55 protein-coding genes and 1 pseudogene are annotated in these 56,357 nt (G+C 40.6%); 26 read left to right on the top strand and 30 right to left on the bottom strand.

The window, feature by feature from the left end; translation table 11 throughout:
• Positions 1-273: 273 nt before the first annotated feature.
• Both prpC and prpB read right to left on the bottom strand, forming a co-directional pair.
• Positions 274-1,410, bottom strand: coding sequence for a 2-methylcitrate synthase (gene prpC / locus FTV52_RS10270; protein WP_004973461.1), 1,137 nt, complete (start codon positions 1,408-1,410; stop codon positions 274-276).
• Positions 1,411-1,414: 4 nt separating this feature from the next.
• Positions 1,415-2,299, bottom strand: coding sequence for a methylisocitrate lyase (prpB, locus tag FTV52_RS10265; protein WP_004973459.1), 885 nt, complete (start codon positions 2,297-2,299; stop codon positions 1,415-1,417).
• A 337-nt stretch (positions 2,300-2,636) separates the two neighbouring features.
• On the opposite strand from prpB, the gene FTV52_RS10260 reads away from it, so the two are divergent.
• From FTV52_RS10260 to FTV52_RS10250, 3 genes are all read left to right on the top strand, one after another.
• Positions 2,637-3,287, top strand: coding sequence for a TetR/AcrR family transcriptional regulator (locus FTV52_RS10260; protein ID WP_179990767.1), 651 nt, complete (start codon positions 2,637-2,639; stop codon positions 3,285-3,287).
• A gap of 111 nt (positions 3,288-3,398) precedes the next feature.
• A complete protein-coding gene (gene argF, locus FTV52_RS10255; protein ID WP_179989471.1) occupies positions 3,399-4,319 on the top strand; it encodes an ornithine carbamoyltransferase in 921 nt (306 codons plus the stop codon).
• Between the two features lie 148 nt (positions 4,320-4,467).
• A complete protein-coding gene (locus FTV52_RS10250) occupies positions 4,468-4,956 on the top strand; it encodes a hypothetical protein (protein ID WP_004973445.1) in 489 nt (162 codons plus the stop codon).
• Positions 4,957-5,031: 75 nt separating this feature from the next.
• Here the strand turns inward: FTV52_RS10250 and FTV52_RS10245 are convergent, their stop codons facing one another.
• The 7 genes from FTV52_RS10245 to rpiA form a co-directional block, all read right to left on the bottom strand.
• Positions 5,032-5,385, bottom strand: coding sequence for a YnfA family protein (locus tag FTV52_RS10245; RefSeq protein ID WP_004973443.1), 354 nt, complete (start codon positions 5,383-5,385; stop codon positions 5,032-5,034).
• Between the two features lie 115 nt (positions 5,386-5,500).
• Positions 5,501-7,777, bottom strand: a complete 2,277-nt coding sequence (gene clpA, locus FTV52_RS10240) for an ATP-dependent Clp protease ATP-binding subunit ClpA (protein ID WP_179990766.1) — start codon at positions 7,775-7,777, stop codon at positions 5,501-5,503.
• Positions 7,778-7,786: 9 nt separating this feature from the next.
• Positions 7,787-8,203 (bottom strand): ATP-dependent Clp protease adapter ClpS, encoded by a 417-nt coding sequence (clpS, locus tag FTV52_RS10235; protein ID WP_004973438.1) that lies wholly within the window; start codon positions 8,201-8,203, stop codon positions 7,787-7,789.
• 19 nt (positions 8,204-8,222) lie between these two features.
• Positions 8,223-8,996, bottom strand: coding sequence for a DUF6776 family protein (locus FTV52_RS10230; protein WP_096901621.1), 774 nt, complete (start codon positions 8,994-8,996; stop codon positions 8,223-8,225).
• Between the two features lie 79 nt (positions 8,997-9,075).
• On the bottom strand, positions 9,076-10,131 hold the full coding sequence (argC, locus tag FTV52_RS10225; protein ID WP_179990765.1) for an N-acetyl-gamma-glutamyl-phosphate reductase: 1,056 nt from the start codon (positions 10,129-10,131) through the stop codon (positions 9,076-9,078).
• A 187-nt stretch (positions 10,132-10,318) separates the two neighbouring features.
• A complete protein-coding gene (locus FTV52_RS10220; protein WP_004973431.1) occupies positions 10,319-10,999 on the bottom strand; it encodes a M48 family metallopeptidase in 681 nt (226 codons plus the stop codon).
• Positions 11,000-11,089: 90 nt separating this feature from the next.
• Positions 11,090-11,761 (bottom strand): ribose-5-phosphate isomerase RpiA, encoded by a 672-nt coding sequence (gene rpiA, locus FTV52_RS10215; RefSeq protein ID WP_004973429.1) that lies wholly within the window; start codon positions 11,759-11,761, stop codon positions 11,090-11,092.
• A gap of 106 nt (positions 11,762-11,867) precedes the next feature.
• Between rpiA and ilvA the strand changes: the two genes are divergently transcribed.
• The 3 genes from ilvA to FTV52_RS10200 all read left to right on the top strand — a co-directional run bounded on the left by ilvA (position 11,868) and on the right by FTV52_RS10200 (position 15,529).
• On the top strand, positions 11,868-13,406 hold the full coding sequence (gene ilvA, locus FTV52_RS10210; RefSeq protein ID WP_019837302.1) for a threonine ammonia-lyase, biosynthetic: 1,539 nt from the start codon (positions 11,868-11,870) through the stop codon (positions 13,404-13,406).
• A 129-nt stretch (positions 13,407-13,535) separates the two neighbouring features.
• Positions 13,536-14,192, top strand: a complete 657-nt coding sequence (locus FTV52_RS10205) for a TrkA family potassium uptake protein (protein ID WP_179990764.1) — start codon at positions 13,536-13,538, stop codon at positions 14,190-14,192.
• A complete protein-coding gene (locus FTV52_RS10200) occupies positions 14,189-15,529 on the top strand; it encodes a TrkH family potassium uptake protein (protein WP_179990763.1) in 1,341 nt (446 codons plus the stop codon). Before FTV52_RS10205 ends, FTV52_RS10200 begins: the two co-directional genes overlap by 4 nt.
• 96 nt (positions 15,530-15,625) lie before the next feature.
• Here FTV52_RS10200 and FTV52_RS10195 read toward each other — a convergent pair whose 3' ends face one another.
• The 3 genes from FTV52_RS10195 to FTV52_RS10185 all read right to left on the bottom strand — a co-directional run bounded on the left by FTV52_RS10195 (position 15,626) and on the right by FTV52_RS10185 (position 20,346).
• Positions 15,626-16,774, bottom strand: a complete 1,149-nt coding sequence (locus tag FTV52_RS10195; RefSeq protein WP_179990762.1) for a phospholipase A — start codon at positions 16,772-16,774, stop codon at positions 15,626-15,628.
• A gap of 34 nt (positions 16,775-16,808) precedes the next feature.
• Complete coding sequence (locus tag FTV52_RS10190; protein ID WP_179990761.1) at positions 16,809-19,748, bottom strand: insulinase family protein; 2,940 nt, start codon at positions 19,746-19,748, stop codon at positions 16,809-16,811.
• Positions 19,749-19,896: 148 nt separating this feature from the next.
• Positions 19,897-20,346 (bottom strand): GNAT family N-acetyltransferase, encoded by a 450-nt coding sequence (locus tag FTV52_RS10185; protein WP_096900846.1) that lies wholly within the window; start codon positions 20,344-20,346, stop codon positions 19,897-19,899.
• Between the two features lie 139 nt (positions 20,347-20,485).
• On the opposite strand from FTV52_RS10185, the gene FTV52_RS10180 reads away from it, so the two are divergent.
• From FTV52_RS10180 to FTV52_RS10145, 8 genes are all read left to right on the top strand, one after another.
• Complete coding sequence (locus FTV52_RS10180; protein ID WP_179990760.1) at positions 20,486-21,490, top strand: adenosine kinase; 1,005 nt, start codon at positions 20,486-20,488, stop codon at positions 21,488-21,490.
• A 14-nt stretch (positions 21,491-21,504) separates the two neighbouring features.
• The gene (locus FTV52_RS10175; protein ID WP_171287411.1) at positions 21,505-21,816 is read left to right on the top strand and encodes a Rieske (2Fe-2S) protein; all 312 of its coding nucleotides are present in this window, start codon (positions 21,505-21,507) and stop codon (positions 21,814-21,816) included.
• Between the two features lie 152 nt (positions 21,817-21,968).
• A complete protein-coding gene (locus tag FTV52_RS10170; protein WP_096900848.1) occupies positions 21,969-22,577 on the top strand; it encodes an OB-fold-containig protein in 609 nt (202 codons plus the stop codon).
• 553 nt (positions 22,578-23,130) lie between these two features.
• On the top strand, positions 23,131-23,322 hold the full coding sequence (gene cydP, locus FTV52_RS10165) for a cytochrome oxidase putative small subunit CydP (RefSeq protein WP_070155611.1): 192 nt from the start codon (positions 23,131-23,133) through the stop codon (positions 23,320-23,322).
• Positions 23,322-24,902: a cytochrome ubiquinol oxidase subunit I gene (locus FTV52_RS10160; RefSeq protein WP_096900849.1), complete on the top strand. Its 1,581-nt coding sequence runs from the start codon at positions 23,322-23,324 to the stop codon at positions 24,900-24,902. The genes cydP and FTV52_RS10160 overlap by 1 nt, the downstream gene beginning before the upstream one ends.
• Before the next feature lie 2 nt (positions 24,903-24,904).
• Positions 24,905-26,050 (top strand): cytochrome d ubiquinol oxidase subunit II, encoded by a 1,146-nt coding sequence (gene cydB, locus FTV52_RS10155; RefSeq protein WP_179990759.1) that lies wholly within the window; start codon positions 24,905-24,907, stop codon positions 26,048-26,050.
• Positions 26,051-26,074: 24 nt separating this feature from the next.
• The gene (gene cydX / locus FTV52_RS10150; protein ID WP_004860610.1) at positions 26,075-26,176 is read left to right on the top strand and encodes a cytochrome bd-I oxidase subunit CydX; all 102 of its coding nucleotides are present in this window, start codon (positions 26,075-26,077) and stop codon (positions 26,174-26,176) included.
• A gap of 4 nt (positions 26,177-26,180) precedes the next feature.
• The gene (locus FTV52_RS10145) at positions 26,181-26,480 is read left to right on the top strand and encodes a cyd operon YbgE family protein (RefSeq protein ID WP_004973403.1); all 300 of its coding nucleotides are present in this window, start codon (positions 26,181-26,183) and stop codon (positions 26,478-26,480) included.
• Positions 26,481-26,732: 252 nt separating this feature from the next.
• Here the strand turns inward: FTV52_RS10145 and aroC are convergent, their stop codons facing one another.
• From aroC to FTV52_RS10130, 3 genes are all read right to left on the bottom strand, one after another.
• Positions 26,733-27,827, bottom strand: coding sequence for a chorismate synthase (aroC, locus tag FTV52_RS10140; RefSeq protein WP_004973401.1), 1,095 nt, complete (start codon positions 27,825-27,827; stop codon positions 26,733-26,735).
• 13 nt (positions 27,828-27,840) lie between these two features.
• Positions 27,841-28,851 (bottom strand): 50S ribosomal protein L3 N(5)-glutamine methyltransferase, encoded by a 1,011-nt coding sequence (prmB, locus tag FTV52_RS10135; RefSeq protein ID WP_004973398.1) that lies wholly within the window; start codon positions 28,849-28,851, stop codon positions 27,841-27,843.
• Positions 28,852-28,957: 106 nt separating this feature from the next.
• Positions 28,958-29,338: a DUF1311 domain-containing protein gene (locus FTV52_RS10130; RefSeq protein ID WP_004973395.1), complete on the bottom strand. Its 381-nt coding sequence runs from the start codon at positions 29,336-29,338 to the stop codon at positions 28,958-28,960.
• 230 nt (positions 29,339-29,568) lie between these two features.
• Between FTV52_RS10130 and FTV52_RS10125 the strand changes: the two genes are divergently transcribed.
• The 4 genes from FTV52_RS10125 to FTV52_RS10110 all read left to right on the top strand — a co-directional run bounded on the left by FTV52_RS10125 (position 29,569) and on the right by FTV52_RS10110 (position 34,222).
• Positions 29,569-29,874: a hypothetical protein gene (locus tag FTV52_RS10125; protein WP_154320717.1), complete on the top strand. Its 306-nt coding sequence runs from the start codon at positions 29,569-29,571 to the stop codon at positions 29,872-29,874.
• A gap of 143 nt (positions 29,875-30,017) precedes the next feature.
• Positions 30,018-31,391: an AarF/ABC1/UbiB kinase family protein gene (locus FTV52_RS10120; RefSeq protein ID WP_004973390.1), complete on the top strand. Its 1,374-nt coding sequence runs from the start codon at positions 30,018-30,020 to the stop codon at positions 31,389-31,391.
• Between the two features lie 269 nt (positions 31,392-31,660).
• Entirely contained in the window at positions 31,661-32,971 is a 1,311-nt protein-coding gene (locus FTV52_RS10115; protein ID WP_004973388.1) for an acyl-CoA dehydrogenase family protein, read from the top strand.
• 51 nt (positions 32,972-33,022) lie between these two features.
• Entirely contained in the window at positions 33,023-34,222 is a 1,200-nt protein-coding gene (locus FTV52_RS10110) for an acyl-CoA dehydrogenase family protein (RefSeq protein ID WP_004973386.1), read from the top strand.
• 89 nt (positions 34,223-34,311) lie between these two features.
• Here FTV52_RS10110 and FTV52_RS10105 read toward each other — a convergent pair whose 3' ends face one another.
• From FTV52_RS10105 to FTV52_RS10095, 3 genes are all read right to left on the bottom strand, one after another.
• Positions 34,312-34,647, bottom strand: a complete 336-nt coding sequence (locus FTV52_RS10105) for a type II toxin-antitoxin system PemK/MazF family toxin (protein WP_179990758.1) — start codon at positions 34,645-34,647, stop codon at positions 34,312-34,314.
• Positions 34,647-34,895, bottom strand: a complete 249-nt coding sequence (locus tag FTV52_RS10100) for an AbrB/MazE/SpoVT family DNA-binding domain-containing protein (RefSeq protein ID WP_004973383.1) — start codon at positions 34,893-34,895, stop codon at positions 34,647-34,649. Before FTV52_RS10100 ends, FTV52_RS10105 begins: the two co-directional genes overlap by 1 nt.
• A 176-nt stretch (positions 34,896-35,071) precedes the next feature.
• Positions 35,072-36,277, bottom strand: coding sequence for an alkane 1-monooxygenase (locus FTV52_RS10095; RefSeq protein WP_004973378.1), 1,206 nt, complete (start codon positions 36,275-36,277; stop codon positions 35,072-35,074).
• A 166-nt stretch (positions 36,278-36,443) separates the two neighbouring features.
• On the opposite strand from FTV52_RS10095, the gene FTV52_RS10090 reads away from it, so the two are divergent.
• Positions 36,444-37,397, top strand: a complete 954-nt coding sequence (locus FTV52_RS10090) for an AraC family transcriptional regulator (protein ID WP_179990757.1) — start codon at positions 36,444-36,446, stop codon at positions 37,395-37,397.
• 5 nt (positions 37,398-37,402) lie between these two features.
• On the opposite strand, the gene lpxB is transcribed toward FTV52_RS10090, so the two are convergent.
• Complete coding sequence (lpxB, locus tag FTV52_RS10085) at positions 37,403-38,578, bottom strand: lipid-A-disaccharide synthase (RefSeq protein WP_004973375.1); 1,176 nt, start codon at positions 38,576-38,578, stop codon at positions 37,403-37,405.
• 226 nt (positions 38,579-38,804) lie between these two features.
• On the opposite strand from lpxB, the gene FTV52_RS10080 reads away from it, so the two are divergent.
• The 3 genes from FTV52_RS10080 to FTV52_RS10070 all read left to right on the top strand — a co-directional run bounded on the left by FTV52_RS10080 (position 38,805) and on the right by FTV52_RS10070 (position 41,537).
• Positions 38,805-39,692 carry a sulfite exporter TauE/SafE family protein gene (locus FTV52_RS10080; RefSeq protein WP_179990756.1) on the top strand — a complete coding sequence of 296 codons (888 nt, stop codon included), beginning with the start codon at positions 38,805-38,807 and terminating at the stop codon, positions 39,690-39,692.
• A gap of 170 nt (positions 39,693-39,862) precedes the next feature.
• The gene (locus FTV52_RS10075; protein WP_042068745.1) at positions 39,863-40,954 is read left to right on the top strand and encodes a 3-deoxy-7-phosphoheptulonate synthase; all 1,092 of its coding nucleotides are present in this window, start codon (positions 39,863-39,865) and stop codon (positions 40,952-40,954) included.
• A gap of 61 nt (positions 40,955-41,015) precedes the next feature.
• On the top strand, positions 41,016-41,537 hold the full coding sequence (locus FTV52_RS10070; RefSeq protein WP_004973370.1) for a protein tyrosine phosphatase family protein: 522 nt from the start codon (positions 41,016-41,018) through the stop codon (positions 41,535-41,537).
• 34 nt (positions 41,538-41,571) lie between these two features.
• Here FTV52_RS10070 and ispF read toward each other — a convergent pair whose 3' ends face one another.
• The gene (gene ispF, locus FTV52_RS10065) at positions 41,572-42,060 is read right to left on the bottom strand and encodes a 2-C-methyl-D-erythritol 2,4-cyclodiphosphate synthase (protein ID WP_179990755.1); all 489 of its coding nucleotides are present in this window, start codon (positions 42,058-42,060) and stop codon (positions 41,572-41,574) included.
• Positions 42,061-42,158: 98 nt separating this feature from the next.
• On the opposite strand from ispF, the gene FTV52_RS10060 reads away from it, so the two are divergent.
• Positions 42,159-42,809, top strand: a complete 651-nt coding sequence (locus FTV52_RS10060; protein WP_004973366.1) for a hypothetical protein — start codon at positions 42,159-42,161, stop codon at positions 42,807-42,809.
• A 28-nt stretch (positions 42,810-42,837) separates the two neighbouring features.
• Here FTV52_RS10060 and FTV52_RS10055 read toward each other — a convergent pair whose 3' ends face one another.
• The 7 genes from FTV52_RS10055 to FTV52_RS10025 all read right to left on the bottom strand — a co-directional run bounded on the left by FTV52_RS10055 (position 42,838) and on the right by FTV52_RS10025 (position 50,195).
• Positions 42,838-43,746, bottom strand: coding sequence for an AEC family transporter (locus tag FTV52_RS10055; protein WP_154320714.1), 909 nt, complete (start codon positions 43,744-43,746; stop codon positions 42,838-42,840).
• 187 nt (positions 43,747-43,933) lie between these two features.
• Positions 43,934-45,070: a rod shape-determining protein RodA gene (rodA, locus tag FTV52_RS10050; RefSeq protein ID WP_154320713.1), complete on the bottom strand. Its 1,137-nt coding sequence runs from the start codon at positions 45,068-45,070 to the stop codon at positions 43,934-43,936.
• Between the two features lie 127 nt (positions 45,071-45,197).
• Positions 45,198-45,929 carry a 2-C-methyl-D-erythritol 4-phosphate cytidylyltransferase gene (ispD, locus tag FTV52_RS10045; RefSeq protein ID WP_179990754.1) on the bottom strand — a complete coding sequence of 244 codons (732 nt, stop codon included), beginning with the start codon at positions 45,927-45,929 and terminating at the stop codon, positions 45,198-45,200.
• Positions 45,886-46,290 carry a septum formation initiator family protein gene (locus FTV52_RS10040; protein WP_154320711.1) on the bottom strand — a complete coding sequence of 135 codons (405 nt, stop codon included), beginning with the start codon at positions 46,288-46,290 and terminating at the stop codon, positions 45,886-45,888. The genes ispD and FTV52_RS10040 overlap by 44 nt, the downstream gene beginning before the upstream one ends.
• Positions 46,291-46,303: 13 nt before the next feature.
• Positions 46,304-47,593 carry a phosphopyruvate hydratase gene (eno, locus tag FTV52_RS10035; RefSeq protein WP_004973347.1) on the bottom strand — a complete coding sequence of 430 codons (1,290 nt, stop codon included), beginning with the start codon at positions 47,591-47,593 and terminating at the stop codon, positions 46,304-46,306.
• A 72-nt stretch (positions 47,594-47,665) separates the two neighbouring features.
• Positions 47,666-48,523: a 3-deoxy-8-phosphooctulonate synthase gene (kdsA, locus tag FTV52_RS10030; RefSeq protein WP_004973345.1), complete on the bottom strand. Its 858-nt coding sequence runs from the start codon at positions 48,521-48,523 to the stop codon at positions 47,666-47,668.
• A 31-nt stretch (positions 48,524-48,554) separates the two neighbouring features.
• Positions 48,555-50,195 (bottom strand): CTP synthase, encoded by a 1,641-nt coding sequence (locus FTV52_RS10025; RefSeq protein WP_004973343.1) that lies wholly within the window; start codon positions 50,193-50,195, stop codon positions 48,555-48,557.
• Positions 50,196-50,421: 226 nt separating this feature from the next.
• Between FTV52_RS10025 and FTV52_RS10020 the strand changes: the two genes are divergently transcribed.
• Positions 50,422-50,841, top strand: a complete 420-nt coding sequence (locus FTV52_RS10020) for a hypothetical protein (RefSeq protein ID WP_004973341.1) — start codon at positions 50,422-50,424, stop codon at positions 50,839-50,841.
• A gap of 197 nt (positions 50,842-51,038) precedes the next feature.
• Here the strand turns inward: FTV52_RS10020 and FTV52_RS10015 are convergent, their stop codons facing one another.
• The 3 genes from FTV52_RS10015 to FTV52_RS10005 form a co-directional block, all read right to left on the bottom strand.
• Positions 51,039-52,145 (bottom strand): YheT family hydrolase, encoded by a 1,107-nt coding sequence (locus FTV52_RS10015; RefSeq protein WP_179990753.1) that lies wholly within the window; start codon positions 52,143-52,145, stop codon positions 51,039-51,041.
• Positions 52,146-52,235: 90 nt separating this feature from the next.
• Positions 52,236-52,649: a nuclear transport factor 2 family protein gene (locus FTV52_RS10010; protein ID WP_004973337.1), complete on the bottom strand. Its 414-nt coding sequence runs from the start codon at positions 52,647-52,649 to the stop codon at positions 52,236-52,238.
• Between the two features lie 140 nt (positions 52,650-52,789).
• Positions 52,790-54,814 carry an NADPH-dependent 2,4-dienoyl-CoA reductase gene (locus FTV52_RS10005; RefSeq protein ID WP_179990752.1) on the bottom strand — a complete coding sequence of 675 codons (2,025 nt, stop codon included), beginning with the start codon at positions 54,812-54,814 and terminating at the stop codon, positions 52,790-52,792.
• A 134-nt stretch (positions 54,815-54,948) separates the two neighbouring features.
• Here FTV52_RS10005 and FTV52_RS10000 point away from each other — a divergent pair, with 134 nt between their 5' ends.
• The gene (locus FTV52_RS10000; protein ID WP_004973333.1) at positions 54,949-55,500 is read left to right on the top strand and encodes a PadR family transcriptional regulator; all 552 of its coding nucleotides are present in this window, start codon (positions 54,949-54,951) and stop codon (positions 55,498-55,500) included.
• A 125-nt stretch (positions 55,501-55,625) separates the two neighbouring features.
• A pseudogene (locus FTV52_RS09995) lies at positions 55,626-56,234 on the top strand (alpha/beta fold hydrolase); the annotation flags it as partial.
• Positions 56,235-56,357: the final 123 nt, after the last annotated feature.

The following is a 56,357-nucleotide window of genomic DNA, read 5'->3' as shown; positions in this document are numbered from 1 at the left end:
TCAGCTTGCTTCAAGATACTCATGATCAAGCTGTCTGAATACTTAGATGTTTTCATAGAAAATCTCCTTAAATCAAGGTTATTCGATTTTCTACTTTTAAACTCAATTATTTTTAGGGAGGATTACCCAATAATTACTCATTGTATTTTTGACTACCCTCATCCAAACCTCAAAAAAAATAAGGTTCCATTGCTTAACAATGAAACCTTATCTTCAGCCTAAACTGCTGCATCACATGATGTTCATGCACGGTACAGCTTTTTAGACAACCAATTAAGCAGCCGAACGCTCTGCAATTGGTACAACTTTACGCAATTCTGGGCCTGTATAATCTGCACTTGGGCGGATAATACGGTTATCTGCACGCTGTTCCATCACGTGTGCTGCCCAACCTGTTACACGGCTCATCACAAAGATTGGTGTAAATAGTTTGGTCGCAATACCCATAAAGTGATACGCAGACGCATGGAAGAAGTCAGCATTACAGAATAATTTCTTCTCACGCCACATCACTTCTTCACAACGCACCGATACAGGATAAAGTACTGTATCACCTACATCTTGCGCTAAACGCTCAGACCAGATTTTGATGATGCCGTTACGTGGATCATTGTCTTTATAAATCGCATGACCAAAGCCCATGATCTTTTCTTTACGTTCCAACTTGCCTAGCATTTCACGTTCAGCTTCTTCTGGCGATGTCCAATTTTCAATCATTTCCATCGCTGCTTCATTCGCGCCACCGTGTAATGGGCCACGTAATGAACCAATCGCGCCTGTAATACATGAATGCATGTCAGACAAAGTTGATGCGCAAACACGTGCCGTAAAGGTCGATGCGTTGAACTCATGCTCTGCGTATAAAATTAATGATACGTTCATCACTTGTTCATGCAATTCATTTGGTTTTTCACCACGTAATAAATGCAGGAATTGTGCACCGATTGAGTCATCGTCAGTATTTTCTTCAATACGCACGCCATCGTGACTATAACGATACCAATAGCAGATAATGGCTGGCAGAGTTGCCAAAATACGGTCTGCAACATCTTGTTGCTGTTCAAATGACTGTTCGGTTTCTAGGTTACCCAACATTGAAACACCTGTACGCATCACATCCATTGGGTGTGAATCTGCAGGAATACGCTCAAGCACTTCTTTCAATGCTTGTGGCAATGCACGTAAAGATTTCAATTTTGCTTTATAGGCAGCCAATTGCTCTGAAGTAGGCAATTCACCAAAGAAAATCAGGTAAGCAACTTCTTCAAACTGGCAGTTTTCTGCCAAGTCTTGTACATCATAACCACGGTAAGTTAAGCCTGCGCCACTTTTACCTACAGTTGAGAGTGAAGTTTTACCCGCCACTTGTCCGCGCAATCCTGCGCCTGTGAGTACTTTTCCTTCAGCCATTTTTTTAATTCTCCTGTTTGAACAGCTTGTCTAATGTGTTTTCAAAAGTGTGATAATCAAGGAATTCGTATAATTCTTTGCGTTGCTGCATTTTGTCTAAGACATTGACTTGGGTGCCATCTTTACGAATAGATTGCATTACTTCTAAGGCAGCTTTTTGCATGGCACGTGTTGGTGAAAGTGGATACAACACCATACGAATACCCTGCTCTGCCAATTCTTCAGTGGTGTAGTATGGGGTATCACCAAATTCAGTAATGTTTGCAAGTACAGGTACACCTACTGCATCACATACTGTTTTGTACATGGTAATGTCAGTCATCGCTTCAGCAAAAATTGCATCTGCACCTGCTTCCACACATGCACAAGCACGGTCAATCACGGCCTGCAAACCTTCTTTTTGCAAGGCATCTGTACGTGCCATGACTACAAAGTTTGAATCAGTTTTTGCATCAACTGCAGCTTTAATTCGATCGACCATTTCTTGTTGGGTTACAATTTCTTTGTTTGGACGATGTCCGCAACGCTTTTGTGCAACCTGATCTTCAATGTGTACTGCAGCAGCACCTGCAGCAATCATTTGTTTAATACTGCGGGCAATATTAAATGCACCACCCCAACCAGTATCAATATCCACCAATAATGGAGTATCTACACGCTCAGTAATACGACGCACATCTTCCAAGACGTTGTCTAAACTGGTCATGCCCAAGTCAGGTAAACCGTAAGAATAGTTGGCAACACCTGCACCAGATAAATAAATGGCTTTATAGCCCACTTGTTTTGCCATCATGGCAGCATAAGCATTTACCGTGCCGATAATTTGTAATGGCTTTTCGACTTCCAAGGCTTGTCTGAATCTTAAGCCCGCAGATGTTTGTTCTGTCATCTTCCTTTCCGCTTTTCTTACTATATTTTTCGAGATTCGAGTATATCGAGAATGCGAGATCACGCCATGGCTTTTTAGAATCTATACTCTAAAACTTTAGTCAAATAATTTTCAAATTTATTGCACAATAAATTTTCGTGATGTTGGTTATTCTTTATTTTTGATAAACACAGCTTTTTAGTACACTAAATAAGCAAAATTTAAACTATTTTCTAAAAATATGGCTTTTTCAGCTCAAATCATGCCATGTGCAAGTACACTTCGACACAGCACGCTGTACATATATTTGTTATAATGACAATCTCCCTTCTATTTAATTGATGATTTTTTACTCAATATGCACGAACTCGCCCATTTCGCTCCTTTAGGTAAAGATATACCACCAACCAAGCGTGGTCATGAGCGATGTGTAGCGTTATTAGTCAGTGCAACTGAGCTATTTTTAGAGCGTGGTTACGATGCCGTATCCTTAGATGATATTGTGCAACACGCAGGCGGTTCTAAAGCGTCGATCTATAAATACTTTGGCAATAAAGAAGGGTTATTCAAAGCTATTTGTGATTATCGCCGTGATAAATTTTTTCAGGATATTCACATTCCCTTTGAACAAATTGATTCAAATTTACGTGGTTATTTGATTCAAACCTTATTGAATTTTTATCATCATATTTTGGAACCAGAAAATGCAGCCTTTATGCGTCTGGTATTAGAGCAAAGTCAGCGCAATCCTGATATTGCCTTACACATACATGAGCGCGGCCCTTTGCATGTGCAACTTTGTATTGCCAAAGTATTGGAACATGCCAGTCAGCAAGGTTTAATTTGCTGTGAACAGCCTATTTATTCTGCACAACTGTATTTCGGTATTTTAAGAAATTTTGAATGGCGTATCATCATGGGTATTCCAAAACAAGAAACAGAACAAGAAACAACCAATTATGTAAGTTATTGTGTAGATCGCTTTCTAGACGCCCATCAAAAAGTCTAGTTTTTTTGCAATTTCTTCATCCTATAGTATATTAGCCGATTCCCTTTTTCACTTAACCAACCAACAACTAATTGTTGTTTTTCTCATTCAGCAATTATTGTGGAGTAACGAATGGCTCTACGTCACTTTCTAACATTACGCGATTTATCGACTTTAGAACTGAATCAAATTTTGCAACGCGCCATTGAGCTTAAGCGTAAACAGCATAACAATGAAGTTTTCCAACCCTTTGTGGGCAAAGTCTTGGGAATGATTTTTGAAAAATCTAGTACCCGAACTCGTGTATCGTTTGAAGCAGGTATGAGTCAGTTTGGTGGCAGCGCAATTTTCCTATCATCACGTGACACACAGTTAGGCCGTGGTGAACCGATTGAAGATTCTGCACGTGTCATTTCAAGCATGCTTGATATTGTGATGATTCGTACCTTTGGTCACGACATTGTAGAACGCTTTGCTTCTTATTCTAAAGTTCCTGTGATCAATGCCTTAACTGACGATCATCACCCATGCCAACTCCTTGCAGACATGCAAACCTATGTTGAACACCGTGGTTCAATTGAAGGTAAAACTGTGGCGTGGATTGGTGATGGCAACAATATGTGTAACTCATATATTGAAGCAGCACACATGTGGGGCTTTAATTTAAAAATTGCGACACCGAAAGGTTATGAGCCAGAACAGCGCTTCCTGTCTGAATTTGCACACTGCGTAGAATTGGTCGATTCTGCTGAGGATGCAGCAGTGAATGCTGATCTGATTGTGACCGATGTTTGGGCAAGCATGGGACAGGAAGAAGAACAAAAAATTCGTGAAAAAGCGTTTGCAGACTATCAAGTGAATGAACGCCTGATGGATTTAGCACATCCTGATTGTTTATTTATGCACTGCTTACCTGCGCACCGTGGTGAAGAAATTTCTGAAAATATGCTCGATCACAAAAATGCTGTAGTGTGGGATGAAGCAGAAAATCGCTTACATGCTCAAAAAGCATTGGTTGAGTTTTTATTGAATGAAAATCTTAAAAAAGACTAAGCTTTAAAACCCGTCTTAAATATTCGCAAAACTTTGATGAGTTTTGTTACAAACAGCACCAAAAGGTGCTGTTTTTTTATTTGGCTCGCTATAATCTTGAGTTATGGTCTATTTTTCTAAAATTTCTAAAAGAGCCTAGATAAACAATATGATTGATAAAACACTTGCCACAATTACGCTGTGCACTACTACACTGATCGCGAGTGCTTCACTCTATGCCAAAGCCAGTGAATTAGATCAATATTTAGTCCAACAAAAGATTCTAAGTGCAGATTATAAAATTCAAAATATCGTCGCTTTAAATGAAATTTTAGATGTCATTAGTGATGAAGATTCTCGTACTATGCCTTATCAGGTCGATCAAAATACAGTGATTGAACAAAGTACGGCGACAGACAAACAAATCAATATTCGTGGCATGATTATTTCACCTGACTTCACGCAGTTTGTAGAAAGTACAGGTTATAACAATGTCAAAAATATGATTAAACAAAACTTAATTCATAATTGTGAATCTATTTTTGAGCATCAGTTCCAACGGGTAAATCCCTATGTATTGAACTTAAAACTCAGTGCAGAAAAAACCCAGTTTAATGTGCAATTGGCAAATAGCGAGTGCCAATTTAAAGCAGACTGAACTGTATTTAAAACTAAAACAACCTCAGCTTTAAGATTTAATGCCTAAGGTTTAATGCGTAAACCCAAATATAACCTAACGTATTAAACCTTGCGGTTGTAAAATAATGATCAATGCGCCTAAAACTACTATCATTCCACCGAACATATCCCAACGTGTTAAATTGACTTGATCTACATACTTTAACCAAATCAAGGCTGTACAAATATAAATACCACCATAAGCCGCATAAATTCGCCCCGATGCCGCAGGATGTAGAGTCAATAACCACACAAAAGCCGCTAAGGCTAAAATTGTTGGCAGCCATAACCACTGTGATTTCCCCTGATTTAAAATCAAATAAGGAAAATAACAGCCTAATATTTCCATAACTGCCGTAACAAAAAACAAGAACGTTGTGCTGGCAATTTTAGTGATCTGAAAATCCATAAATCCTGTGTGGTCTCTCTTTTAGCAGTAACGATTCAAGTTCACGCATCTGCGAATTCATAAAAAATAACCCATGTTCAACATGGGTTATTTTCAAAATTCAAATAAGGATTGATTAGGCTGGTTCAGCCGTTTGATCTTCAAAGACTTCAAGTTTCAAACCGACTGCCTTACCGTTCTCTTTCTTCACAGAAACAGCCACATTACCGCCCTGTTCTACAAGTTCACCAAACAGAATCATTTCTGCCAATGGCTTTTTCAAGTGTTCCTGAATCAGACGTTGCATTGGACGTGCGCCCATTAAGCGATCATATCCATGCTCAGCCATCCATTCACGCGCATCTTGATCAACCTCAAGAATGACTTTTTTATCATCCAACTGCGCTTGTAATTCAGTCAAGAATTTATCCACTACATTTTCAATTACTGTAGTAGGTAAAGCTTTAAATTGAATGACCCCATCCAAACGGTTACGGAACTCAGGTGAGAAGGCTTTTTTCATCGCTTCTTGGTTGTCATTACTGTTGTCTTGATCCATGAAACCAATGCTCACGCGGGAAATACTTTCCGCACCAATATTAGTGGTCAGAACCAAAATCACATTACGGAAGTCTGATTTACGACCATTATTATCGGTCAATGAACCATGATCCATAATTTGCAGCAATAGGTTAAATACATCAGGATGCGCTTTTTCAATTTCATCCAACAACAACACACAATGCGGATTTTTATGAATCGCATCGGTGAGTAAGCCACCCTGATCAAAACCGACATAGCCTGGAGGTGCACCAATTAAACGTGAAACGGCATGGCGCTCCATGTACTCAGACATATCAAAGCGAACCAATTCCACACCCAACAGTTTTGCCAACTGCTTGGTAACTTCGGTTTTACCAACGCCTGTCGGGCCAGCAAATACAAAACTACCCACTGGTTTGTCTGGTGTTTTTAAACCAGCACGTGACAGTTTAATTGCTGATGCTAACGCTTCAATAGCTTCATCTTGACCAAAGACCACACGTTTTAAATCACGCTCAAGATGTTCAAGTACAGTCTTGTCATCTTTCGATACGGTTTTAGGTGGAATACGTGCAATTTTAGAGACGATATCTTCAATATTTTCTACTGTGATTAAAGTATCATCTTGCTCAGCTCTTAAACGGCGCTGCGCACCTGCTTCATCAATCACATCAATGGCTTTGTCTGGCAAGAAACGGTCATTGATAAATTTGGCCGATAACTCTACCGCAGACACCAATGCTTTATCATCATATTTAACATGGTGAAATTCTTCAAATTTCGATTTTAAACCACGTAAAATATCAATCGTTTCTGAAATTGAAGGCTCATTCACATCAATTTTTTGGAAACGGCGTGAAAGTGCATGGTCTTTTTCAAATACCTGGCGATATTCTTGGAATGTCGTCGAGCCAATGCAACGCAAAGTACCATTTGCCAACGCAGGTTTAATTAAATTTGATGCATCCATAGTGCTACCCATGCTTGAGCCTGCACCAATAATCATGTGGATTTCGTCAATAAATAAAATGGCATCAGGTTTCTTTTTCAAGGCATTTAACAGTTGTTTTAAACGCTTTTCAAAGTCACCACGGTATTTTGTACCCGCTACCAACGCACCGATATCCAAACTATATACTTCGGCATTTTCGAGTGGTTTTGGCGCTTTACCATTCACAATCAGCCACGCCAGACCTTCGGCAATAGAGGTTTTACCCACGCCTGGATCACCCACCAACAATGGGTTGTTCTTACGACGACGGCATAGAATTTGTGCAGCACGCTCAATTTCTTTTTCACGCCCAATTAACGGATCGGTTTTACCCTTTTGCGCTTCAGTATTCAAATTTAGCGTGTAAAGCTCTAACGGGCCAGCATTGGCAGAGCTTGAACTTTCGCTATCTAATTCTTCAACCTCTTCTTCCGCTTGCGTTTCGTCTTTACGTGTACCGTGCGATAAGTATTGCGTTAAGGTCAAACGGTTAATTTGATGACGCTTGAGTAGATACACGGCAAATGAATCACGTTCAGAGTACATTGCCACTAAAATATCTGCGCCTTCAACCGTACGGTCACCACCGCTAGATTGCACATGGAAAATACCACGCTGCAAAATGCGGTCAAAACTTTCGGTCGGGTGCGGCGCCTGATCGTTATTTTCAGCAAGTTTAGGGGTATGTTGTTCTACATATTCTTCGAGTTCTTTACGCAGCACAATAACATCTGCACCACACGCCTTGAGTGCATTGACTGCCGAATCATTGTCTAATAAAGCCAATAATAAATGTTCAACCGTTAGAAACTCGTGTCTCTTTTGACGAGCCATGCTAACAGCCAAACGTAGTGATACTTCTAATTGACGACTGAGCATGTAACCCCCTTAATCTTTAGGCTCAATCTGACAAAGTAATGGATGACCTTGTGATCGAGCGTAATTATTGACTTGGTTCGCTTTCGTTTCCGCAATATCCCGCGGATAGACCCCTGCGACACCTTTTCCTTCATAGTGTACAGTTAGCATTACTTGAGTCGCTTGGTCAAGATTCATTGCAAAGTATTGTTGTAAAATTTCAATTACAAAGTCCATTGGGGTGTAATCATCGTTCATTAAAACGACAACATATAAAGGTGGGCGTTTTAATTGTGGCGGCGCAGTTTGTACCGCAATATCACCATCATCTTCATGTCCTGCATCATCCACACTTAAACGCGGGGTTAAATGCCAATCGACATAGCCAGATTGATGAAAAGTGGTTTTAATTTCATTTAAACAGATGGATCTTTTTTGGGTTCGCATAAGTTTTACATATCACACATTATTGAGCGCTAGCTTCTGCTTGTGGAATTTCAGAAATAAAGGCAGAATCTGCCTCCACGGCTTTGCCTTTGCTCCAACTGAAGCGTTTAATCACAGGAGTTGCGCCATTTAAACGGACTTCAATAAAGTCTGGATTAAAGCCTTTAGGCATGCTCCAGCGCCCTGTTAAACGCTCATAATTATCAAAATTAAAATTGCTGTCTTCCATCGGAACAACCAGCACTTCTGTGCCTTGAATTAAACGCAGTTCTACCGTACCACTTGCACGTCGCTTGTTTGGACTCACTTGTACCAAATCGACCTGATATTCATAAGCATTGTCTGGTAATGGTTTCACCCCAAGATTTTGCACGGTCAGGCTTAAACCACCACGTTGACGCAAAACTTCACGATAAATCGCACTCATGCCTTCAGTACGTTGCTTATCTTCAGTTGCTTGAGTGAAAGCTTGATACAAATCATTGGAGTTACTGACCGCAACATCGCGTTCTTGAACCGCAGCATTTAAGCTCTTATTCAGACTTTCCAAACGCGTTTTTTGTTCTTGCACCACTTCAACCAGTTGTTCTGCATCGGCATCGTAACCAACCACAGTTAAGCCCTGACGATGCCCGACTGAATAGCCCAAAAAGCCACTACCTAAAATTAAAATGGCAGCACCAATTGCCAAAGGCGCATTGCTTTCAAGAAATGGCTTTTTTTCTGGCGGTGTAGATGAGGGTGTCATGCTTGAATTCGACTGTGACGTGGTTTCTGTATCGGTGTTATGCATCGTCATCTCTTGTTTTGATTCATTCAAAACACACATTTAAATCGAAATCTAAATGTGTGTGAAGTTGAAAAACGTGTTCTTATGGTAATAAACCAATCACCTCAAGTCCTGCATGTTCTGCAAAACCAAACATGAGGTTCATATTTTGTACTGCTTGCCCTGCTGCACCTTTCACCAAGTTATCTTGCGCAACCAAAAGTACTAATTTTTTCGGTTGTGGTTTATACAATGCAATACGCAACTGGTTAGCGCCACGTACCGAGCGCGTTTCTGGTGAACTATTGGCAGGCATGACATCTACAAACTGTTCATTGGCATAAAACTGCTCATACAGACTTTGTAAATCTGCTGCATTACCTGCCTCAGTTAAATCGACATATATAGTGCTAAGCATACCGCGAATCATAGGCACCAAATGCGGTACAAATACAATGTGATTAAACACATCTTTTTGACCCGATATATTTTCCAATGCTTCTACAATTTCTGGATGATGGCGATGTCCTGCAACACCATAAGCCTTGAAGTTGTCTGCATTTTCAGAATAAATCATGCCCAAACTGGCTTTACGGCCTGCACCAGACACACCTGATTTTGCATCAATAATAATGCTTTCAGGTTTCACTAAAGCTTCAGCTTGTTTAAATAATGGCGCTAAACCAAGTTGCACTGTGGTTGGATAACACCCTGGGTTACCAATCACCTGTGCTTGTTTAATTTGTTCCCGGTTGAGTTCAGACAAGCCATAAACTGAATCTTTTAAAATGTCTGGGCAAGCATGTTGCATGCCATACCATTTTTCAAACTGTGCTAAATCTTGCAAACGGAAGTCTGCTGCTAAATCGACCACTTTGGTGTTGGCTGCAACAAGCTCCGCAGCATGTTGCATTGCAACGCCGTGCGGTGTAGCAAAGAACACCACATCACACTGTTTTAATTCTTCGATGTTTAAATCTGAGTAGCACAGGTCTGTGTGTCCACGCAGGCTTGGGAACATATCATCTACACGGCGACCCGCTTCTGTACGTGAAGTCAGTACATTTACTTTCACATTTGGGTGTCGTAGCAAAAGACGCAATAATTCAACGCCTGTATAACCTGTACCACCGACAATACCAACTGAAATCACGTGCATTACCTCAATTCAAAAGCATGTTTAAGCTAACGCTATAGTATGACAGGAAGTTTTGGTTTTCTGAACTGTTTTACTAGGGTTTTGGGGCTTTTCTTTATTCTGTTGATTTTATAAAAGATGATTTGGATTGTAGTCAATACGTGCAACACCTTTGCATTGTAGTCTTATCATGTGGGTGTTGGCTTTTTTATTGATACCACCACCAAGGCAAAGACGTTGTTTTTAACTGCTTGCGATGCTGCAAATAGTGCGCATCATGCCGTTGTACTTCAACCCAAAATGCAGGACTATGATCAAAATGTCGTGTATGCGCCAACTCATGCACAGCAACATATCGCACAATTTGTTCAGGAAACAACACCAAGGCGCTATTGAGCATAATATGCTGTTGCGTACTGCAACTGCCCCAACGGGTTTTCGGTTGACGAATTGCGCACTGTTTAAATGGCAAAGCAATTTCATGACTGACTGTTTGCAAATATATCGGCAACATTTGTTTGGCATAAGCAATAACAAAGGCTTTTAAATATGCCGCAGGTTGGCGGTCACTAACCCATAGGCAATGCTGTTTTAAATCTAAAATAAAACTGTGTTTTTGTGTTTGATAATGAATATTTAAAGGCTTAGCCAAATTAAAAAGTGATAACTGATTTGGCAATTCACGCCGAACAAGTCCTTGCTGCGCCTGCTGTTTATGCCAAGTTTCAATCATCCACTGTTCAGATTGCTGCAAAAAATCCTGAATTTGTCGCTGAGTACAATATTTCGGTACAGTTAAGCGAATTTGATGCGGCTCGACACGCAAACGTAAACGTGTTGCTTTTGCATGTGGTGTGATTTGAATTTCAGGTAAGTCAGATAATGTCATTGTTGTTCTTTTATTAAATCCTCCCCGACCCTCCTTTAATAAAGGAGGGAGAAAAGCCCCCTATTAAAAACAAGGGACTTGGGAGACGAATTAAACCGCAGTACGTTCTTCAATGCCGTTATTGGTCGCTACAATTGCAATATCTGCTTTATTGATGGCAAAAATACCATTGGTCACAACACCCGGAATATCATTCAAGGTTTTTTCTAATTCCAACGCATTTAAAATATTTAAATTATAAATATCTAAAATCACGTTACCGTTATCAGTCACCACACCTTCACGGTAAGCAGGATCGCCACCTAAAGCCACAATTTTGCGTGCTACCGCAGAACGAGCCATTGGAATCACCTCAATTGGCAATGGAAACTCACGTCCTAATTGCTCTACCCATTTTGAATCATCGACAATACAGATAAACTTACGTGCAATAGAAGCCACAATTTTTTCACGGGTCAACGCTGCGCCGCCGCCTTTAATCATGTGCATGTGACGGTCAATTTCATCTGCACCATCAACATAAGCATCTAAACTGCCCACAGAGTTCATATCGACCACTTCAATACCAAGTTTCTTTAAGCGCTCCGCAGTCGCTTCAGAACTTGCCACAGCTGCTTCTAATTGTAATTCAGGCAATAAATCAATCAGGAAATTCACTGTACTGCCTGTACCTACCCCCAAAATCCCGCCTTTAGGCAAATGTTTTAATGCTGCTTTGGCAGCCGCTTGCTTCTTTTCATCTTGGGTAGCATACAGACTCATGACTTCACTCAACTATTTTTGACATTTGTTGCCGATTTTACAGCGCAAATGTGCAGGGGTTTGTTACAATAACCCCCTATTTTAAACTGTTAGATGGAAGATTAACATGCTGTCTCGTTTGGTTCGACAAATTTTACAAGCAACGGTCTACGATGTTGCAATCGAAACCCCACTCGACGCAGCGCCACGAATTAGTGAAAAACTGAACAATAACATTCGCTTTAAACGTGAAGACTTACAACCTGTATTCTCTTTTAAATTGCGTGGTGCGTATAACCGTATTAGCCAATTACCCAAAGACCAACTTGAACGTGGTGTAATTACTGCCTCTGCAGGCAACCATGCGCAAGGTGTAGCATTGTCTGGGCAAAAACTGGGCATTCGCGCCATTATCGTTATGCCTAAAACCACGCCAGATATTAAAGTACAAGCGGTAAAACGCTTGGGTGGCGAAGTGGTATTACATGGTGACTCATTTGATGTTGCCAACAAATATGCAATTCAACGTGCCCAAGATGAAGGCATGACTTTTATTCCACCGTATGACGATGAATTGGTCATGGCAGGTCAAGGTACGATTGCCAACGAAATTTTGCGTCAATGGCGCGATGTCGAATATGTTTTCGTTGCTGTTGGTGGTGGCGGTTTAATTGCAGGTGTTGCAGCCTACTTGGGCGATGTCGCACCGCATGTCAAAGTCATTCCTGTAGAATATGATGAATCGGCTTGCTTAAAAGCGGCTTTTGAAGCCAATGAACGGGTTATTTTGCCGCAAGTGGGTTTATTTGCCGATGGTACTGCTGTCGCACAAATTGGTGAGAAACCGTTTGAAGTTTTACAACTACAAAAATCAGATCAATCAGGCCCAATTGTTGAGCGCGATGTAGTTTTGGTGAATACCGATGAAATCTGTGCGGCAATTAAAGACACCTTTGATGAAAACCGCAGCATTGTAGAACCTTCAGGTGCAATGGCTTTGGCAGGCATCAAAAAATATGTCGAGCAACACCAATTGCAAAATAAAAATATTGTGTCAATTGTCTGTGGCGCAAACATGAACTTTGACCGTTTACGCTATATTGCGGAACGTACTGAACTCGGTGAACATAAAGAAGCAATTTTTGCCGTGACCATTCCAGAAGAAAAAGGTGCGTTCCTTAACTTCTGCCGTGCGCTGCAAGGTCGTAATATCACCGAGTTTAACTACCGCGCCAGCGATGCTACTGCTGCACAAGTCTTTGTCGGCATCAGCTTAAAATCTGGTGAAAAAGAACGCCACGACATTTATGAGTTACTCAAAACCCAGTACGATGTTGATGATTTGTCGGATGATGAAGTAGCAAAACTACACATTCGTTATTTGGTCGGTGGTCATGCCGATATTGAAAATGAACGTCTATTCCGTGTGGAATTTCCAGAGCGTCCGGGTGCATTACTGACTTTCTTGGAGCGCTTAGGCCCAACCCATAACATCACCCTGTTCCATTACCGTAACCACGGTGCAGCGGAAGGTCGTGTATTGGTCGGTTTAGAAGCTTCGGATGCCAAACAGAACCCAGATGGTTTAATTGAAACTTTGGAAAAGATCACTTATCCATACCAAGAGATTACTAATAACTTGGGTTATCAGCGTTTCTTAAAATAACCGATCACACATCTCAATAAGTGCAAAAAACCGCTGATTTCAGCGGTTTTTTAGTCATATTGCTACAGTATAGAGCCCTAAAATATTTTAGAATATTGGAAGAATAATATAATTTTTCAGGATGATGCTATGGCACAATTTGCTGTCATTGGTTTAGGTAGCTTTGGTGCAACTGTGGCGACACAATTGGTCAAACTCAACCATGATGTCATTGGGATTGATAGCAATAAAAAGTTTGTAGAAAACATTGCCGATCAAATTACCCATGCGGTGATTGCCGATGCAACCGATGAACACGTTTTGGAAGAACTGAATATTCAAAATTGTGATGCAGTGGTGGTCGCCATTGGTGAAGATATTGAAGCCAGTATTTTGTGTGTCTTAAATTTAAAGAATTTGGGTATTTCTAAAATTTACGTTAAAGCCAAAAGTAAAGCGCACACCATGATTTTGACCCATTTGGGCGTAAGTAAAATTATTCACCCTGAAGAAGATATGGGCGTTCGCATCGCGCAATCGCTGAGTTATCCGATGGTGAGTCGTTATATGAGCCTAAACGACAACCACTATATTGTAAAAGTAAAAATTAAAGACAACTTGCATGGCACGCGCATTCATAGTCTGATGTCACATGCACCCGAAGTTAAACTTTTACTGTTTAAACGTGCCGAAACGATTTTCTATACGCTTGAATCCAATTTAATGCTACAAACAGATGATATTTTGGTGGTTGGAGGACAACTTGAACCATTAAAACGCTTATCTAAACAATTTAAGTCAGAATGAAAAAAACAGCGAAACAACCAATCGAAACTGTCAATTTAAGCCCACCCAGTCTTTTGGCACTGGGCTTTTTAAGCTTTATTAGCATTGGCACAATCTTGCTGAAACTGCCCATTTCCCATCATGGCGAGATGAGTTGGATTAATGCCTTATTTACTGCTACATCTGCAGTGACGATCACTGGATTGTCTGTAGTGAATATTGGCGATGCTTATACCGTATTTGGGCAAATGGTCATTATGTTGTTGTTACAATGTGGTGGCTTAGGTTTTATGACTTTTGCGATTTTAGCGGTTTTAAGTTTGTCATCCAAAATTGGTTTAAAACAACAAATCATGGCGCAAGACACCATTGGGCAAACCAACCTGTCTAAAGTGTCGATGACCATTAAAAGCGTGTTGCTCTACTCATTGTTTTTTGAAGGGATTGGCACGGTTATTTTAACCTTGGCATGGATGCAGGATTATCCATTTAGCGATGCATTTTTCTATGCGGCTTTCTATAGTGTTTCAGCCTTTAACAATGGTGGATTTTCATTATTTCCCAATAGCTTAATGAGTTTTGCAGATCAATACCTGATTACCTTAACTATTAGTATGCTGTATATCATTGGCGGTATTGGTTTTGTGGTACTCATGGATATTAAACGTGCCAAACGCTGGAAAAAACTCTCACCCAATAGCAAGCTGATTTTATCGACCATTGCTGGTTTAAACTTTGTGGCCTTTCTGCTGATTTGGGCGATTGAAGCCAATAATCCACATACCCTTGCAGCCATGAGTATTGGCGATCAAGCCCTCAATGCATGGTTTCACGCTACCGTTCCTCGCTCATCAGGCTTTAATAGTCTAGATGTCGCAAGTATGCAAAATAGCTCGACCTTGCTCACCATGCTTCTGATGTTTATTGGTGGTGGTTCGCTCAGTACCGCAGGCGGTATTAAAGTTGGCACATTTATTATTGTCATTTTAAGTGTGATCAGTTTTTTAAGACGTTCAGATGAGGTGCGTGTGTTTAATCATGCTGTACCTGAACGTACCACCTTTAAAGCTTTGGCGGTGATCAGCATCACAGGTATGTTAATTTGCCTCGGTTTGTTTAGCTTACTTGCCCTTGAACCGAAACTGAATTTTTTAGACCTGTTGTTTGAGGCTGTATCTGCAGCGTGCACGGTGGGTTTATCCCGTGGTGTTACAGGTGAATTACAACCTGCCAGCTTAATTATTTTAATGTTGTTGATGTTTGCAGGTCGTTTAGGGCCGCTGACTTTGGCTTATTTAATCGCCACACCACAAAAAAGCCGACTTAAACATCCAACCGCAGATATTCAAGTTGGATAAAAGCTGGATACGATCCGACTTCAAAAACAAACGCCAATCTTCAAGATTGGCGTTTTATATTCAGCGAGCAATAATGAGAAATCAATCTTAATCTACTTAAAACCAATTCATTAAAGACACACCCAAACCAACATAGGTGGCGCGGTGGTTATAATCAATCAGGCTTTCACCATAACCATCAAACAATTGGAAATGACCGCGTAATTTTCCACTGATTGGGAAAACCCAGTCAAACTGTGCTGCACCGTGCGCGTCATCACCGCCTTTTAAGCTATGACGAAGCATCAAAGAAAAGTCATGCTCTTTCCAGCGATAAAATGCCAACATATCGCCACGCCCGATATAATTTTTAATTTCAGGGTTATTGTCATCGCTGCGGTCTTCTTCAATGCGATACCACGGACGTAACATCAAGGCAAAATTGTCTTTTTCAAAACCTAAATTAAAAATCACCCGATTCCAACTGCGTGATAATGGATCAGAACGACCATTGGATTGATGGTTCAACGTCACACCCAATAAACGACCATGCAGCCCCATAAGTGTATAGTTGGTGCGGATCATCAAACTGGCTTCAGGCTCATAATTGGTTTCACGAAATGGACGTGACTCATCACCATTATAAACCTGCCAACGTGATGACTGGGTATAACCTAGCCACACATCACCGTTATCACCCAACAGATTTTCTACCGCTTTGGTTTTTAAAGACAGCTGAAATTTGGTTTCCATTGAGGTCAGGTTTTGCTCCTTACCCACGGGAACGGTATTTTGCTCATTCAAGCTTTGTGGACGTTCGTTTTTATCACTGGTCCAAAAGCCGGGCATCAAATACACAGGTTGATAAGCACGTAAATTCCATGTGCCTAATTTGCTATCGGGTGAAAGCTCCCAGCGCTTATCCAGTAAAGATACATTCGGATCAAGCTTTGCTACATCAAATGAAAATATATTACTCACACCCACTGCAATTTTTTCTGTCACAGTTTCAGGTGCAGGAGCAAGTGCCTGAGCGGCTTGACGTTCGCTAATCAGCGCTGTTTTTTCTGCTTCAGGAATTTTAAACAGAGCATCGTAACACACCAAACGATCAACATTTGACTCTAAAGCCACACAGGCTTCAGGTGTTGCAGGTGCAACTAAGCTAGCTGGGTCTTGTGCATAGGTTTTCGCCACAAACACAGTGCTGAGTGCGGCAACACTCAGCGACAGTCCTGTGCGTTCAAACAGTTTGAACGCGCTCATAAACCCCCCTAAGTTTTCGTTGTTATTTCACGTATCAGTTCACTTGTTTAATTTCAAAACCAAGTTCGACCAATGCTTCACGTTTTGACACAGGTGCGACTACGGCTTTAGATGCTTGCTGCTGACGCAAATATTGCTCCGCAACACGTTTTAAATCGTCTAAAGTCACCGCCAATAAACGCTCACGTAATACTGTGCGGAATGAGGGTGTACGCGCGTGCAATAATGCATAACATGCAGTAATCGCTTCACCTGCAGGCGAACCTGGTTTATCCATACTAGCAATTAAACCTAAAATCGCTTCTTCTAGTTGATGCGGCAATTGCTCTGCATTAAATAACCAATCAATACTCGCTTCAAAGTCTGCGAAAGTTTCTGCCAAGCGTGGATCACGATAACTGTAAAAACGGAATGAACATGCATTGCCATCGTAGCTTGCACCGCCACCGTAAGCACCGCCTTTTTCACGGATTGCGCTGTGTAAGAAACCATTGCGCAAATATGCAGCCAATACCATCAAAGGTGCAGCATCAGGATGCGACACTTCCACCGCAGGATACGCAGCAGCACAGAATTGCACATTGGCTTGAATCAACCATGCCTGATCTTGCGTTGAATGATCTACAGGAACTTGAGTTAAAGCAGCAGGATTTTCTGCAACAGTAAGTTTATCCCAAACTTCTTGAACTTCTTCGACCAAACGGTCAGATTGATGTTCTTCACATACCAACAAAAATTGTTTAGGTGCTTGCAGTAATTTATGGTGGATCAATTGCAATTCAGCAATCAGTTTCTCGTACTCCGCTGTATCTTTTTCAATTTTAGCAACCAAGTCAGCCAACCAATTTAATGCGCCCAAACCTGTGTTGTTGTAATCGCGCTGTGCCAAAGCACTGTGATGACGTCCTGCAATTTGCATGGCATAACTATGCCCCGAACCCGACAAACGCGACTGCCAACGGGTTTTACGTTGTTGTAATAGCTCGATAATACGGTCTTTTTCATCAAAACGTAATTGCTCAAATGCCAGTTTCAGCAAGCGGATGGCTTCAAGATTATTCACCAAAGACTTAGTGGTTAAAGTGAGCCATGCACTGATCTGATTTTTGTCATCGACTTTAGAGCGTAAAGATGCGCCCATGCCCAAACCACCGCTGACTGCGGTTTGTAGCTGTTGTAATTCTAAATAGTCGTATTCACCTGCACCCACTTCGCCCATCAAAATAGACAGCAAATTAAAATATGGCGATTGAACAATTTCATCAGGAATTTGAATCAATACTTGCTGATAGTAAATTCCATTGGTTCCTGCATGATATAAATTTAAAGGATAATCAATGCGGTTACTGATAATTTCACGCAACTCACCCTGCACAATATGCAAAGCTGCAGGCACATCTTCCAAACCAACTTTTGGCAATAAATTCAAATCATCTGGCGTATCTTGACGGACTTTTAAAGCTTCCGTTTGCGCGACGATTTCTGCTTTTTGCTCATCTGTGAGTTGTGCGCCTATCTCAGCCAGACGTGCTTTTTCAAGTGCAGCATCTTTGGCCGATTTTTCTGCATCTGGAACCAAAGTCATTTGAACACGGTGCGGGTTATCAATTAAATGCGTCTGAATTAGCCGTGATAACCACATTGGATCTTTAAGTTCTTCTTTGACTTGCTCAATCGCAGTATCTACATCCCACACCTGAATTGGGTCATTGTGGTGAATTGCACTGCTTAAACCATTTAAAATCAAGCTCAACCCGTATGGCATACCATCGCCATTAATTTCACGCTGATGCAATTCAATTTGATGCAAAATTGCATCGACCAATGCCGTATCCACAGGCTGTGCAGCCACGTCTTGTAAAACTTTTAAAACGCCCGCCTGAAATTCTGCTGCATGTTCAGGGTTAGAACCTTGCACACCACAGAAGAAGGTCATTTCAAAGTTGGAATCATCCACGCCCGTCAATGGCCCTGTAGATTGTGCATGCGCCCAAGTTTCCAAATAATGACGCAGTGGTGATGCAGAATTTTCAAGTAAAACACCTTCAACCAAACGCATACCTAAGCGTAATTTAATATCGCTTGCTTCAGGCAATAACCACGCCAAAACATGATAAGTTTTATCTTTCAGTTCTTCTGCATCGACTGCATAACTTTCAGTCACTGCCACTGGCGCAGCTAAACGACGCTCAGGCTTCGAATACAACGTTTCGCCCTGTTCAAATTTCGCCAAAGCCAACTGTTCAAACTGTTCTTGTAAATCGTATGCAGGCGTATTGCCAAAAGTCATAAATACCGCATTACTTGGGTGATAATGTGACTTATAAAAATCTACCAATTCTTGATAGGTTAAATCTGGAATATCTTTCGGGTCGCCACCTGAATTGTAGTGGTAAGTTGTTTCAGGGAATAAATGATAAGCCAATTGGTGATAAAGCTGATCGGATGGCGAACTCATCGCACCTTTCATTTCATTAAATACCACGCCTTTATAAACAGGCTCGCCATTTTCCAGCTCAATACGAATACCTTCCTGAGCAAAATCGAGAGGATTTAAATTGGCTGCAAAAGCCGCATCCATATACACCGCAAGCAGGTTTTGGAAATCTTTTTTGTTTTGTGTTGCAAATGGATAAGCCGTCCAATCTGCCGCGGTAAATGCGTTCATAAAAGTATTCAATGAACGACGAATCATTAAAAAGAACGGGTCACGGACAGGGAATTTTTCAGAACCACACAACGCAGTATGTTCTAAAATATGTGCCTCACCTTTGGAGTCCATCGGCTGAGTGCGAAATGCGACTAAAAATACATTTTCATCATGATCTGTCGCCAAATGATAATGCACCGCACCTGTAACTTTATGTTTATATTCAGACACTAAAATGTCTAAGGCTTCAACATGGTGTTGACGTACCAACTGAAACGCAGGATGTACAGTCTGGGAAATGGTTTCAGTGACATCTACAGTCATGTGATCTCCTAAAAATAAGCAAATAAAAAACTAAAGCCATTATAGCTTTAGTTCTTTAGATAATTCACGTTGAAAACTCGACTAAATTGATTGAAATTTGCAAAGTATCAACAAAATGCTGCCTACACTGCTTGTAGCAGAAGCAAAACTAGATCAGGTATTTAAAATAACTATAGTTTGGATGATTTTCGACATACACATAATTATGTTTTTGATAAAAATGCGCTGCCGATTTGGTATCAGTGTTTAAACACAACGCCGAAAAATTAGCACGTGCTTTTTTCTCTAAATGTTGCAAGAGCTGTTTGCCTACGCCATGTTTACGATAATTTGGCAAAACATAAAAACGACGTACACGTCCAATACGACTTTCAATATCTTGCTCATTCCATTGCTGGTTTAAGCCACCACATGCAACCAATTGATCACCATCGTAAACAAACAATAAAAACTCACCAGGCTGATTAAAGCGGTTTTTACCACTTTCCCATTCTTCAATTAAACGATGGACAAAATCAAAGCCTTCTTGAGCAGCATGTTTGGCCAAAGTCTGAATTTGCGTTGGTAACTCTTGTGCTTCTTTAATTTCGATGTTCATCTAACCTTCCTGATAACTCTGCTAAACCCCTATTTTTCATCAATAACATTCATTCAGCTGAATTTTATTCATGAAACTACAGCAATCCTGAGCATTGGTGTAAACTTAGCGTTTTTAATTTTGACTGTGATTTAAAGACATGGCAACTGTTGACCTTTTTGCAATTGGTAATGCATTAATTGACCAAGAATTTCAAGTCTCGGATGACTTTCTCATTCAACATAGCTTGCAAAAAGGTACTATGCAATTAACCGATGGTGAAACACAAGCAAATTTATACAACAACTTAATTAAAACACAAAGACATAAAGGCCAAGCTTCGGGTGGTTCTGCCGCAAATACCACCGTTGCATTTAGTGCTTTAGGTGGTCAAGCCTTCTATGCCTGCCGTGTTGGTAACGATGAATTTGGTGATATTTACCTCAAAGGCTTAAATGAAGCAGGTATTCACACCACAACCAAATCGGTCAGTGAAGGCGTTACAGGGACTTGTATGGTACTTGTGAGTGATGACTCTGAACGTACCATGCACACTTACTTGGGCATTACCGCAGAACTTTCTGCTACACAAATTGATTTTGAGCCACTTAAAACAGCAAAATGGCTTTATATCGAAGGTTATTTATCTACTAGTGATACTGCACGTGCTGCGGTAAAACAAGCGCGTGAAATTGCCAAAGCCAATCAGGTTAAAATTGCACTGACTTTATCTGATCCTGCCATGGTGCAATATGCGCGTGAAGGTTTGGATGAGTTACTAGATGATGGTGTGGATTTGATCTTCTGTAACCAGCAAGAAGCCATGATGTACACAGGAACGGAAACGGCTGAAGCGGCATTAGAACAACTAAAACAAAAAAGCAAATACATTGTCATTACATTGAGCGCACAAGGTGCCCTAATTTATGATGGCAACAACGCTTTTTCTGTACCAGGTCGTCAAGTCACTGCTGTTGATGCCAACGGTGCGGGTGATGCCTTTGCAGGTTCATTCCTGTATGCACTCAATGCAGGCTTAGGTTTCCAAACTGCAGCTCAACTTGCCATTCTGATTTCAAGTGAAGTGGTTTCTCAATTCGGCCCTCGTCTTGCGGTAGAAGATTACGCTAAACTTTTACATAGCATTCAAAAGGAATCTGCGTAATGAATAAAATTTGTATGATGGAAGACATTCCTGAGCGTGAAGCACGTGCCTACGAAACGCCAAATGGTGACACAATTTTTATCACCCAACGTGATGGCATGTATTACGCTTACCAAAACGTCTGCCCACACCTACAAGTGGAATTAGAATTTTTAGAAAACCAATTCTTAGACCGTGACCAAGAATATATTGAATGCTCAACGCATGGTGCTTTATTTTTAGTTGAAACAGGTGAATGTATTTCTGGCCCATGTTTAGGTCAATCACTTGAGAAAGTTGAGATCAGCGTTCATTCAGATGGTGGGATTTACTTGATCAACGACTAACTTTTTTGCAACTTTCAGAAAGAAGCGAAAAGTTCCAAATCTTAGCTCTATACAAAACCAGATCATTTATCTATGCTCTCTAAGCAGAGTTAGATCAATGATCTGCATCTAATAACATCACCTATAAATATTTCAACACGTGAGTTTAGCGCATGCATGAGTTTTTATCTGATTTGAACTTAATGCCCTTTCATCTCAGCCTAGTTGTTTTATTGCTACTCAGCACTGTCGAAACGATTGGTTATTACTTTAATTTTCGCCCAAGTCAGTTGCTCAAACGTGCATTTTCACAACGAATTACAGAATCGCCACTTTTAGATGTTAAATTTTCTAAAGTACTGATTTTTGTTTTTTTACTGATGAATTTCAGTGTTGCAGGATATTTTTTACAGTTTTTGATTTACTCACAACAACAACATTTCGTTCCTGCTTATTACATTATTATTCCAGCGTTTATTATTGCCATCTTTTTTACAGTCTTCATGATTCACTGTTTAGACCAAGTGATTAAGCCCAAATATAGCGTGCGCCAAGTCGATTTACTCGGACGTTTAGCCACAATTTCCAGTGGTAATGCCCGTCCTGGTTTTTCTGCACAAGCACGTGTACGTGATGAGTTTGGGCAACTGCATTATGTGCAGGTTGAACCTGAATTTGGTGAACTTGAATTTCAAGCTCAAATTATTATTGTGCGCAAAAAAAGATCTCACTATCTTGCCAAAAAAATTTCGGCATCAAATAACCTATTTAGCAATCAATAAGTTATTTTTTAAGATTTAAAACCAATCTTGCTGACCTAAGAAAGTTAAAATTTTTCACTCAAACTCAACACAATCTGTTTGTTTATAAACGATACATTTCATGTGATCTGAACAATATTTACACAAAATCATTATGAAAAAATGCTGTTTACCCTAGACTAAGCCAAAGACAAAGCACCACTACATTGTAGGGAAATAAAAAAATATGCGGAATCGTCATTAAACTTTAACAAAAGAATGAGAATAATTATTAGCTGATAATATCTCTAATTTATTGCTATTTTTAGATTGATTTTTATTCATAGCAATTTAGTCTGATTTGCTTTTTTAAAATATAAGTATTTTAGTCAGATTTTGAATTATTAATTACAAGTGTTTCTGTCAAGTTTAAAAAATATTACTTTCCTCCATTTATTCTCTGCAACACCCAAAAACAAACTATTGATTTATAATAAGTTAACAATATATTTGCATTTTAACTGTGCCAGCTATTTTTTTTTGTATGTTTTTGTTTAATAATATAAAACACAGTTTAAAAAATAGGCTTATAAAAGTGAGCTTAGTTCCTAAAGATTTAAATAGAAAAGTAGTTCGTGAACTCACGATCATTTTAATAATTAAGGTCGTGCTGTTAATGGTCATCAAAAATATTTGGTTTGATGCCCCAACTATTCCTCAAAATTTTGATTCACAAGTTGCTGAGCGTATTGCTGGCAGTCCTTCCTCAATCAAGGAGACACGTTGATGATTTCTGAAAGCGTGGTCGATCTCTCGCGGTTCCAATTCGCAATGACCGCGATGTATCACTTTATTTTTGTTCCACTGACTTTAGGTCTGGCTTTTATTCTTGCCATTATGGAAACCACGTATGTGATTTCTGGTAAAGAAATTTATAAAGACATGACCAAATTCTGGGGAAAACTCTTCGGTATTAACTTTGCCTTAGGGGTAACCACTGGTTTAACCATGGAGTTCCAGTTTGGTACAAACTGGGCGTATTACTCACACTACGTGGGTGATATCTTTGGTGCACCACTCGCAATTGAAGGTTTAATGGCCTTCTTCTTAGAATCGACCTTCATTGGTTTATTCTTCTTTGGATGGGATCGCCTCTCCAAAGTGCAGCACTTATGTGTAACGTGGCTGGTTGCGCTTGGTTCTAATATGTCCGCTCTCTGGATTTTAGTTGCCAACGGCTGGATGCAGAACCCAGTGGGTTCTACCTTTAACTACGAAACCATGCGTATGGAATTGGTTGACTTCGGGGCGTTAATTTTTAACCCTGTTGCGCAAGTTAAATTCGTACACACTGTTTCTGCAGGTTATGTAACGGGTGCTATTTTCGTTTTAGCGATTTCAAGTTATTACTTATTGAAAAAGCAAGACTTGCCATTTGCGCGTCGTTCATTCGCTATTGCAGCAATTTTCGGTTTAGCTTCTACTTTATCTGTAATTCTACTTGGTGATGAATCAGGTTATGAATTAGGTGATGTTCAAAAAACCAAACTCGCAGCAATTGAAGCAGAATGGGATACTCACCCTGCTCCTGCAGCGTTCACTTTATTTGGTATTCCAAACGAAGAAACGCAAACGACAGATTACGCAGTTAAAATTCCTTATGTAATGGGGATTATTGCAACGCGTTCTATCACCGAAGAAGTGACTGGTATTAAAGACCTGATCGCAAACCACGAAGTTCGTATTCGTAACGGTATGGTTGCTTATCAACAACTTGAGCAATTACGTGCGGGCGACCAATCTCCTGAACTTAAAGCTGCATTTGAGCAAACTCAAACCGATTTGGGTTATGGTTTATTGTTGAAAAAATACACGCCAAACGTAGTAGATGCGACTGACGAACAAATTAAAATGGCTGCTGCGGATACTATTCCACACGTACCAAGTTTGTTCTGGGCATTCCGTGCCATGGTAGCTTCTGGTTTCTTAATGCTGTTGTTATTCGCACTTGCAACTTTTGCAGTGGCTAAACGCAACGCAGAAAGCAAACCTTGGTTATTAAAATTTGCGTTATTCTCATTACCATTACCTTGGATTGCAGCGCAAACAGGTTGGTATGTAGCAGAAGTTGGTCGTCAACCATGGACAATTGGTGAAGTACTTCCAACACACTTGTCTGCATCTTCACTCAGCACTGGCGACGTATGGGGCTCAATCATTGCATTGGCAGCGTTCTATACCGTTTTGCTGATTATTGAAATGTACTTGATGATCAAATTCTCACGTCTAGGCCCAAGCTCGCTTCATACTGGTAAATACCACTTCGAGAAAATTGAAGCTGCGAAAAAAGCCAATGAGGAGGCTTAAGCATGATCGAATATGAATTACTCAAAATCATTTGGTGGGTGTTGGTGGGTGTATTACTCATTGGCTTTGCCCTCACCGATGGCTTCGACATGGGCTCAATGGCGATCATGCCATTTGTAGGTAAAAATGACGAAGAACGCCGTGCTGCAATCAACACGATTGCACCGCACTGGGATGGTAACCAGGTTTGGTTCATTACAGCGGGTGGCGCGTTATTTGCTGCTTGGCCAATGGTATATGCAACAGCATTCTCAGGCATGTATTGGGCACTACTCTTAGTTCTGTTTGCCCTATTCCTGCGCCCAGTTGGTTTTGACTACCGCTCAAAACTTGAAAACACCAAATGGCGTACATCTTGGGACTGGGGTTTGGCTGTAGGTGGTGCAGTTCCTGCATTAGTGTTCGGTGTTGCGTTTGGTAATATGTTCCTTGGCGTACCATTTACCCTAGACGAAACTGTACGTTCAACATATACAGGCAGCTTCTTTGCATTATTAAACCCATTCGCTTTAGTGTGTGGTTTAGTCAGCTTGTCTATGCTTTGCGCGCATGGTGGTGCATGGTTAATGCTGCGTACCGATGGTGACTTACGTGCACGCTCTGCAAAAGCAACGCAAATCATGGGTATTGTGTTCCTTGTGTGTTTCTTAGGTGCAGGCGCATGGTTATACTTCGGTGGTATCGAAGGTTATACCCTAGTCACTCCATACGACACGAATGGCGTAGCAAACCCATTGGCTAAAGAAGTTTTAACCAATGCAAACCCAGGCTGGATGAATAACTACTCAGCGTACCCTATTACCATGATTGCACCAATTATGGGCATCTTGGGCGGTATTTTGATTGTTCTTGCAGCAGGTAAAAATAAAGCGGGTTTAAGTTTCACAGGTTCATCTTTAGCGGTGATCGGTGCAATTTTAACTGCTGGTTTTGCATTGTTCCCATTCTTAATGCCATCAAGCCTCAACCCAGTTGCAAGCTTGACCATGTGGGATGCGGTATCAAGTAAAACTACATTGACTGTAATGACTATTGCGGCATGTATCTTCGTACCAATTATTTTGCTATACACCACTTGGTGTTACTACAAAATGTGGGGCGTTATCACCAACAAGCACATTAAAGAGAATTCACACAGCCTTTACTAAGGCTGTGTCTAAGGAGAATAAATTATGTGGTACTTTGCATGGATTCTCGGTATTCTGATGGCATGCTTTGCAGGTGTCTTGAGTGCCCTGTATATTGAATCTCATCAAGACCTTGACGAGGAATAATTAGATGACAGACACTGCAGTGAACGCTGAAACAACAGTTCAAAAACCGAACAAGATTGCGATGGTTATTTCATGTTTATTGGCATTCCCACTCGCAGCTGTACTGCTTCTTCATCCAGCAGCAATGCTGGATGCCAACGGTGAATATAGCCACCGTGCCATGATGTTTATTATGATTGGTATTTCAGGTGGCTTTGTACACGGTGTTGGTTTTATTCCACGCTTTTGGTTTTGGAAATGGTTATTTAGCCCATTTGTGGCTTGGCCATTGATGATTTGGGGTTATTACACTTGGTTTCTTTAATGAGGTGTAAATAAATTCCTTGAAAAGAGCGCAATATGCGCTCTTTTTTATTGGCTTAATATTTAGGAGCCGCAGATCATTCCTCTGCATCTTCACCATATAAAACAGCGTATAAAATTTTGAAACTTACAATCTAAAAGAAGAACTAAGCTCAAAACTCAGGCAGAAAAAAGCCAAACACTACGGCTTGGCTTTTTTCACAACATATTTTCGCACTTGGCAATGATTATGCACCTTGCTTAAAGCATATTGTTATTTCGGCTCAATGGGTGCAAACGGTGCAACCACATCGGCATTCTGCGCACGATGACGCATGAAATGATCCATCAATACAATCGCAAGCATAGCTTCTGCAATTGGCGTTGCACGCACACCTACGCAAGGATCATGGCGTCCTTTGGTCAGTACATCCGTATCTTCACGGTTTAAATTAATGGTTTTACCAGGTGTAGTAATACTGGCTGTTGGTTTTAAAGCAATCGCAACACGAATATCTTGACCACTAGAAATACCGCCTAAAATACCGCCTGCATGGTTCGCCAAAAAGCCGTCAGTGGTCAGTTCGTCACGGGTTTCATGCCCAAACTGCGCTGCCACTGCAAAACCATCTCCAATTTCAACGCCTTTCACAGCATTGATAGACATCATGGCATGGGCAATATCGGCATCTAAACGATCAAAAACAGGTTCCCCCCAACCCACAGGAACTTTTTCAGCCACAATTTCCAGTTTTGCACCACAGCTTGTACCCTGTTCACGCAAAGACGTTACCAAAGCTTCAAAACGTGGTACAGCATCGGCATCGCCACAGAAAAATGGATTGTTTGGTACTTCGTTCCAATCTAGCTTTTCAGCTTTTTCTGTACCAATTTGAGTGACGTGACCACGAATCACAATTCCAAATTTTTCGAACAGGTATTTTTTTGCAATTGCACCTGCTGCAACGCGCATTGCTGTTTCACGTGCGCTTGAACGTCCACCACCACGATAATCGCGGAAACCATACTTTTGCGTATAGGTATAATCTGCATGCCCAGGGCGGAAAGTCTGTGCAATATTACCGTAGTCTTTCGATTTTTGGTCAGTATTACGAATCAGTAAACCAATTGAAGTTCCAGTGGTTTTACCTTCAAAGACACCTGAAATAATTTCAACTTCATCGGGTTCTTTACGCTGTGTCGCAAACTTAGACGTACCCGGTTTACGGCGATCCAAATCTTTTTGTAAATCTTCTGCAGACAGTTCAATCCCCGGTGGCACGCCATCGACAATCGCCATCAGACCTACGCCATGAGATTCACCACAAGTCGTTACACGGAAAAGTTGCCCTATACTATTACCTGCCACGTCCAACGACTCCTTATGCTTGAACAGATTGAATAAATAAATCGCGATATTGACGGCATTGTGCTGCAGTCAATGCAAAAATACCTGAACCACCTTTTTGGAATTTTAACCAGTGCAAATCAACCGTGTTGAAATTCTGTTTCATCGCCCATTCAGAATTACCTACTTCAATCACAATCAGACCATCTTCAGTTAAGTAATCTGCCGCCTGCGCCAACATTTTACGGACTAAATCTAAGCCGTCTTGCCCTGCTGCCAATGCCAATTCTGGCTCATGATGGAATTCTTCAGGTAAATCTGCCATATCTTCCGCATCAACATACGGCGGGTTAGATACGATTAAATCATACTGATTTTCGGCTGGGATTTTGGCGAATAAATCAGACTCAAGCAACGCCACTTGGTATTGTTTGTTGTGATGTTCACAGTTAATTTGTGCGACTTCCAAAGCATCTTTTGAAATGTCAGTTGCATCGACTTCAGCATCTGGAAAAGCATAAGCCAAAGCAATCGCAATACAACCTGAACCCGTGCACATATCCAAAATACGTTGTGGGGTTTTAGGCGCAGCATTGGCTGGTAAATTGTTATCTGCTTCGCGCATTTGACCTTCTTCATCTAGGCAATATGGCGCAAAACGATTTTCAATTAGCTCGGCAATAGGTGAACGTGGAATTAGAACACGCTCATCGACATAAAATGGTTTTCCGAAGAAATACGCCAAGTTTAATAAGTAAGAAGTTGGTACTTTTTCATTGATACGACGTTCGAGCAAGCTTAAAAATTCAGCTGCTTCGCTCGGCAATAATTTTGCATCTAAAATTTCAGCGTCTGCATTCCAGTCTAAAGACAAAGTTTGTAACACCAATGCAGAACTTTCTGCAAAATAATCTTCTGTACCTTGACCTAAATGTGCATCGTATTGACGTAGTGCTGTAACCCCAAAGCGAATAAAATCACGAATGGTTGATAGGTTTTCAGCAGCTTCCTGCAAATGTTCAGGGCTAATTGTCGGTCGATCCACTTAAGGCGCTCCAAGGTCAAATTTTAAAACGCCTTATGATACCTTGTTTTGCTCGGTTTTATAATGTTTAAGCAGTTTCCAAGTAATTTATTTACTATGGTTTTACTTATTTGATTCCCACAAACTGACCTTGATAATAATCAGCGCGCTCTGCTGTTTGCAGCAAAACACATTGTGCACGTTGTAATGCGGCAAAATCGCTTTGAGTCGATAAATAACAGCGTTGTTTTACACGGTTTTCCCAAAGTTGATGCTGTTGTTGAATATTACTGGCATTGCCTGCGCTGCGTTTTACATAGGCTTTATAGTGTTTTTTGAGTCGTTTGGTTTGTGCTTTTTGCTCAGTTTTAATACATTTTTGCGATTGGGAAATTTTGCCATAACTATTGTTCATACATTGCGTATAGCCTTGTGAAACGCCATTCGCCCAAACTTGAGCTGTACCCAAAGTCAGCATCCCCAATAGTGTAAATATCCAAACTTTCATATTTTCCCCTGAGCGCAGTCTGTTTTTAAAGCGCGGTAAATTTTCAATATTTTATAATTTTACAAAACCCAAATTGCTGCATTGATGCTACAAGATTCAGGTTAAAAAGCATATAGTCAATCTCCTGCTTTTTATAGCTGAGTCGATGATAAATGCACAATAATCATTGAAAAATGTGACAATATCCCAATAATTGAATTACTCATTTTATAGATGAAGCTTTCAGCCTTATGAGCTACAAACACAATAATTTGATGGCCATGCGCCAAAGCTATTGGAACGACAACCACTCCGAAGCAGTCTTGATTGAAAAACAATTTTTTCAGCAAATTTTGATTGAAAACGGCATTTTTGAAAATTCGTCATTAGATGATGCCAAATATCTATTTTTTAGTTTGCCCAGCGTGATTATTGTTAAGGGATATGCGCATGGTTTTTTACACGATTCTGTAAAATTGATGATTCTCAAATTTATCCAAGACAACAAAGCGCAATTGATGAAAAAAGCCGAAACCAAAGTGCAATATCGGATGTAAAAGTACTTTTAAGCCGTTTTTCATACTTTTTTCACGAGGAAACTCGTCGTTCAGCAAGTTGAACTTTTTTAATACGTTAAGACGCGCTAATATCCGTTACAATCTAATTTTCCTGCGTATTGCTGATTTAAGGATTGATTTTAATGTCAGATCAGAACGATAAGCTTAAACAACTCAAGACTTCCTCTATGGATCGACGCTTATCCATCGCAAAGGCATCTTTACTGGCAGGAACACGATGGGCAGCCTCGAATGCCACCTCTATGTTTTCAAGCGAAGAAGAAAAAGAACGTAAACGAAAAAAAGCCATGAAAGAACAAGCCGATTACTTGGTGGCTGAAATTGGCAAACTCAAAGGCTCTATCGTGAAGATTGGGCAAATGATGGCGCTGTACGGCGAACATTTTTTACCTGAAGAAATTACGCAAGCACTCAACACGCTGAATAACCAGACTGTCGCATTGGCATGGCCTGCAATTAAACAGCAATTACAGGCACAGTTAGGTGCCAAACTTGATGATCTCACCATTGATCATGAGCCATTAGGTACAGCCTCTTTGGCTCAAGTTCACCGCGCGACCCGCAAGTCGGATGGTTTGGAGTTGGTATTAAAAATCCAATATCCAGGCGTAGCAGATGCGATTGACTCAGACATGAGCCTATTTAGAAATATGCTCAAATTGACACGCATGGTGCCGCAAACCCGTGAATTTGATCAGTGGTTTGATGAAGTGCGTGAAATGATGCATCGTGAAGTCAACTATCAAATTGAAGCGGAAACGACACGTCGTTTTGCTGCCCGTTTAAAAGATGATCCGCGCTACATTGTGCCGCAAATTGTGGATGAATACTGTAGCGACCAAGTGCTGTGTATGACCTTTGAACGTGGCGTACCGATTAACAGCCCTGTCATGCTCTCATTACCTCAAGAACGCCGTAACCAATTAGGCGAAGCCTCTTTAGAAATTGCTGTGCGTGAAGTATTTGAATGGGGCGAAATGCAGACTGACCCGAACTTTGGCAACTACTTAGTTCGCTTAGGTAATGGTGAAGATATTCACGATAAAATTGTACTGCTCGACTTTGGTGCTATTCGTCAATTTGATCAACACTTGCTGACTGTGGCGCGTAATTTGATCAAGGCGGGTTATTACCACGACCCACAAATGATGGTGAATGCCATGACGGGTTATGAGTTTTTTGACAGCATCCCTGAAAGCATTAAACCAGATATGGCCAAAGTGTTTCTATTGGCAACCGAAGCCTTTAGTCACTTAGACAATAACCGCGATTTACCTGCAGGCGTGATGGATGAACAATCGCGCTATGACTGGAAAAAAAGTCAGCTGCATAGCCGTGTCATGCAACAAGCATCTAAATCGATGGCTTCGCGTTACTTTAGTGTGCCTCCTAAAGAATTTATGTTTATTAGCCGTAAATTTATTGGTGCTTACACCTTTATGACCGTGATTGATGCGAAAACCAATGTCCGCAAAATGATTCAAAAGTTTATTTAAGTCCCAACTTTTATTTCTTTGATCAAAGCTGTTATATAGACCTAAATGATTGTTGCCCACTCGATGCAATTGTCATTTAGGTCAATTTATTTTAAAAGCGTAGATTTCTATAAAATTAATAATCTATAAAAATCCACATATTAGTCCAGTTATAAGAAAATTTTTACCGTTTATCTTTGACAATTCTGCATGTCAGCAATGACATAGTTTTTTTATAGTCTGCATGTCAGCATAAAAAACAAGCATTCTTTGTGTAGGACAACACAATCATGAGTCAAATGATAAACAAAGCCCAAGGATTCGGCTTAGCGCTACTCACTAAAATGGCATCGAGTGATCTGCTCGATCAATTCAAATTACGCAAATGGGTTGAACAATCTCTATATCACTCAGCCAAAGCAGGTTTTAAAACCTTTGAAACCACTCAAAAAAATTTTAAAAGCACACAAAAATTACCGCAACAACGACTGACACGTCAATCCAAAGATTTATTTGATTTGTCATTGAGTGAAGAACAGCAAATGCTGGTCGATGCCATGCAGCAATTTGCTACAGAAGTGATCTATCCATTGGCACATCAGGCAGATCATGATGCGAAATTCCCACAAGTATTATGGCAATACAGCACAGATTTAGGTTTGAACACCTATGCTCTGCCCGAAGCTTTAGGCGGTGTTGCCACTGAACAAAATATTGTCAGCCATATTTTAATTGCCGAACAATTGGCACGTGGCGACTTTGGCTTAACCGCAGGATTACTTTCCACATTTGGCGTAATGAATGCCATAACTCGCTGGGGTTCAGAACAGGTTCAAAATCAGTATTTATCTGCGTTTTCCGAAACAGACGCGAACCATCCAACGCCACTTCAAGCCACTTTTGCGATTCAGGAAAATACTGCTGCGTTTAATCCGTATCAGCTAAAAACCAAAGCGACTTTGCAAAATGGACAGTACCTAATTACAGGTGAAAAAACGCTGGTGATTTTGGCCGAAACAGCAGATTTATTTTTGGTTAGTGCAGAGCTAAATGGTCAAGCCGATGTGTTCATTGTGCAACGTGATGCTTCTATTCAATTTAAAGCAGCGCCTGCAATGGGCTTAAAAGCCTGCGAAACAGCGACTTTAAAGTTTAATCAAACCCCTGCGGAGCGTTTAGGCACAGATGATTTCGATTACAGCGCATTTTTAGATTTAGGCAATCTCATGTGGTGCGCCATGGCAGTTGGTTGCTGTGAAGCAGTGAAAAGTTATTGTATTCGCTATGCCAATGAGCGCACTGCATTTGGCGAACCAATTTCACATCGTCAAAGTGTGGCTTTTATGATTGCAGATATGGCCATTGAAATTGAAGCCATGCGCATGCTGTTGCTGAATGCAGCGAGTCTTGCCGAATCGGGTAAAAACTTTCATCGAGAAGCATATTTAGCACGTCTGCTCTGTGCAGAAAAATCTATGCAAATTGCCACCAATGGCGTGCAAATTTTAGGTGGTCATGGCTTTACCAAAGAACATCCTGTAGAGCGTTGGTATCGTGATTTACGTGCGACTGCAATTATGCATTCAGGCTTGCATGCTTAATCTCACACCATCAATAAACGATAGCCAGCTAGAAAAATAAGGAATACATCCATGAATTTACAAAATCCAAAAAAATTCAAAATGTTGGTCGATCAGGCACATGAAGTTGCTTTAAATGTATTACGTCCCATTTCAAGGAAATATGATAAAGCCGAACACGCCTACCCGAAAGAATTAGACATGCTTGCCGCCTTAGTTGATGGTATGAACCAAGCGGGCGATGGCATGAATGCAGGTGCAGCAGTCAACAAACGTGGTGACACATCTACAGGTAACAAAAATGGCGTAAATATGTCTACCGCACTGAGTATTGTCGAAATGTGTTATGGCGATACAGGTTTATTACTCAGTATGCCACGCCAAGGTTTAGGTAATTCTGCGATTGCTGCGGTGGCCAATGAAGAACAATTACAACGCTTTAATGGTGTTTGGGCAGCCATGGCAATTACCGAACCCAACTGTGGTTCTGACTCTGCGGCTATTCGTACCACTGCCACCAAAGTAGACAATGAATATATTTTAAATGGTGAAAAGATTTTTGTGACCTCTGGTGACCGCGCCGATGCCGTTGTTGTGTGGGCAACCTTAGACAAAAAACTGGGACGTGCTGCGATCAAATCCTTTGTTGTGACTAAGGGCACACCTGGCATGACCGTGGAACGCTTAGAACATAAATTAGGGATTAAAGCCTCGGACACAGCAACAATTCGATTTGAAAATTGCCGTGTTCCTGCGAGCAACCTTTTAGGCAATACAGAAATTGATGTTGCCAAAGGGTTTGCAGGTGTGATGGAAACCTTTGATAACACTCGCCCTTTGGTGGCAGCTATGGCCGTTGGTTGTGCCAAAGCCGCTTTAGAGCGGATTAAGGAAATTTTTAAAGACCAATTAGATGCAAATTATGCCACGCCCTATTTACAGTGTTCACATATCGCAGCACAGACTTATCGGATGGAAGCAGAATGGGAAGCCGCACGTTTATTGATGCTCAAAGCAGCATGGATGGCAGACAATAAACAGCCTAACTCACGCGAAGCTTCTATTTCCAAAGCCAAAGCTGGTCGCGTGTGTAATGAAATCACGCTCAGGTGTGTCGAGTTAGCTGCATCGGTGGGTTATAACGAAGATGAGTTATTGGAAAAATGGGCACGTGATTCGAAAATTTTAGATATTTTTGAAGGTACGCAACAGATTCAGCTATTGATTATTGCCCGTCGTGAATTAGGTAAAAGTTCGAGTGAGCTCAAGTGATTTTATGATTTAAGGCATATAGTAAAGTAAGATAAAAGACAGATTTTCATAGAAATATTGCTATAAATTTCTGTCTTTTTCGATATAAATTAATCTTCAGGTGAAAAAATTGCGATATATCTTGCTAAAACCTCATCCAAAACATCTGCGTGCAAGGATTCTAAAAACCGCGCGTGTCTAGCTTCAAAATCTAAAGCTCTAGATTGATCACAACGCACAATACCTGTAGTTTTCCCACCAATAAGCTCTACAGCGAAACCCATATTTCGTGCAAAGTTTCCACCAGAAGTAATAGGCAAAACAATCGGCATTTTAGTAATAAGATTAAATGACTTAGGTGAAATAACAAATACAGGTCGCTTACCTTGTTGTTCATGTCCAAGTGTTGGATCTAATGAAATCAAATAAATATCGCCTTGATTCATTAGATTTCTTCTCGCCCAACTGCTTTTACATCATGCCACGCATCTTGCTCTAATGCTAAAGCTTGATGCTCTTGCAGCAAGTCAGCCAATTTATAAGATGGCTTCGCTTTAGGTTCGACCACTAACTTACCATTCACAATGCTCAGAGAAACTTCCTTTCCCGCATCTAAACCTAAACTTTTTAATAATGTAGGCGGTACGGCAAGCATGACCGAACCACCTACTTTTCTCAAGTTTGTATGAATCATACCCACCTCAATATTATATAAATATATAACTTTATTATGCGCCAAAATGAGATGAAGTCAATTCATAGTAAGATGAGTGAAAATAGACATCTGGTATACATCTCAATCTTTCCTTTGAAAGATATATACAAAAGAAATATCAAAATGAATATTAAAAAATAATCTTAATAATTCAATCAATTATCCACCACACCAAATTTCTTAAAAATTCGTGCACGGCGTTTAGGCTGAATATTGGCTTTGTTTAAATTGCCTTGATAATGTTCAAATACACGTTTATCCATAATTTTAAACCACAAAGGTGGAATCATGGCAGGCAGCAACATGCTGGCATAACCGCTTGGTAATTCAGGCGCTTCATCAAAATGTCGCAAAGCCTGAAATGGTCGGGTTGGATAAGCATGATGATCGGAATGACGTTGTAATTGATACAAAAACAAATTGGTCACAATATTGTTATTATTCCAGCTGTGTTCAGGCATAGTGCGCTCATATTTGCCATGCGCATCTTTTTGTCTAAGCAAGCCATAATGTTCTATATAATTAATTATTTCAAACAGGCTAATGCCATAAAAAGCCTGTGTCGCCAAATACGGAATGATCCCAGTACCAAAACGCGCCAACAATGCAGCATGAAATGCCGCACTCATGCCCCAGCCTTGTAATAATTCATTGTCTTTCGACCAAAAACTTTTGCCTTTACGTTTTAAACGCTGAGTTTCAATTTGCAGTGCAGACTTAAACGAACCTTTTACCGTGCGGGGCCAAAACTCATAAAATGTTTCTCCCATACGTGAAGATGCAGGGTCTTCAGGTGTCGCAGCACGTTTATGATGCCCATACGGATGCTCAACCCGAAAATGGTTATATCCTGTTGGTGCTAAAGCCAAATGTGACAGTAAGTGATCTATTTTTGAAGATTTATGGCTGAGTTCATGCGCAGTATTGACAGCAATACCATTCACCATCCCCATGGAAATACCCAGAAAAATTTTATCGACTAACGAGGTTTGTGGCCGTCCAACCAAATAAGCTGCATAAATATTGGCGGCATATTGCAAAGGAATAAAACTTTTCACCAAACGCGAATAATACCGATCTTCCTCAAGTCGTTTCACATCTTCATTGCTTGGGTTATTGGCATCTTGACCAATTAAAGTATCAATTGTTGGAATAATCACATGCAATAATAAAGGGCCACCTAGAGCAAAAACTTTTTTCGCAGGCTTCGGAGCGAATTGATAACCCGCCAAAATCCCCATCCCCAATACAGGTAAAAATGGGCTGATCAACCATAAATAACGCTTTTTATCGAGTTGAGCCGCGCTTTTATAAGGAACATCCTGTTCCATCTCTTTAAGCAAATGAAGTGGTGCGTTCATCTTATTTTCTTCCTTCTACGCTGTTCTACCTATATATTTGAGGAAAGACACGAGAATGAACAGTTGCAGACGTCCAAAAAAGCTATGCAAAAGTCTTTGGCGCAAAAATGCGCTATATTGTCCTGAAATCACAGGTTTATTTTTTATAATGATTTATGCTTAAAATATGGATGCTTTAAGTAAAATTTTTGATGATATACATCTGCACCAATCAGAATATATCTATTTAAATCCTCAAGGAGATTGGTCATTTCAATATCGTGACCAAGGGGCAATGCTGGCTTATGTAGTACTACAAGGCTCGCTGCATATCCATTTATCTGCACAGACACACCTTCACATTGATGCAGGTGATATTGTCCTGATTCCATCGGGTTGCAGTCATTACGCAAGTGCAACTGCAGACACTCACTGGACAGAACACTTTGATATTTCGGATTTATTTCAAATTCAGTCACAGCAGTCAATAAATTTTGGCACGATAAATCACACACAAGCTGAAGACGCATTTATTTTGGTGATTCAATGCCACATGGACACCACCATGGCAAAACCGCTTTTAAGTGCCCTACCCGAATATCTGCATATTCCGCATATCATGTGCAGCACAGCGCCCGAGTGGTTACAAATTGGCTTGCAATTTTTAGCGGTGGAAAGTCATCAAATCCGACCGGGACGGGATAAAATATTAGATCACTTGGTCAGTATTTTACTGATTGAATGTGTGCGTGATTATATTTTTCAGCTTGATGACTCAAATAACTGGCTCGGCGCTTTGGCACATCCTGAACTTTCCAATGCGCCCGCAGCTATTCATGGTCAACCCGAAAAAGCATGGACGGTAGAAAGTTTGGCAGAACAATGTTGCATGTCACGTTCTAAATTTGCCAATTTGTTTAATCAGGTGATTGGTGAGCCGCCTTTGGCATACTTACAACAACATCGGCTACGCTTGGCATCGCATTATTTACAGCAAGGACAATTGTCGATTCAACAAATTGCCCATCGTGTCGGTTATTCTTCCGAAACCGCCTTTAGCCAAACTTTTAAAAAGCAATTCGAGCTAACACCTAGCCAGTATCGGCAGCAGTTTCAAAACAACAATGCAATCACGAAATGAACAGTTTAACGATCTAAAATCGCCAAAATTGCTTGTGCAGGGTCTTCGCTGTTATCGGACAATAATTGCTTATGCATAGTGATATGTTGCATCACTTGAATTTGTGCAGTTTCGATATAAATTAACTTTTCAATTTCTGCTGCCAAACGCTCTGGTGTTGCATCATCCTGAATTAATTCCTGAATCACCTTTTTACCTGCAATAATATTTGGCAATGAATAATAAGGAATTTTCACCAACAGTTTCGCAATCCAGTACGTAATGCGATTGAGCTTATAAAACGTAACCATTGGACGATGTAATAGCATCGCTTCTAACGTCGCCGTGCCTGAAGCCAGTGCAATCATATCGGACGCATTCATTACCTGACGACCAATTTTGGATTCTGTGCCACGATTTTCCATCAATTGCACTTTGTCTTGTAATGCACTCGGATAAGACTGCAGTAACGCTTCAATTTGTTGTTTACGTGCATCATTAATTGCAGGAATTAAAAACTTAAACTGCGGATATTTTTGCGTCAAAATATAAGCCGCATCTAAAACTAACGGCCCTAAACGCTCAATTTCACCACGTCGGCTACCAGGCAATAACGCAATATGTTGTTGCTGTTGGTCTAAACCCAATTCTTGTTTTGCTGCAGCAATTGGATTTTCCAACGGCAACTGACTCGCCAAAGGATGTCCGACAAAGGCTGCAGGCACATCCCATTTTTTAAAAAAGGCTTTTTCAAACGGAAATAAACACAGTACCAAATCTATACTGGCTTTAATGCCATGTACCCGACCTTGTCGCCATGCCCATACCGAAGGACTGACATATTGCACGGTTTTAATCGGCAAGTTTTTCTGTTTTAAACTTTTGGCAAGACGTAAATTAAAATCAGGCGCATCAACTCCGACAAAGACATCGACGGGATGTTGAGTCCACTTTTCGACCAAACCATCCCGTACTGCAAAGAGTTTTTTCAAATCTTTCAGCACTTCAACAATGCCCATTACCGATAAAATATCCATCGGATAATAACTTTTAAAACCTTCCGCAATCATTTGTGGGCCACCAATGCCTTCAAACTCTGCATCAATGCCTTGCTCACGAAAACGTCGCATGAGTTGTGCCCCTAAAGTATCACCCGATACTTCTCCCACAACGATACCTATTTTAAGTTTCCGATTTTGCAAGCGTTTTGTCCTCTAAATTTTAATGGATATGAATTTTCGCATTTTAGCATAGCCACTGTATTTTGTAAGAAACAGAAAGTAAGCCGTGGCTTGAATCTGCGATCTTTTGCACTGATTTTCCACATTGACTATATCTGTTTTAAGAATAAGTAAATCATTAATCAAGACAACAGCTTATTGCCAAAAGTCATAATATATTCACGATTTTTGACTTCGGCATATCTTCATGGTTGGTCCTTTAGAGTTTATTTTGGCAGGTGTATTGGTCGGCTTCTGCGTGGGTGTGACTGGCGTAGGTGGCGGTTCACTGATGACTCCCATTCTGATCAGCTTGTTTAAAATTGAACCGCATATCGCAATTGGAACAGACCTACTTTATGCCGCCATTTCAAAATTCTGCGGCTCATTGGTTCATGCCAAAAAAATGAATATTGTATGGCCCATTGTCATTTGGCTTGCGGTGGGCAGTATCCCTGCTTCATTTGCGACCCACTGGGTTTTAGAGAATTATTTAAGCCAATCTACCCATTACAAAATGGTACTGACCGTGGTACTGGGCTTTATGTTGACCTTAACTGGCATCTCAATTGTGTTTCGCAGTCAAATTGAAACGTTTTTTAATAAATACCATAAACAAGAATTGCCCGATATGACCCAAGACCTTGAAAAGGTCAAACTACAGGCTGCAGATAAGCGTGCCCTCATTGTAATTATGGGAGTTGTACTGGGTGTATTTGTCACACTTTCTTCAGTGGGTGCAGGTGCTTTTGGCATCATGGCATTGGTACTGATGTTCCCGAATCTACCGATGATTCGTATTATCGGTTCAGATGTCGTACATGCAGTCTTACTCACCCTAGTTGCAGGTTTAGGTCACATGAGTTCAGGTAATGTCGATTTTCACCTATTGGTTTGGCTGTTGGTTGGCTCGATTCCTGCAATTGTGGTGGGAACTTTAGTCAGTTCACGTTTACCTGAAAAAGTGATTCGTAAAGTTTTAGGTATTACCTTATTTATTATCGGGATTAACTTTATGGTCAATCCTGTGAAATCAAAACCTATCAGCACACTAGAAACTGCAACAGCAGTTTCTGAGGCACAAGCCAGCCAATAATGAATGCTTTATCTGACAGGATTTTGCTAAAACAGACCGTTTAATTTATCTACCCGATTCATCACTTATTTTTTAAAGAAGTATTCATCTTTTTATAACAAAATACAGTGAAATTCATGTTATATTCAGACTATTAAACAATCTTTTGTATGATCAAACCAGTGACGGCAATGAATACTTTACAGTCTAATCCTCTTACACAATCAGACATCGATGACGTGAATATTGAAAGTATTCAGCCACTCGTGACTCCTGCAGAATTAAAAACTGAGTTACCTTTGACTGAAAATGCTTATCAAACCGTTCTTCGTGGTCGTGAAACAATCCGCAATATTTTAGATGGTAAAGACAAGCGTCTATTTGTGGTGATTGGTCCATGTTCTATTCATGACCCTGCTGCTGCACATGAATATGCAGATCGTTTAAAAGTATTAAGCGAAAAAGTAAAAGATTCTCTTTATATTGTGATGCGTGTTTATTTTGAAAAACCACGTACTACAGTGGGCTGGAAAGGCTTAATTAACGATCCAGACATGAATGACTCTTTTAACATTGAAAAAGGCTTGCGTCTTGGTCGTAAACTTTTACTTGAGTTAAATGAAAAAGGTTTGCCATGTGCGACTGAAGCACTTGATCCAAACTCTCCGCAGTATTATCAAGATTTAATTTCTTGGTCTGCAATTGGTGCACGCACTACAGAAAGCCAAACGCACCGTGAAATGTCATCTGGTCTTTCTTCTCCAGTCGGCTTTAAAAATGGTACAGATGGCGGCTTAACAGTTGCTACCAATGCCATGCAGTCGGTAAAACACGGTCACAGCTTCTTGGGTCTTAATGATCAAGGTCAGGTTTCAGTAATTCGTACTAGCGGCAACCCGTATGCACACGTGGTTTTACGTGGTGGTAATGGCAAGCCTAACTACGATGCAGGCTCTGTTGCAGATGCTGAAAATGCATTAAACAAAGCCAAAGTCAGCACCAAAATCATGATTGACACCAGCCATGCTAACTCAAACAAAGACCCATTCTTACAGCCATTGGTATTAAAAAATATCACTGAGCAAATTTTAGATGGCAATAAGTCTATTGTTGGGATTATGGTCGAAAGTCACCTGAAAGGTGGTCGTCAAGATATTCCTGAAAACTTATGCGATTTAGAGTATGGTAAGTCTGTGACTGACGGTTGTATCGACTGGGATACCACTGAAAAAGCATTGCTTGAAATGCATGAAGCATTAAAAGACGTTTTAGTGAATCGTTAAGATTTAAAAACGCCATCTTCATGATGGCGTTTCTATTTGTAGCATAGGAAATTCTGCGCGCATGAATGACATTGAAACCCAACTTAGCCAAATTAAAAATTTCCAGTTCATTCATGAGCGTTTGTTTTCTTCAGGTCAGCCTACGGCTGAAGAATTAAAACAAATTAAAGAATATGGTATTGGCACTGTCATTAATTTGGCTGAAAGTGATGCGGAACACGCCCTTCCCCATGAAGACAAAATTTGTCTGGATGTTGGACTAAACTATATTCAACTGCCAATTTCATGGGAAACACCATCCTCTGATCAATGTTTATTATTGCTCGATTTGGTCAATCATTTATTAGAAAGCCAAATGGTGTGGGTACATTGCAGCAATAACAACCACGTCAGTAGTTTAATGTATTTGTATCGTCAATATTTTATGGATGTGGATATTGCAACGGCTCAAGACTTTTTACATGATATCTGGAAACCCAATGAAACTTGGACAGGCTTAATTCACGCCGTTTCTTTGCAATTACAAGGTCGTAAAGCCACGCAAGATTTACAACAAGCTTTAGAATCTGCTGAACTTTCTTAATTCAGCAGATTGTATAGATAAAATTCTAACGCGATTATTTTGTATGAGAAATCAATACAATCGCTGTTGCTAAAATACCTTCCTGACGCCCAGTAAAACCTAATTTTTCAGTGGTTGTCGCTTTGATACTGATTTGTGTGACCTCTACATCCAATACATCAGCGACACTTTGGCGCATTTCTAGCGTATGCGGTGCAAGTTTAGGACGTTCGCACGCCACAGTAATATCGGCGTTATTCAGTTTATAGCCACGGTCTAAAATGAGTTGATAAACCTGTTTAAGCAATACCCGACTATCTGCACCTTTATAATTTAGATCGGTATCTGGAAAATGCTGCCCAATATCCCCCAGCGCCAAAGCACCTAATAATGCATCGCATAGTGCATGCAGCACTACATCACCATCTGAGTGTGCTTTTAAACCTTGTGTATGAGGAATTTGAACACCTGCAAGCGTCACAAAATCTCCTGCTTCAAAGGCATGAACATCTAATCCTTGTCCAATACGAATCTGTGCAACCATGTTCAACTCCTGTAGAAATAAATCATTGAAATCTTGTATTCATACTTTCGATTTCGCTATATTAGACCTAGCGCAACATAGTGAAAGTATAAGCGATCATGCTGTTGAAATCTGAGATTCATCTTATCAAAAACTTAAGTACACTGCTGTTATTTGGCTGTCTATATTCATCTTTCTCTTATGCACAAGGGATTGATTGTAGATCTACACCCAATAAAAAGTTGGCGCAGGTGTGCACAGAAAATTTCTCAGAATTGCGTGAAAAATTAAGTGATCAACATTTAACAGCTTATTTGATGAGTGATGCGCCTATTCGCTTGTTAGAAGATACTCAGCAATTGTGGATCCAACGCTTACAGCAATGCAAAAGCTTAAATTGTTATACTCAGCAATTTGATTTTAGAATTGATCAACTGAATTTTTTCACTTCAATGAATCAAAGCATGACTCAACATTATTTAAAATATGAAAATGGTCAATTTGCTGCACAACCCGTACATTTACAAATTCATCAACTCAATAAAAACAGCATTAAAATTGAAGGTATTGCTTATCGCAATCCAAATAACCGCCTTGAAAGCCAAAGTATTGCCTTTTTAGCTTATACAACACCTGATCAAAAAAACAAAATCATCGACAATGAGCACGATTGCAGTTATGAGTTTAATTATTCTAAAGCAATCTTAAAAATTCAAACCAAACAAAAAGGTTGTGAACGCTTTGCGGGCATCTATCGTTTATACGATTAATGCTGAACAATAGATTGTATTAGACAGATTAAATGAGCAACCACAACACAATTGGCAAAGTTAATGCGGCGAATACGGTTTGCAAGCTAATAATTGAAGCCATTAAACGACTATCTCCCCCTAAAACTTGTGTAAGTACATAAGCTGCCGATGCAGTAGGTAAAGCAAAAAACAAGACTAAAATTTGCGACTCCAACACTGGAACATTTAAGCTCTGACAAATTAGCCAAGCCAAAGCAGGCATAAATAACAAACGCCCGAACACATTCAATGCCAATGCGAATACATCTCGTTGCAAGCCATTAAATTGTAATGCTGCGCCCACACACATTAATCCCAAAGGCAAACTGCATAACGCTATTTGACGAATAAAATGCGCTGCACCTTCCCACAAGCTCAAACCTGATAAATTAAATAGACCGCCAACAATACACCCTAAAATTAATGGATTTTTCATTAATGACCATAAGATTTGCTTTGCCTGTAAAGTCTTAGTATCGCTTAAAGCCAGCACAGATAAAACATTCACCAATGGAATGCAGAACACCAAAATAATCGCAAACAGCGCCATGCCCTGCACCTGAAACAATGCTGCGACCAAAGCCAAACCGATATACGTATTGAAACGTACCATGCTTTGCATATACACCCCAAAACGGACTGCGGGTGTTTTGAAATAGCCGCGCAAGGCATATAACAGACAACTTACTAAAGCCACAATAATCCCTACGACCGACAAAATCTGTGCGATTGATTTCGCTTCAATGTTTGCTGTAGCGAGGTTTAAAAACAACATGCTAGGAAACAAAATATAGTAATTTAACTTTTCTGCACCCTTCCAAAATGGCTCATCCAACATACGTGATTGCTTAAGCAGATAACCCATTGCAATTAAGGCAATCAAAGGGAAAAGTGCAATAAAAATTAAATGGGTCATGGGGTGCTCTGTGTTACTGTTATGCTGTTCTTTTTAAATTATTGCTTAATAAATAAAGTAAATTTACTGGATATTATAAGGATTGTTTTGTGTTTATCCTAATTGCTTAGGCTTTTTAAAACCACAAAAAGAGAAAAAGATGATAATAGCAAAACTCACCTACATCATCTTTCAGATGGATTCTGTATTAACGATGAGTATGGATAGACATCACAATCCCCATACTCGCCAACATGGAAATAACAGCCGTTCCACCATAACTCATCAGCGGCAATGGGTCACCCGTTACAGGTAAAATACCACTCACCATCCCTGAGTTTAGAAATACAAAGAAAAAGAAAGTCAGACCAACCGTGCCTGCATACAAACGTCCAAAATTATGGAAACAATTCATCCCAATCATCAAACAACGTAAAATAATGGCAGCAAACAAACTGAACAGTAAAAATACGCCAATAAAACCAAATTCTTCGGCATAGGTCGACATAATAAAGTCAGTATGATGTTCAGGCAGATAACCCAAATGTGATTGCGTTCCTTCTAAATAACCTTTACCTGTAAAGCCGCCTGAACCAATGGCAATTTTAGATTGAATAATATTCCAGCCTGCCCCCAAGGCATCCGACTCTGGGTCAAATAAGGTTAGTACCCTTTTCTTTTGGTACTCCTGCAAAAAGAACATCCAAAGCAATGGTGCTGCGAGCGCCAATGCAGTGATTGCTCCTAAGATTAATCGCCATGACATGCCACTTAAAAATAGCGCAAAGACACCAGGAATAATCAAACCAATGTTTAAATCGGGTTGCAATGCCACCAAGACAAAAGGAATCATCATAATCACTAAAGCGACAATGATATGGATCAATTTAGGCGGGAAAGCACGACGCGAAAAATACCACGCCATCATCAATGGCATGGCAAATTTCATAAATTCACTGGGTTGCATACTGCCAATACCCGGCAAGCTGATCCAGCGTTTTGCCCCCATACGGGTTTCACCAATGACCAAAACCAAAGCCAGCATGATGACTGCAAAGATATAAAAATATGGACTGGCAGCTTGATATACCTTAGGCGGAATTTGCGCCAAAATAATCATGGCGATAAAACCAATGCCAAAACTGGTTGCTTGACGCAGCACCATCCCCATATCTTGCGCGGTGGCACTATATACCACCATTAAACCCAGAATCGCATTTAAAATCAGAAAACACAGCAACCATGGATCTAAATGTAATTTAGTCCAGCGTGAGGAATCATTTTTAATGCTTCTACCATCACGTAATGAGTGACGTAAAAAACGATACTGCTGCGATGGATTCATGCGACTCAAAGGTATTTAAAATAGACAGGATGGACAATTATAGAAGCAAAGCGGCACAGAGTGAATCATTAAAGCTTAATCGTTGAAGATTCAAGTTTAACGCGGTGTTAATTACACTAGATTTTTATCATCCATGTTGTTGTGAGGCTAAAATTAAACGTGCCAGCTCTAAATCATCGGGATAGGTGATTTTAATATTATCCGAACGACCGTGCACAACATTTACAATTTGCCCTGCTGCTTCTAAAGCACTGGCCTCATCGGTAATCGTCAATTGCTGTTTTAATGCAGATTCAATGGCTGTTTTAAGCACATCAAGTTTAGCAATTTGCGGAGTTTGCGCTTGCCAAAGTTGGTCACGGCTTACCGTGGTTTCAACTTTTGTGCCTTGGCTTACCTTTTTTAAAGTATCACGCACTGGAATAGCCAAAATTGCACTTTGATCTGTTGCCAGTGCAGTCTGATACAACTGTTCAAGGCAAGCAGCTGTCACACAAGGACGCGCTGCATCATGCACCAAAACCCAGTCATCTGCATGGGCGATTTCAGATAAATAATGCAATGCACTTAAGACTGAATCCACTCGCTCTGCACCACCTACGCAAAAATGTGCTTTTTCTTTTTGTGCCAAGTTTAGGTTTTGCGCTACATCATCTGCTTGACCAATCGCCAAAACATAACCCGCTAAAGGCAAGTGATTTAAACGTGCGATGCTGTGCGCTAAGACTGTTTGATCTTGAATATACTGATATTGTTTAAGTTCAGTTCTAGAAAAACGACTACCAGAACCCGCTGCGGGAATAACCGCCCAAAGTTTAGGGTGTCGGGGCGGTTGCTGCTGCAAGTTGTTGTGATTCATTGGTGCGTAAATCTACTGTGGAATTCGGTTGAATATAAATTGGTTTATATTGTGTGCTGATGGTGCTCATTTGCACAAAGGTTTCATGTGGCTTAATTAAGCCTAAATCTAAACGGGCATGCTCTTCAATGGCTTCTACCCCATTTTTTAAATCATAAACTTCTGCTGCAAGTACACGATTGCGCTCCTTCAGCTCTGTATTTAATTCTATTTGTTGTTGGATTTTTTCTGTCAGTGCAGCATGGTCACGATAACCACCTTCACCAAACCAGTGTAAATATTGCAACCCTGCGATCAAAAAGATCGCAAGGCCCAACAATGCTTTACTCGCTTTGGAGTCAAATACATTTAATAATGACATCTACTGATTTCGCTTAGTTCAAACCTTTGAACTCAGCTTTACCGCGATATGCAGCATTCGTCAATTCTTCAATACGAAGTAATTGGTTATATTTTGCTACACGGTCAGAACGGCACAGTGAACCAGTCTTGATTTGACCTGCTGCTGTACCTACTGCAAGATCCGCAATTGTAGAATCTTCAGTTTCACCTGAACGGTGTGAAATAACAGTTGTGTAACCATTGGCTTTCGCAAGGTAAATTGCATCAAGCGTTTCAGTCAAAGTACCAATTTGGTTGTACTTGATCAGGATTGAGTTACCTACTTTTTCATCGATACCGCGTTGTAAGATTTTCGGGTTAGTAACGAACAAGTCATCACCGACCAATTGAATCTTGTCACCTAAGATCGAAGTGAGGTAAGACCAACCTTCCCAATCAGACTCATCTAAACCATCTTCAATTGAGATAATTGGATATTGATTTACAAGACCAGCTAAATAGTCAGAGAATTGGTTGCTTGTGAATGCTTTGTTGCCTTCACCTGCAAGAATGTACTGACCATTTTTGTAGAATTCTGAAGATGCACAGTCAAGCGCCAACATGATGTCAGAACCCGCTTTGTAGCCAGTCTTCTCAATAGCTTCAAGAATAACTGTGATTGCTTCTTCGTTAGAACGTAAGTTTGGCGCAAAACCACCTTCATCACCCACTGCTGTGTTTAAACCTTTTTGATTCAATACAGATTTTAATGAGTGGAAAATTTCTGCACCAGCACGTAATGCTTCAGAGAATGAAGTAAAGCCCACTGGCTCAATCATGAACTCTTGAATATCAACGTTGTTGTCTGCGTGTGAACCACCATTTAAGATGTTCATCATTGGTACAGGCATGGTTAAAATGCTGTTGTTACGAAGGTCTGCGATGTATTGGAAAAGAGGAATTTTCTTTTCATCAGCAGCAGCGCGCGCAGCAGCCAAAGACACGGCTAAAGTTGCGTTAGCACCTAATTTTTCTTTGTTTTCAGTACCATCAAGCGCAATCATGGTGTTGTCGATGTCTTTTTGTTCAAACACAGACTTACCAAGTAAAGCATCACGAATTAAAGTATTGACGTTATTTACCGCAGTTTTAACGCCTTTACCCAAGTAACGTGCTTTATCGCCATCACGAAGTTCTAGAGCTTCACGAGAACCAGTTGAAGCACCTGATGGTGCACATGCACGGCCAACTACGCCAGATGCTAAGATTACGTCTGCTTCGATGGTTGGGTTACCACGAGAGTCCAAAATTTCACGTGCACGAATGTCAACGATTTGGCTCATGAACAATTCCTCAGTTGATTAATAACGTGTGCTTTAGGCATCAATGAGTCTATAATTTAATATGGATCTAATTTAGTGTGTATCTAGCTTTTGGAAACCTTTTACCAAGGTATCCAATTCTTTAAGCTGTGCCAAGAACGGCTCAAGTTGTGATAGACGCAATGCACATGGGCCATCACACTTTGCCTGCTCTGGTTCAGGATGTGCTTCTAGGAATAAACCTGCCAAGCCAGTTGCCATACCTGCACGTGCCAAGGTGGTAATTTGTGCACGACGACCACCTGCCGAATCTGCACGACCACCCGGAGTTTGCAAAGCATGGGTTACATCAAAGAACACAGGTACATTCATTTCTTTCATGATGTCAAAGCCCAGCATATCGACAACCAAGTTGTTGTAACCAAATGCTGAACCACGCTCACAAAGAATCAATTTGTCATTCCCTGCTTCTAAACACTTATGCAAAATATGACGCATTTCGTGCGGCGCAAGGAATTGTGCTTTTTTGATGTTGATAATGGCTTGAGTTTTTGCCATCGCTTCAACCAAATCGGTTTGGCGACTTAAAAACGCAGGAAGCTGAATAATATCTGCCACTTCTGCCACAGGCGCAGCCTGATACGGCTCATGCACATCGGTAATAATTGGCACATTAAAATGCTTTTTAATGTCAGCCAGCCATTCAATACCTTTTTCTAAACCGGGACCACGAAATGAGTTCAGGCTAGAACGGTTGGCTTTGTCAAAACTGGCTTTGAATACATACGGGATATTTAAGCGTGTGCAAATATCCACATAAGTTTCAGCAATTTCAAATGCAAGGTCTTTAGACTCAAGTACATTCATGCCGCCAAACAATACAAATGGCAAATGATTCGCCATTTGTATATCACCCAAACGTACAATTTCTTGTGGTTTTAATTGTGACATTTCAACTTCCTAGTTTATCCCTAAAGCCATCTTATTTGGTTTTTTGATGCTGTTGTTTTGCCGCACCGATAAAGCCAGCAAACAATGGATGTCCATCACGTGGCGAGCTGGTAAATTCTGGGTGGAATTGTACCGCAATAAACCAAGGATGTTGCGGAATTTCAACAGTTTCAACCAAGTGCTGAATTGGTGAATAACCCGAAATTTTAAGACCTGCTTCTTCAAGCACAGGAATATAACGGTTATTCATTTCATAGCGATGGCGATGGCGCTCTACAATTTCTGCAGAACCATACACTTCACGAGTTTTGGTACCTTCAACCAATTCAGATTTTTGTGCACCTAAACGCATAGTGCCGCCCAAGTCAGAATCGACAGAACGCTGTTGAACTTCGCCGCGCTCATCTAACCATTCAGTAATCAAACCAATAAGTGGCGACTTAGTCGAACGGTTAAACTCTGTTGAACTTGCATCGGCAATACCTGCCACATTACGTGCATATTCAATCACAGCCAATTGCATACCCAAACAGATTCCCAAGAATGGGACACCGTTTTCACGTGCATATTTGATGGCTTGCATTTTACCTTCGGTACCGCGCTCACCAAAGCCGCCCGGAACTAAAATTGCATCGGCATCTTTAAGTACAGTATTAACGTCTTGGCTTTCAAGGTCTTCTGCATTGACATAGTCAATTTCAACTTTGACGCGGTTTTGAATACCCGCATGCAATAATGCTTCGTTTACAGATTTATAGGCATCTGGCAGTTCAACATATTTACCCACCATCGCCACACGAACGCTGTATTCAGGGTTCAATAATGCATCAACTACGTTATCCCAATCAGATAAATCTGCTTCTGGAAGATCATTGAAGCCAAAACGCTCACAAATTAAATCATCAACGTCTTGTTCATAGAATGTACGCGGAATTTGGTAGATGGTTTTGGCATCTTTACATACCACAACCGCACGTGCTTCTACGTTGGTAAATAACGCAATTTTACGGGTAGTGTCAGCATCAACATCATGTTCAGTACGGCAGATGAGAATATCTGGCTGAATACCGATAGATAACAATTCTTTAACTGAGTGTTGAGTTGGCTTGGTTTTTAACTCTGCCGCAGATTTGATATATGGCAATAAAGTTAAGTGCATGAGCATAGTACGCTTATGCCCTAATTCCACCATCAATTGACGTACAGATTCCATGAATGGGAGAGATTCAATGTCGCCTACTGTACCGCCAATTTCTACGATTGCGACATCGTAGCCTTCGCCAGCGCGAAGTACACGTTCTTTAATATTATCGGTAATGTGTGGAATCACCTGAACAGTACCGCCCAAGTAATCACCACGGCGCTCTTTGTTTAGAACGTCTTGATACACGCGACCAGATGTAAAGTTATTTAACTTGGTCATTTTCGCACGACGCAAGAAACGTTCGTAATAACCCAAATCTAAGTCAGTTTCGGCACCATCCTCTGTGACAAAAACTTCACCATGTTGGAAAGGACTCATTGTCCCTGGATCGACATTAATGTATGGATCCATTTTGACCATGGTTACTTTTAAACCACGGGCTTCTAAAAGTGCAGCAACTGAAGCAGCTGAAATACCTTTACCTAGTGATGAAACTACACCACCAGTCACGAAAATAAAATGGGTCATTGGGTTTCTCGTACAATCGAGCCTAAATCGGCCTGCAATGTTGCGCAATTTTACTTTACTCTGCACCAATAAAGCAAAGTCATTCCGCATCAATTCATAGAACAATAAACAATTGGTTATTCTATCAGCATTTCCTATAAAAAATTAGAACTTCTTGAGAGGATTTTCATCTGTCATTTTATTGCTATAATACGTCCGTCTATCCGATCTTTTATTTTGTGCAATTATGAATAAGAAACTTTTAATTTGTGGTGCAATTGCAACGGCGTTGTTATTAACTGCATGTGTAAAAAAAGAACAGCCAAAGCAAGATGAGCAAGAACAAGTAGAGGTTCAAACTGAACAAACTACTGAAACTGCTCAATTTGAACCACTAGAACCTGTTGAAAACATTCAAGATGCTGAACCAGAAGCGCCTGCACAGGTAGAAGTGGAGCGCACTGAAACAGCGAACACCACAACTGAAATCCGTCGTGAAACACCTGCACAACCTGCTGCTGCACCTGCGCCTGCGCCGAAAGCGGCAGCTCCTGTAGCAGAAGATAAACCAACTCAAGCACGTCCAAGCAATAACACAGGTGCTCAATCTGAAGATGATGCTGTTGCCGCTGCGATTGCTGCTGCAACCCCAGCACTTGAGAACTAAGTGCTCACTTAAAACTAAGCTTTAAGTTAAAGTCAGTTTTAAGGTGTAAGTTCTTATCTTAGATTTGAATTGACGTTAAAAAACCCAGTCATTGTGTACTGGGTTTTTTATTCATTTGGATGAGTCTTCGCTGAGATAACTCGTGAATACATTTGCAATACAGCTACCTATTTCTATATAGGTTTGTGCGCTTCACTTTAACTTGCCTGCAGCAACTGCGATTGCACTTTAAAATAATTAGAAATTAAACGCGATGCCCAAGATTTAGTAAAACCGACACCTTCATAAAAACCACAATGACTGCCTTTACGGGTCGTCACTACCATAATATTTGGCATTTTCCGTATGGTTTCTTTATAAGGATCAAAGTTTTTGATGTGGCACACTGGGTCATCTTCTGCATTTAAAACCATAAGCGGAATTTTGACATTCTCAAACACATAAATTGGGTTAATGGCTTGTGTGTAGCTGTCATAATCTTCAAAACCCGCCAATTCAAAATACGCCTTTTCAAACTCTGCCAATGTAGTCGCACTTAACACTTGCGATAAAGATTTTACGTTTTGCCAAATGTCCTGATGGGGCTGAATAAAAAACTGGAATAATTTTTTGGTCATCACTTTACTGTAAAAAGGATGCACATGCTGAAAGCCTAGTTCAGTGTTATATCCTGGGCACAGTGCAAACGCGGCTTTAATTGGGGTTTGCTCGCCTTCTTCGCCCAAATAGCGCACCAATAATCCTGTCCCTGCGGAAGAACCAACAGCATATAATTCAGATTGTGGAAATTGTTGCTGAATAAACACTATTTGTTCACGCAAATCATGCGTCGAACCAAACAGATTCATTTGTGGTACAGGCATAGGTAAATTGCCATGCCCACGACGTAAACATAAGGCAATACGCCACTGTGTCTGCTGATGTAAATCGCGCACCAACTCACGCATACTTTCCAAAGAACCTGTAATGGTATGCATTAAAACAATTGTGGGAGTATCTGCAGGTAAGTTATAACCCACCCAAGCAACTGCGGTGATACCGCCATCTTGCATAGTGAGTTGATCAACCCGATCATACTGCTGACGAATGGTTTTCTTTTTAATTAAATCAAAATATAAAAGATGCGCATGTGTATTGGACAGCCACGGTGTTGGACGGTATTTTTCTTTGAGCTGTGGTAAATAATCCAATACCCGACGGATTTCTCCATGTGGATGATAATACAACGTCGGTAAATCTGCGCCTGTGACCTGATCTAAAACCGCTTGTGTAATTTTCGCTATTTTTTGTAATGTAGACATCATTTTACTCCCAAGCAATACATGCACTTTCAAGCATGCCAACCCGAAACCGATTTCTATAAAACAACTTCATTGCCATACACACGCGGTATTTTATTTTTCGGTTGGCATAAAGGCAGCCATACGTTGTCCCATTTGCACAGCCAATGCCTCTAAACCACTTTTCGGGCGAATCATCACTTCAAAGTCCACAATTTGTCCTTGTGTATTGAATTGAATCATATCAATTCCTTTAAGTTTTTTATCTCCCACATTGGCGGAAAATTCAAGTACAACATTGCAACCATCTTCAGTATAAAACTCACGGTGATAAGTAAAGTTTTCAAAGACCTGAATTACATTGGTCAAAATAAAAAATACCACTTGTTTACCCGCATAAGGTTGGTACGCTACAGGTGAACGAAACACCACATCATCTGCCAGCAATTCACTCAAAATAGACATATCATGGTTTTGCAGCATTGTATGCCAACGCTGTACCGCTAATTTTGTTGTTTCCAAAGTCATGTTAAGTTCCTTTTTTTTGTTTTGATATTTCATTTCTATGCAGAGTCCCTGAGTGAGACTGAAGCACTGCTGCACTGGGCAGAAGCGATTATTAACTCTCTCCCCAGCCCCCTCCCAAAGGAGAGGGAGAAGGAATTACATTAAATTTTCGCTGCCAATTCAGCACCCTGACGAATTGCACGTTTGGCATCTAACTCGCCTGCTTCTTTCGCCCCACCAATTAAATGCACATTTTTGCCTGCTGCCTGTAATTGCTCATACATGGCGGTGTAAGACTCTTGCCCTGCACAAATCACCACATGATCAACTTCGAGCACTGTACTTTGACCATTGACGGTGATGTGCAAGCCTTGATCATCAATCAGGTCATAACTTGCCCCTGCAATCATTTTAACGTCACGGTTTTTTAAACCTGTACGATGAATCCAGCCTGTTGTTTTACCCAAGCCAGCACCCACGGATGATGCTTTACGTTGCAATAAATAAATTTCACGTGGCGATTCTTCAACTTTTGCTGCTTTTAAACCACCGACATGCGCATAATTGGTATCAATTCCCCATTCATCGTAGAATTTTTCAGGGTTTAAACTGCCACTTTCACCTTCATGGCTTAAATATTCCGCAGTATCAAAACCAATACCGCCTGCACCAATAATTGCGACACGTTGCCCTACAGGTTTACGCTCTTTCAGCACCTCAATATATGACAATACTTTAGGATGATCGATGCCTGGAATATCAAGCTGGCGTGGTGTTACCCCTGTTGCCACTACAATTTCATCAAATGAAGAATTTTCTAGTTGCTCAAAAGTCGCAGAATGATTCAGTTGTAATTTAATATTCGGTTGCAGCTCAATTTGACGCTTGAAATAGCGCAAAGTTTCATAAAACTCTTCTTTGCCCGGAATGGTTTTGGCAATATTGAATTGTCCACCAATTTGGTTAGATGCTTCAAAAATGGTGACCTGATGACCTCGTTCTGCAGCATAGGTCGCAAAGCTTAAACCCGCAGGCCCAGCGCCAATCACCGCAATATTTTTAGTTTGAGTTGCTTCTTTAAAAATCAGTTCTGTTTCATGGCAAGCACGTGGATTAACCAAACACGAAGCAATTTTCATAGAGAAAATATGGTCTAAACAGGCTTGATTACAACCGATACACGTGTTGATTTCATCACTGCGACCTTGTTCTGCTTTTTGCACAAAGAACGCATCGGCTAACATTGGACGTGCCATAGACACCATATCGGCATGTCCTGCTGCCAATACGTATTCTGCCATTTCTGGGGTATTAATACGGTTTGAGGTAATTAAAGGCACTTTGACTAAGCCTTTTAGTTTTTCTGTGACCCATGTAAAGGCTGCACGCGGTACTTTTGTGGCAATGGTTGGAATACGTGCTTCATGCCAGCCAATTCCAGTATTGATAATAGTCGCACCTGCCTTTTCAATAGCTTGTGCCAACTGCACCACTTCTTCAAAGCTTGAACCGCCTTCGACTAAATCCAGCATCGACAAACGATAAATAATAATGAAGTTTTCACCGACTTCGGCGCGGGTACGTTTTACGATTTCAATTGGAAAACGGATACGGTTTTCATAACTGCCGCCCCATTCATCATCACGGTGGTTGGTACGTGCAGCAATAAATTCGTTAATTAAATACCCTTCCGAGCCCATGATTTCGACACCATCATAACCTGCGTATTGTGCCAATTTGGCACAGTTCACAAAGTCTGCAATGGTTTGCTGCACTTCTGCCGAAGTTAAAGCATGTGGTTTACTTGGGTTAATCGGTGCCTGAATTGCTGACGGTGCGACAATATCGGGCTGATAGGAATAACGTCCCGTATGTAAAATCTGTAAAGCAATTTTTCCGCCTGCATCATGCACAGCCTGAGTCACCACTTTATGTTTTTCTGCTTCTTGACGAGTATCAAGTTTATTGCCGCCCGCAAAGGTTAAGCCTGCATCATTCGGTGAAATACCACCTGTTACAATCAGCCCAACGCCACCTTTGGCACGCTCTGCATAAAAAGCCGCCATACGTTCGTATCCACCCGGTGCTTCTTCTAGTCCAACGTGCATTGAACCCATTAAGACCCGATTTTTTAAAGTGGTAAAGCCTAAATCTAAAGGCGCAAGTAAATGTGGATAGTCAGACATAGAATCTCCCTGCTGGCAAAAATGCTGGCTGTTTTATGCTTAATGCAACTTGTTGCATACTTTTATATTCTAGATTTAATTTTTATGCAACATGTTGCATAATTAAAGCTGAAAAAAATAAAGTTGCTCTGTTTATGTCGCTCGCTCACGTTTTATTGACCAGTTTAATTGAAAAACCCAGTAACGGTATTGAATTGGCACGCCGTTTTGACCGCTCTATGGGGTTTTTCTGGAATGCGACCCATCAACAAATTTATCGCGAACTAAATACCATGCTGAAAAAAGGTTGGATTTCAACCTTAGAAGATGAAGATTCTAGCAGTCGTAGCAAAACCTATCAGGTAGAAGCTTTGGGGCGGCATGAACTGGCAAACTGGATGGTCGAGCAAAGCCCGCCTGCACAATTACGCGAAGAACTTATGGTACGTTTACGTGCCGAAGCCCAACTTGGCGGCAACAGCGTCTTACCCGAACTAGAACGACATTTGCTGCTTCACAAAGCCAAGTTGCACACCTATCAACAGATTTTTGCCAAAGACTTTAGTCAAGCACCTGCGAACAACCGTACCCTGTATATTCATAAAATGATTTTGCAGCTAGGGATAGATCAGGAAATTGGCTGGATTGAATGGCTAGAAAATGTGATTCCTGAACTGAAAAAGTTTGATGCCGAAGCCTCATCTTAAAAGTATATTTTTAAGTAATAGCAACCACATCAATGTGAAATCAGGGTTGCTCACCATACAGAAATGATCAGGCTATGCTATAAAGAATAACGCATCTTTAATTACAACCATGCAAGGAAATGCTGATGCCTTTTTACCGCATGCCCGATGGCGAAGCTCTATTTGTACGTGAATTTGGTCAAGGTGAGCCTGTGGTTGTGCTTTCAGGTTTAGGCATGCACAGTTGGCAATGGTTGCCATTTCTGTATCAACATAAAAAGCAGTATCGTTTTATTATTCCAGACTGGCGTGGTTTTGGGGGTTCAAACCTGTGTGCCGTTCCAGAACTGGATGCTATTTCGAGCCATTGGCAAGATTTAAACAGTCTGCTTCAACAACAGAACCTGCAACAATTTAAACTGATTGGCTATTCCATGGGGGCAACCACTGCCATGCATGGCATGCAATATGGACAATTGGCTGCGCATTTAAGCAGTTATTTACAAATTGACCAAGCACCAAAAATTGGGGTAGATGAAAACTGGCCTTATGGCTTATTTGGCAATCAACATCAACAATTTAAACAGTTATTGATTCATCTGTCCGAGTTTTTACATGATCACGCGCAATATACTGATATTCAACAAATGGATGTGTTGCAGCGTAAAAACTTAGTCGAACTTTGGCTAGAATTTATAGAATTACAAGCCAGCAATAAAATCAGTCCGTTTTTATTTAAACTGGCCGTCAAAAGAGGTGGTTCCACTTGTTTGAACAACTAAAAGCGTATTTATAAGTGATATTCCGCTCTAGTTAAGCCACCTTGTTTTGTTGGGGTAGCTGATCATAGTAAAACTCATTTGGTGTCATTTTGTCTA

Source organism: Acinetobacter sp. YH1901141, assembly GCF_013416935.1.
Classification (GTDB): domain Bacteria; phylum Pseudomonadota; class Gammaproteobacteria; order Pseudomonadales; family Moraxellaceae; genus Acinetobacter; species Acinetobacter towneri.
This window is presented reverse-complemented; position numbering and strand designations above follow the sequence as displayed.

What these genes read in the sequence shown, in the direction of transcription:
- rpiA (WP_004973429.1), bottom strand. Translation starts at nt 11,761, where the DNA reads ATGAGTCTGTATGCTACCCAAGATGAAAAGAAGCAAGCGGCTGCCAAA.
- FTV52_RS10020 (WP_004973341.1), top strand. Translation starts at nt 50,422, where the DNA reads ATGAATAAGAAACTTTTAATTTGTGGTGCAATTGCAACGGCGTTGTTA.
- FTV52_RS10075 (WP_042068745.1), top strand. Translation starts at nt 39,863, where the DNA reads ATGAATACTTTACAGTCTAATCCTCTTACACAATCAGACATCGATGAC.
- FTV52_RS10205 (WP_179990764.1), top strand. Translation starts at nt 13,536, where the DNA reads ATGGCACAATTTGCTGTCATTGGTTTAGGTAGCTTTGGTGCAACTGTG.
- FTV52_RS10070 (WP_004973370.1), top strand. Translation starts at nt 41,016, where the DNA reads ATGAATGACATTGAAACCCAACTTAGCCAAATTAAAAATTTCCAGTTC.
- clpS (WP_004973438.1), bottom strand. Translation starts at nt 8,203, where the DNA reads ATGCGAACCCAAAAAAGATCCATCTGTTTAAATGAAATTAAAACCACT.
- FTV52_RS10195 (WP_179990762.1), bottom strand. Translation starts at nt 16,774, where the DNA reads ATGAGCGCGTTCAAACTGTTTGAACGCACAGGACTGTCGCTGAGTGTT.
- argF (WP_179989471.1), top strand. Translation starts at nt 3,399, where the DNA reads ATGGCTCTACGTCACTTTCTAACATTACGCGATTTATCGACTTTAGAA.
- FTV52_RS10090 (WP_179990757.1), top strand. Translation starts at nt 36,444, where the DNA reads ATGGATGCTTTAAGTAAAATTTTTGATGATATACATCTGCACCAATCA.
- FTV52_RS10005 (WP_179990752.1), bottom strand. Translation starts at nt 54,814, where the DNA reads ATGTCTGACTATCCACATTTACTTGCGCCTTTAGATTTAGGCTTTACC.
- rodA (WP_154320713.1), bottom strand. Translation starts at nt 45,070, where the DNA reads ATGAATCCATCGCAGCAGTATCGTTTTTTACGTCACTCATTACGTGAT.
- FTV52_RS10040 (WP_154320711.1), bottom strand. Translation starts at nt 46,290, where the DNA reads ATGTCATTATTAAATGTATTTGACTCCAAAGCGAGTAAAGCATTGTTG.
- FTV52_RS10055 (WP_154320714.1), bottom strand. Translation starts at nt 43,746, where the DNA reads ATGACCCATTTAATTTTTATTGCACTTTTCCCTTTGATTGCCTTAATT.
- FTV52_RS10185 (WP_096900846.1), bottom strand. Translation starts at nt 20,346, where the DNA reads ATGAACATCGAAATTAAAGAAGCACAAGAGTTACCAACGCAAATTCAG.
- FTV52_RS10100 (WP_004973383.1), bottom strand. Translation starts at nt 34,895, where the DNA reads ATGATTCATACAAACTTGAGAAAAGTAGGTGGTTCGGTCATGCTTGCC.
- FTV52_RS10115 (WP_004973388.1), top strand. Translation starts at nt 31,661, where the DNA reads ATGAGTCAAATGATAAACAAAGCCCAAGGATTCGGCTTAGCGCTACTC.
- FTV52_RS10110 (WP_004973386.1), top strand. Translation starts at nt 33,023, where the DNA reads ATGAATTTACAAAATCCAAAAAAATTCAAAATGTTGGTCGATCAGGCA.
- FTV52_RS10000 (WP_004973333.1), top strand. Translation starts at nt 54,949, where the DNA reads ATGTCGCTCGCTCACGTTTTATTGACCAGTTTAATTGAAAAACCCAGT.
- ispF (WP_179990755.1), bottom strand. Translation starts at nt 42,060, where the DNA reads ATGGTTGCACAGATTCGTATTGGACAAGGATTAGATGTTCATGCCTTT.
- prpC (WP_004973461.1), bottom strand. Translation starts at nt 1,410, where the DNA reads ATGGCTGAAGGAAAAGTACTCACAGGCGCAGGATTGCGCGGACAAGTG.
- FTV52_RS10025 (WP_004973343.1), bottom strand. Translation starts at nt 50,195, where the DNA reads ATGACCCATTTTATTTTCGTGACTGGTGGTGTAGTTTCATCACTAGGT.
- FTV52_RS10120 (WP_004973390.1), top strand. Translation starts at nt 30,018, where the DNA reads ATGTCAGATCAGAACGATAAGCTTAAACAACTCAAGACTTCCTCTATG.
- FTV52_RS10230 (WP_096901621.1), bottom strand. Translation starts at nt 8,996, where the DNA reads ATGCATAACACCGATACAGAAACCACGTCACAGTCGAATTCAAGCATG.
- FTV52_RS10190 (WP_179990761.1), bottom strand. Translation starts at nt 19,748, where the DNA reads ATGACTGTAGATGTCACTGAAACCATTTCCCAGACTGTACATCCTGCG.
- prpB (WP_004973459.1), bottom strand. Translation starts at nt 2,299, where the DNA reads ATGACAGAACAAACATCTGCGGGCTTAAGATTCAGACAAGCCTTGGAA.
- FTV52_RS10160 (WP_096900849.1), top strand. Translation starts at nt 23,322, where the DNA reads ATGATTTCTGAAAGCGTGGTCGATCTCTCGCGGTTCCAATTCGCAATG.
- FTV52_RS10170 (WP_096900848.1), top strand. Translation starts at nt 21,969, where the DNA reads ATGCATGAGTTTTTATCTGATTTGAACTTAATGCCCTTTCATCTCAGC.
- eno (WP_004973347.1), bottom strand. Translation starts at nt 47,593, where the DNA reads ATGAGCCAAATCGTTGACATTCGTGCACGTGAAATTTTGGACTCTCGT.
- FTV52_RS10060 (WP_004973366.1), top strand. Translation starts at nt 42,159, where the DNA reads ATGCTGTTGAAATCTGAGATTCATCTTATCAAAAACTTAAGTACACTG.
- FTV52_RS10245 (WP_004973443.1), bottom strand. Translation starts at nt 5,385, where the DNA reads ATGGATTTTCAGATCACTAAAATTGCCAGCACAACGTTCTTGTTTTTT.
- ilvA (WP_019837302.1), top strand. Translation starts at nt 11,868, where the DNA reads ATGCTGTCTCGTTTGGTTCGACAAATTTTACAAGCAACGGTCTACGAT.
- FTV52_RS10145 (WP_004973403.1), top strand. Translation starts at nt 26,181, where the DNA reads ATGACAGACACTGCAGTGAACGCTGAAACAACAGTTCAAAAACCGAAC.
- clpA (WP_179990766.1), bottom strand. Translation starts at nt 7,777, where the DNA reads ATGCTCAGTCGTCAATTAGAAGTATCACTACGTTTGGCTGTTAGCATG.
- FTV52_RS10175 (WP_171287411.1), top strand. Translation starts at nt 21,505, where the DNA reads ATGATGGAAGACATTCCTGAGCGTGAAGCACGTGCCTACGAAACGCCA.
- FTV52_RS10010 (WP_004973337.1), bottom strand. Translation starts at nt 52,649, where the DNA reads ATGACTTTGGAAACAACAAAATTAGCGGTACAGCGTTGGCATACAATG.
- ispD (WP_179990754.1), bottom strand. Translation starts at nt 45,929, where the DNA reads ATGAATCACAACAACTTGCAGCAGCAACCGCCCCGACACCCTAAACTT.
- FTV52_RS10200 (WP_179990763.1), top strand. Translation starts at nt 14,189, where the DNA reads ATGAAAAAAACAGCGAAACAACCAATCGAAACTGTCAATTTAAGCCCA.
- FTV52_RS10125 (WP_154320717.1), top strand. Translation starts at nt 29,569, where the DNA reads ATGAGCTACAAACACAATAATTTGATGGCCATGCGCCAAAGCTATTGG.
- FTV52_RS10095 (WP_004973378.1), bottom strand. Translation starts at nt 36,277, where the DNA reads ATGAACGCACCACTTCATTTGCTTAAAGAGATGGAACAGGATGTTCCT.
- kdsA (WP_004973345.1), bottom strand. Translation starts at nt 48,523, where the DNA reads ATGTCACAATTAAAACCACAAGAAATTGTACGTTTGGGTGATATACAA.
- FTV52_RS10250 (WP_004973445.1), top strand. Translation starts at nt 4,468, where the DNA reads ATGATTGATAAAACACTTGCCACAATTACGCTGTGCACTACTACACTG.
- cydB (WP_179990759.1), top strand. Translation starts at nt 24,905, where the DNA reads ATGATCGAATATGAATTACTCAAAATCATTTGGTGGGTGTTGGTGGGT.
- argC (WP_179990765.1), bottom strand. Translation starts at nt 10,131, where the DNA reads ATGCACGTGATTTCAGTTGGTATTGTCGGTGGTACAGGTTATACAGGC.
- FTV52_RS10080 (WP_179990756.1), top strand. Translation starts at nt 38,805, where the DNA reads ATGGTTGGTCCTTTAGAGTTTATTTTGGCAGGTGTATTGGTCGGCTTC.
- FTV52_RS10105 (WP_179990758.1), bottom strand. Translation starts at nt 34,647, where the DNA reads ATGAATCAAGGCGATATTTATTTGATTTCATTAGATCCAACACTTGGA.
- FTV52_RS10015 (WP_179990753.1), bottom strand. Translation starts at nt 52,145, where the DNA reads ATGATGTCTACATTACAAAAAATAGCGAAAATTACACAAGCGGTTTTA.
- FTV52_RS10220 (WP_004973431.1), bottom strand. Translation starts at nt 10,999, where the DNA reads ATGACATTATCTGACTTACCTGAAATTCAAATCACACCACATGCAAAA.
- FTV52_RS10130 (WP_004973395.1), bottom strand. Translation starts at nt 29,338, where the DNA reads ATGAAAGTTTGGATATTTACACTATTGGGGATGCTGACTTTGGGTACA.
- cydX (WP_004860610.1), top strand. Translation starts at nt 26,075, where the DNA reads ATGTGGTACTTTGCATGGATTCTCGGTATTCTGATGGCATGCTTTGCA.
- FTV52_RS10180 (WP_179990760.1), top strand. Translation starts at nt 20,486, where the DNA reads ATGGCAACTGTTGACCTTTTTGCAATTGGTAATGCATTAATTGACCAA.
- FTV52_RS10260 (WP_179990767.1), top strand. Translation starts at nt 2,637, where the DNA reads ATGCACGAACTCGCCCATTTCGCTCCTTTAGGTAAAGATATACCACCA.